Source organism: Nocardioides sp. (genome assembly GCF_035429765.1).
Lineage (GTDB): Bacteria > Actinomycetota > Actinomycetes > Propionibacteriales > Nocardioidaceae > Nocardioides.
Genome location: NZ_DAOMFK010000001.1, coordinates 1 through 57019, shown reverse-complemented (window position 1 = coordinate 57019; position 57019 = coordinate 1). Strand labels below are relative to the sequence as shown.

Genomic DNA, 57019 nt, shown 5'->3' with positions numbered 1-57019 from the left:
GGCGAGTGCAGGCTGCACGACCTCCTCGGCAAGGACCCGCTCGGCCTCCTCCACGGTCGCCAGCTGCAGCTCCAGCTTGGACCCGAAGTGCGCGTACAGCCCGCTCTTGCTGATGCCGGTCGCCGTCGCCAGGTTCCCGATGGAGAGGCCCTCCAACCCGTCGACGGTGGCCAGCGCCGCGGCAGCGCTCAAGATCGCACGGCGGGTGCGCTCCCCGTCTGCCCGACGCGGTCTCGGGCGGTCGTGCTTCGCACTCTCGGTCGTCATGGTTGACAACTTAGCACGATCGGTCGTACCTTCTAACTTAGTACGACCGATCGTGCTAACTCTACGGTCGCAACATCGGCCGCGGAGAACTTCTCTCCCATCATCAGGAGTCACCATGAGCATCAGCAGCACCATCAACGGGGTCGACGTCGAGCGGCTGACAGGGACGGTCGAGGCCGTCACCGCCGACCCCGGTCTGGGGAAGTTCCAGTTCCGCGCTCGGAATCACTGGATCGACGGCGGCCACAGCCGCACCACCATCCACGGGTTCTACGGCGCGGGGCAGGAAGACACCACTCGCGAAGGGCCGTTCGTCCTGGACAGCGACGAGCCGCCGGTCCTGCTCGGGGAGAACCGGGCCCCCAACGCCGGCGAGTACGCCCTCCAGGCCCTCGCAGCGTGCCTGACGGGCACGATCGTCTACCACGCCGCTGCCCGCGGCCTGGCACTGCGGGGCCTGGAGTGCACGGTGCAGGGTGACCTGGACGTTCAGGGCTTCCTCGGCCTGGACAGCGACATCCGCCCCGGCTACGAGGAGATCCGGGTCTCGATCAAGGTCGCGGGTGAACTCGACGACGACCAGCTCGCCGAGATCGCCGGGCTCACTCGCTTCTCGCCCGTCCGGGACACGGTCACCAACCCCGTCGCAGTCTCGATCGATGTCGCCCGCGCCTGAAGCGACCCGCATGATGCTCCGCGTCGGCCGTCTCGGCGCGGACATCATGCCCCGGGCATGCTCGGGCCGGCCACCCCGCCGCAACCGTCCCAACGGGAGCGGCGCACGTTTCCGCCGGAGCGCCTGGCGCCGCTGCGCGAGCGCGAGCTGATCGCCAGCCTGGCGCAGGTGGGCGTCCACGAGCACCGGTGGCTGACCTACCGCGACGGTGACCTCACCAGGGTGTCGCTCGCCGAGGGGGCCTCGGACCTTGTGCCCGTCATGGAGGACGTGCGTCCGGACGTCATCGTCACCTTCGGGCCGGACGGAATGACCGGTCACCCGGACCATCGGGCGGTCTCGGCCTGGACCAGGGAGGCGTGGCGACAAACCGGACAGCACGCGGAGCTCTGGTACGCGACGCTCACGCCCGATTTTCACCGGAGCTGGGGCGAGCTCAACGATCGAGTGGGCTTGTGGATGACCACCCCACCGGTCACGTCGGACGCCAGACTCTCGGCGCAGGTCAGGCTGAGCGGCCCGCTCCTTGCTCGCAAGCATCGGGCGCTGCGAGCGCACGCCTCGCAGACCAGGGTCCTGGAGGACCTGGTCGGTTCCGAGACCTACCGAGAGTGGTGGTCGACCGAGAGCTTCGTGGCGGCGAGATGACGCACGTGGAGTCACCGAAGAGGAAGCATGGTCCGAGAGATCCTCCACGCAGACGGCGCGCCCAGGTCCTCTCAGCCCAGGGCACCAAGGCGTCGGAGACCCTGGCCCACCCGCGCGCGGTTCGCCACGGCCGCGGGCGGACGTTGGCGCGGTGGCAGGCGCGGGCAGTCGAGCCGCGCTACCGTCAGCGTCGTCATACGATCGCCGGCGCAGACGAAGGACGAAGATGGACGGATCAGGCGCCAGGCTCGCTGGTCTCCGACCGCACGTTGCGTTGGTTGTCGTCGACGTTCAGATGGGCTTCGAGGACCCACGATGGGGGCCGCGCAACAACCCCCAGGCAGACAGCAACATCGCGGCCCTCATCGGGGGCTTCGCACGAGCGCGGCTCCCGATTGTGTATGTCCGTCACGACTCCGACGATCCCGACAGCCCGCTACATCCCGGCCGGCCCGGGAACGCACTCAAGCCGTACCTCACCGCCGAGCCGGCGCTCGTGGTGAGCAAGAACGTCAACTCCAGCTTCCACGGAACCCCTGACCTGAACGCGTGGCTGCAGGCCCACGACATCGCGGGAATCGTGATTGCAGGCATCACCACGAATCACTGCTGCGAGACCACCGCGCGCATCGGAGGCAACCTCGGCTACCAGGTGTGGTACGCCCTCGACGCCACTCACACGTTCGACAGGACCGGCCCCGATGGCACCGTCATGACCGCCGACGAACTCGCTCACGCCACCGCGGTGAATCTCCACGGCGAGTTCGCGACCGTCACGTCGACCGATCTGCTCCTCGCCGCAGTCGGGAGCGACGTGAGGCACTGACCCGGGCACCTCTGTGCGTGTGGGTCCGCGACCCCGAGTCACATCCTGCGGTGTGCGCAGCTGAGCGACCGGCCGGCAGGAGGGGTGCCCCCCGATTCGGGAATCTTGCGCGCGCGATGAGCAAGCCGGGAAGATGGGCCCGCACACGGCGGGCCGGGAGGGCTGAGAGTGGACGAGATCCGCGTGTTCCTGGTCGACGACCATCGCGTCGTGCGGACCGGGCTGGCGGCCTACTTGGGCGTCGAGCCTGGCATGCGCGTGGTCGGCCAGGCCTCGGACGGCCGGGCGGCCCTGGACGAGATCGCCGTCCTCGACCGTGCCGACGAGGTGCCCGACGTCATCTTGATGGATCTCACGATGCCGCGGATGGACGGGATCGCGGCCACCCACGAGGTGAAGCGGCGATGGCCGGAGATCGAGGTCGTCGCGGTGACGAGCTTCATCGAGGAGGAGCAGATCCGGGCCGCGCTCGAGGCAGGCGCTTCGGGCTACCTGCTGAAGGATGCCGATGCGCCGGACGTGGCTGCGGCGATCCGGGCCGCGATCGCCGGCGAGGTGCACCTCGACCCGGCCGCAGCGCGCGCATTGACCGCGTCGCTGCGGGCCCCCCAACGAGAGCAGGCGCCACTCACACCACGCGAGCGCGAGGTCATCGCGGCGATCGCCTCTGGCGCCACGAACCGCCAGATCGCCCGGGAGCTGGGCGTCAGCGAGCGTACGGCACGCACACACGTGTCCAACATCCTCGCCAAGCTCGGTCTGGCCAGCCGCACCCAGGCCGCGATGTGGGCGGTGCGAGAGGGACTCGTGGAAGAGCCCGGGCGCCCGACGCGATGAGCTCTGAACCGTCCCGGGACTTCCTGCGTAGCACCTCGATGCCGACGCAGCCGCTGATCGCCGACGTCGCGCCGAGCAGCTCCCCGCTCGACACCCAGCTCCTCGAGCTGTTCTTCGACCGGGTGCCGATGGGCGTCGCCGTCTTCGACACCGACATGCGCCTGCAGCGGTGCAACAAGACCTGGACGGCGTTCTACGAGCACTACCTGGGCGTCCCGGCGGAGTACACCGCGCCCGGCCGCCATCTCAACGACCTGATTCCCGGCAACGAGGAGGCAGTCCAGCTGCTGGCCGACACCGCCCTCTCCGGCCGGGTGATCCGTCAAGCCGCCCACCGGATCGCGATCCCCGGCACCGAGACGTACTGGGACGTGGTGTTCGCGCCGCTGTTCAGTGACGACCGGGTTGTCGGGGTCGTCGACATCGTCACCGACGCCACCGACCGGGTGCTGTCGTTCCAGCGCCTCGAGGCGCGGATCGCGATGTTCTCCCAGGTCGCCGCCGGGATGAGCGTCGACCAACCGCTGTCCACCACGCTCTCGCAAGTCGTCGACGCCGTGCACAGCACCAGCGACGCTGTCGCGTGCAGCATCGTGTGCTGGGAGGAGGACTGGAGCCGCCCGGCCACCGCCTACGCCGACGACGTGCTCGGCGCCGGGTTCGCCGAGGCACTCGAAGAGGTGTGGCGCATCCGCGGGATGCGCCCGGTCGACCTCGGGGAGTACGACGGGAGCATCGCCCGGGGTTTCCGGGACACCGCGCTGGCCGACCCGTCGCTCGCACCGGTCCATCCATTCCTCGTCCGGGACGTGCCCTGGGCGGACATGGTGCTGTTCCCGCTGGTCGCCTCCGGCGTCGTGGTCGGGGAGGTTGCCGTCTACCTCGCCGCCGGGCAGGACCTCGACGACGACGACCGCGGCTACCTCTCCGCCCTCGCCGACCAGGCCGCCGTCGCCGTACGCAACAGCACCCTCTACCGGGCCGCAGAGCAGACCGCCGCGCTCGAGGAGCGGCACCGGCTCGCGCGCGAGCTGCACGACTCGGTCAGCCAGGCGCTGTTCTCGATGACGCTGCATGCTCGCGCCGCCCAACGGCACCTCGAGAGTGCCGGCCTCGCCGCGGACCATCCCGTCGCCGTCGAGATCGAGCAGCTGCACGGGCTCACCCAGACCGCGCTGGCTGAGATGCGCGCACTGATCTTCGAGCTCCGGCCGGGCGCGCTCGAGGCAGAGGGCCTGGTCGCGGCACTCACCAAACAGGCCGCCGCGGTCGCCGCCCGCGAGCAACTCGCCGTCGACGTGCACGGACCGGGCGGCTGGATCCGGCTCGACCCGACCGTCGAGGAGCACCTGTACCGGATCGCCCTGGAGGCGCTGCACAACACCGTCAAGCACGCCGGGGCCGAACGCGTCGACGTGCACCTCGAGCAACGCGACACCGTCCTCGAGCTGCGCGTGAGCGACGACGGCGCCGGGTTTGACCCGCGCCTGGACCGGCCCGGTCACCTCGGCCTGCGCACCATGCGCGAGCGCGCGGACGCCATCGGCGCCACCTTCGGCATCGACTCCGCCCCCGGGCGCGGCAGCACGGTCACCGTCACCCTGCCGCTCCCCCGCTGACTCGTCTACGTCATTACGCCGAGGCCGGTCACGGCCACAGCGCCGAGGCCGGTCCGGCCACTGTGCCGACGCGACGAACCCCTCTCTGACGCGAGGCTTCTGATGTACCGACCGGTGCACCAGGAACCGAAGGAAGTCGCCATGAACAACCTCAACCCGCTCCTCGCGCACGCCGAGATCACGCGTCGGGTCGCCGACGCCGAGCAGCAGCGCCGGGCCCGCTCCTGCCGCACCGCTCGGCCGCTCCTCTCCGTCCCTCGCGACCGCTCCTCCCAGCTCTGAAAAGGCAGACCACGATGTCCACCGCCCAATGGATCCTGAACCTGGCCCTCCTCGGCTGGGTACTCACCCGCAACTTCGGCACGCGACGGATCACCCGCTCCACGTTCCTCGTCCCGCTCGCAGTCGTCGCCACCGCCGGCGGCTGGTTCCTCCGGGACCTGCCGACGGCCGGCCACGACCTCGGGCTCGAGCTGGTCGGGATCGGGGCCGGTCTGGTGCTCGGCACGCTGGCCGCCGCCATGACGCGGATGCACCGCCACCAGGGTGACCTCGTCGTCAGTGCCGGCACGGCGTTCGCCGCAGTCTGGGTCGCCACCATCGGCGGCCGGATGCTCTTTGCCCAGTGGGCCACCCATACCGGCGCCCGCACGATCGGCGAGTTCTCCATGCGCCATCAGATCACCGGCGCCGACGCCTGGACCGCTGCATTCGTCCTGATGGCGCTGACCATGGTGGCCGTCCGGCTCGTGGTGACCGCTGTCCAGGTCCGGGCGCACCGGTCCCCGTCCGCAGCGCTGGCCGAGGCAGGCGCACCGTGACGTCGCTGGACACCTCCACCCGCCCGATCAGGGTCGCCGTCGTCGCCGCCGACGAACGGGTGCGGACCAGCCTGCGGCACCTGCTGATGTCTTGTGGCGGCACCGTGGTGGTGGAGTCGTACGTCGCGGGCCCGCGCCCGGCGACCACCTCCCCTGTGGTCGGCACGGACGCCGACGTGGTCGTCCTCGACCTCGACCCGGCCACCCCCGGGAACCACCTCGAACAGCTCCGTGGACTCCCCGCCGGTCTCCCGACCGTCGTGCTCGGCAACGACCGGCGCACCGCCGACGTCGCGCGAGCCGCCGGTGCGTCGTACCTCGACAAGGCCGACGTCGCCGACCAGTTGTTCCATGCGGTCCTCGTCGCCGCGGACCGGGGGGGCATGCGTACCACGGGCCGCCGCGACCACGCCGGCACAAGCGCCATCGTCCTGGTGACCCTGGCGTTGTTCGCCGGACCGTGGGCCTGGTGGTTCAGCCGGATCGCCCAGGACCATGGCGTGATCAGCTGGCACCTCCCCCAGGGCCTCGCGCTCTGGACCATGCCGCCCCTGCTCGTGAGGGCTGCCGGTGGCGCCGTTCCTGCTCCTGGTGGTCGCCACCAGCGTGCTGATCTCCGGCCTGGTCAACGCCGCAAGCGGGAGCGTCGTCGTCGCCGCCCTGTTCCACGCCTCCTTCGACGCCAGCTACTCCTACCTCGGTGTGGTCGGGTCCGAGCACACCATGCTCTGGGCCGCCGCAGCGGCCACCGCACTGGTCGCCATCGCCCTTGCGGTCTGCACCCGTGGACGTCTCGTCCTCACCCACGCTGGTCGTGACGTCGAATGACCACCGCGCTCGCGCGTGCGGCCTCAGTGCAACAGGTTCTCGTTCGCGCGCGCGAACTGCAGGAAGGACCCCGCGGCCGCAGAGCGTGGGCCCTTCTGGGGCCAGACCAGGATCGAGGTGCGGTGGATCGTTGGCCGCAACGACAGGATGCGGACCACTGGACCGGCGCTGGCCAGTGATGACCGCGGCAGAACGGTGATGCCCAGACCGGCGGCGACGAACGCCCGCGCGGCGCTCATCTCGCCCGTCTCGAGGGCGATGCGCGGTCGGAACCCGGCGTCTGCACAGGCGTGCAGGATCTGGTCGCGCACGGCAGACCCCGGCCGGTGCATGACGAACGGCTCCTCGGCGAGCTCGCCCAGGCGAACCGCCGTGCGCTGCGCCAGTGCGTGCGACTCTGCGACCGCGAGGTCGTAGGGCTCGGTGATGAACGGCTGGCTGGCCAGCCCCGCCATCGGTACGTGCTCGCGCTTCACCACCATGGCTGCATCCAGCGTCCCCGCCCGCACGCCGTCCAGCATCGCGTCGGAGACCAGCTCGTTCACCGCCACGTCGACGGCCGGATACTCGTGACGGAAGGCGGCGAGCAGGTCCGGTAGCCGCACCTCCATGGACTGCCAGGCACCGAGACGGACCCGTCCGGTGACCTGCCCGGCGAAGCTGCGCACCTCATCGACGGTGACCTCCAGCTCCCGCAGCGTGCGTTGGGCCCCGCGGAGCAGGACCTCGCCCGGAGGCGTCAGGGTCACCCCGCGGGTGTTGCGCTCGAACAACATCACGCCGAGCTCTCGTTCGAGCTGGCGAATCGTCTGGCTCAACGCCGGCTGCGCGATCAGGAGGTCCTCCGCGGCGCGCGTGAAGTTCAACCGGTGCGCGACCGCGGCGAAGTACCGCAGCTGCCTACTGTCCACCATAAGCACAGCATATGGCTGTAAGCCTCAACAAGTCTTGGACCCGATAGCGGTGGTGATCCCACACTGGGTGACCATGACATCCACGCGCGACGACTCCCGCGACGGACTGGTCTTCGTTCTCATCGTCACCTACACCGGTCCCCTGACCGCCATCGACGCAGCGATGCCGGCGCACCGGCGGTTCCTCGACGAGCACTTCGCCGCCGGCGCGTTCCTCGCCTCCGGACCCCAGGCCCCGCGCACCGGCGGCGTGATCATCGCGCGTGCGGCGGACCGTGACGCCATCGAGCAGCTGATCGCGGCGGACCCGTTCACCCGCGACGGTCTGGCGACGTACGACGTCCACGCCTTCCTCCCCACCCGCGGCCCGTTCGCCCTGCCGCTCCGCGACAGCGCCGCGCCCGTCCCGGCCTGAACCACACCTCCCGACCGTACGCACATCGAAGTCAGGACACCTGGCTCTCTGGAAGGACAACAGATGAACCCTCTCGAGCTCCACGATCGGGACCACGACGTCCGAACCGAACGCACCGCCGTCGCTGAGACCCGCGGAGCGGCGCACTTCGCCCGGCTGATGGCGCGCCGCCCGGATCAAGCACTGAGTGCTGTCCGAGCGGCCTCGCCCCAGATGAACGACTGGCTGGTGAACGGGCCGTTCGCAGGTCCGCTGGCTGGCTCGGAGCTCACGATGGGACAGCGAGAGCTCGCCACCGTCGCCGTCCTGGCCGCCCTCGGCGACACCGAGCCGCAGCTCGCCGCCCACACGGTCGCAGCGCTGAGCCAGGGCATCACCGCCACCGAGCTGCGGGGCATCCCCCTGCACGTCTCGGTCTACGCCGGGTTCCCGCGCGCGCTCAATGCGCTCACCGTGATCGACGGGGTCCTCCGTGAGGCGGGCATTCCCGAGCCCCTCTCCCTGCATCGTGTGCGTCCCGGCGACCACGGCACCACCGTGGCCCACGCGGGCATCACCGGGCCCCCCGTCGTGCTGGTGCACGCCCTGGGCCTGGACTGGCGCATGTGGGAGCCGGTCATCGCCCGGCTGGCGGTCGGCCGAAGGGTCTTCGCCTACGACGTGCGCGGACACGGCTCGGCCACCGAGGCGCCGCTGCCCACGTCGATGAATGACCTCGCCACCGACCTGTTCGACGTCATGGACGCCCTTGGTCTCGACCGCGCGCACGTCGTCGGCCTCTCCTACGGAGGCGGCATCGTGCAGACCGCAGCGACGCTCGTGCCCGCACGCTTCGCCTCCATGACGCTCATGGCCACCACCAACGTGGCGTTCGAGACCTTCGAGGGCCGGGCTCGATCGGTCGAGCAGGACGGCATGGCCGCCCAGGTGGCGCCGTCGCTGGTGCGGTGGTTCACCTGCGATGGCCTCGCCGTCAACGACTGGGGAGTGCGCTACGCCCGCGACTGTGTACTGCGCGGCGATCCCGAGCACTCGGCCGCGGCCTGGCGGGCGTTCCAGACCCTCGACGTCGAGGGGAAGCTCACCGGCTTCAGCGCTCCCACCCTCGTGCTGGCCGGTGAACGGGACCTGTCCACCACGCCGGAGGTCATGTCCCGGATCGCGAGCGACATTCCGGGCGCCCGCTACGCGGAGATGCCGGGAACACCGCACATGCCGACCCTCGAGCAGCCCTCCCTGGTCGTGGACGCACTCGACGGGTTCCTGCCGCGAGACCCGATGGAGGATGAGCTCCTCCCCGGGTGACCAAGGCGTCGGCAACGGCCGCGCGGCCCGCCTCAGTCATGCCCATCAACTCCCAGGAGCTCCCCGTGCCACATCTCGACGCGATCACGATCCACAGCCGACGACCGAGCGAGCTCGCCAGGTTCTGGTCGGAGCTCCTGGACCTCCCGATCGACCCCTCCGACGCCGCCGCGATCGAGCAGGGAACGCTCGGCGAGACCGAGGCGGTGCTCCTGGGCCGTCGCGATGCACTGCACGTGTGGGTGAGCCCAGCGGAGGAGCTCACCCCCTGCGGCGGCCGTGTCCACCTCGACGTGCGCCTGGATGGCCCGACCGATCTGGACCGTCTTGCCGGGCTCGGGGCGGAGCCACGGTGGGACGACCCCCGCGGGCGTTGGCGGGTCTACGCCGACCCGGAGGGCAACGTGTTCTGTGCCACCACCGACTGGCACACACTGCCGACGCCCACATGAACGACCACGTCACCCCACGGTGGGGGCCGCCCACACCGCACGTTGATTCCAGCCGACACGAACAGGACCCCACATGCAGCTCATGCAGTACGAGATCACCTTGCCCGCGGACTACGACATGGACATCATCCGGCAACGTGTCGCGGCCCGCGGTTCACGAACCGACGACTTCACCGACCTCGGAGCCAAGGCCTACCTCATCCGCGAGCGCAATCAGCACGGTTCGCCGGTCAACCAGTACGCGCCCTTCTACGTGTGGGCGGGCGACACCGGCCTGAACCAGTTCCTCTTCGGACCCGGCTTCGACGGCATCCGCACCGACTTCGGGCGTCCGGCAGTCCGGACGTGGCGGACGGTGGCCGTCGTCAACGGACCGGCACCCGGAAAGGCGCCCGCCGCGGCCACACGCCAGGTCGAGCCCGTCGACCCGCGCAACGCGCTTCCCGACCTCGTCGACCGGGTCGTCGAGGACACCGTGGCCGCTGCGAATGAAGCGAACGTCAACGGCACCGTCGCCGGCATCGACCCGTCCACCTGGCAGCTGGTCCGGTTCACGCTGTGGAACACGCAGCCGCCCGAGAGCACGCCCGGGGACCGCTACACGGTCCTCCACCTGTCCCAACCCCACCGACGAAGCCTCCCCTCGGGGAGGGCGTGGTGAGCAAGAACGTCAGCTCCGCTTCCACGGAACCCCCGACCTGAACGCGTGGTGCCGGGCGCCGTGGCAGGGGTGCGACCCCGGGGAGAAGCCACAGGGACCATGATGGTCTCGACGTTCGGTCCACCACATGCGGCAGGCAGGAGCGAGCAGTGCGTCCGTGGATGAGCCTGACAGCGGCGTTCCTCCTGCTCGTCACGGCCGGGTGCGGCGATGACGGCAACCCGAGGGGCGACGGCTCGACCGGCCCGACCTCTGACGGCACGGGCGCCGGTCGCCCCCTGGTGGTGGACACCGATCTGGCATCGGACGATCTGGTCGCCCTGCTGTTCCTGCTCTCCTCGAGCGAGGTCGACGTCCGTGCGGTCACCGTGTCCGGGACCGGTGAGGTGCGGTGCCCCCGAGGCCTGGAGATCGCAGCCGGCCTGCTCGCCGTCACCGGACACGACGATGTACCGGTGGCCTGCGGGCGTTCCACTCCCCTGTCCGGCGACCACACCTTCCCGGCCGAGTGGCGTGACGCAGCCGATGCCGCCTGGGGGGTGGACCTGCCTGTCGTGGAGGCGCCGGACGCCGCACCCTCGGCAGCACAGCTGCTCGCGGAGACCTTGTCCACGGGTCGCGTGACCCTGCTGACACTCGGTCCGCTCACGAACCCGGCCGAGGCCTTCCGCGCCGACCCAGACCTGCCCGACACGATGTCGTCCATGGTGATCATGGGCGGCGCCGTCGACGTCGGGGGCAACGTGTACACCGAGGAGGACTCCTCACCGAGCGCGGAGTGGAACCTGTACGTCGACCCGGTCGCGGCCGAGGAGGTGCTCGCGTCGGGGGCCCCGGTCACCTTGGTGGGACTGGACGCGACCAACCAGGCCCCGATCACCCCGGAGTTCGTCGGTGAGCTCCAGGGCAACGTCGAGGCCGAGGCCGCCGCGATCGCCAGCCAGCTGCTGGCGAACAACCCGCTGGTGGCGAGCGGGGAGGCGTACTTCTGGGACCCGCTGGCCGCCGCCGTCGTGGTCGACCCCGACGTCGTCACCACCGAGCGCGCCCCGATCAGTGTCGTCACCACCCGGGGCAGCGACAACGGGAGAACGGTCCGCGACCGCGACGGCCACCAGGTGCAGGTCGCCGTCGGTGCCGACGTCAAGGCGGTCGAGGACCTGCTCACGAGAACGCTGAACGCGAGCTGATCGTCGAGGGCGGAGCGTGTCTGGTGGGCAGCTCCCCCCTGAGCCGATCACGCCCAGTCGAACAGCGGACCCCAGAGGACGACCACGACGGCGGCCCACGCGGCGTACACGGGCAGGTAGTCGGTCTGCCAACGCTCCAGTGCCGCGACGGGACGGCGACCACGCACGAAGGCCAGGCCGAGCCAGGCCGAGACGGCCAGGTTGACCAGCAGAAGGATGTTGAGGCCGAGAGCCGCGGCGCGGTTCGGCGTCAGCCCGAGCTCGGCGATCCGGCTGGCCATGGCGATCAGCACGACGAGATCGACGAGGATCGCCGTGACGACCAGCACCACCTGCAGCCAGTCAGCGAGACCGGCCGGCGCCTGTGGCGGCCTCGCGGACACCGCGTAGAGCCACAGCGCGAGGACCAGCACCAGGATCACGGTCATCAGGATGAGCAGCTCGCGCTCGACGTCGATGACATCCGGGTTGGCCGCGAAGGCGATCAGCAGCGCCACCAGCAGCAGGACGGTCAGCGGCGAGAAGACCCGCGCCAGCACCGGCGCGATGTTCTCGATCACGTTCTGCTTGGACTCCACCAGCCACGCCGCGATCACGGCTGCCCCAGCGGCTCCCATGGGAAGCACCCACTCGAACAAGAACACCGCCGCGTCGATGTTGACGGCGTTGAACGTCGCGCCGGCCAGAGCCAGCAGCAGACCGCCACCGGCGGCGAGCAGGAAGTAGTACACCGCCCATTCGCCCGTGAACCGGATGAAGTCCATCCGCCGACGCCCGGACCGCCAGTCGCCCCCGACGTACACCACCCCCATCAGGAGCCACAGCAGGATCGGGGTGTGGATCACCGCGAGGAGGAGTGTGTCGCTCTGCTCGTCATGGAAGGGATAGGCGACAAGCAGAGCGGCCACGGCCGCGTACCCGGCCGCCACGCTCACCACCGTCCGCGCCGAGACGTCACGCTTCCAGGCGAAGTAGGCCACCACCCACGGCAGCACGAGCACGGAGACGAGTCGGACGAACACGTCCTCGTCCAGCCACGCCAGGCCTGCGCGGAGCGACAGCGCCGCGCCAACACCCAGGCAGATGGCGAGCCACAGGTCCCGACCCCGCGCCCGTGACTCACCGGGGTCGTCGGCCGTGAGCACGAGCTGCTTCCACAGCCTCTCGGAGTGCTCGATGGCGAACTCGCGCGACAGCTCGTCCACGCTTCCCATCCGCTTGACTGCGACGAGGAACGCCTCGTCCTCGGTGAGCCCCGAGGCGATGAGGTCGTCGACCTGCCCGCGCAGGTGCTCCTCGAGCTCGGCGACGTCGTCATTGGTCAACGTGGCCCGACGTTGGACGTGCTTGCGCCACTGCTCGATCTGGTGCTCGCTCACGGCGTCACCGCCTGCGGGATCGCCGGCAGCTGCGTGCGCGTGTGCCAGATACGGTCCAGGGTCTCGCTGACGACGGCCCACTGGCTCTGCCGGTCGGCGAGCGCCTGGCGACCGGCTTCGGTGAGCGCGTAGTGCTTGCGTCGTCGACCCTGGTCGGACGTCTGCCACGTGGACTTCACCTGCCCGAGCCGCTCGAGTCGGTGCAGCAGCGGGTAGAGCATCCCGTCGGTCCACTCCATGTTGCCGTCGGAGAGCTCACGGATGCGTTTGAGGATCGCGTACCCGTACGACGACGCATCCTCGGCGAGGATGCCCAGCACCAGCGGCGTCGCCGACGCTGCCACCAGGTCCTTGTCGATCCGCATGCTGCTCCCTGAATACCTAGAACTACAAGGTAACAATACCTCACGCTTCTAGGTATAGCTCGCGGCGCGTTCACCGCGGTGTGTGACGGCATCGGCGTCGACGGACCCCGGTCGGGAGGCGGATACTGGACCTCGTGACCCCCGACCTGGCGTCGCACCCGGGCCCGCCCACCTCCGCGGAGCAGCCACTGATCCAGCTCGCCGCCGTAGAGAAGGTCTACCGGATGGGCAAGGTGGACTATCGCGCTCTGCGCGGCGTCGACCTGGCGGTGGAAGCAGGGGAGCTGGTGGCTCTGGTCGGGCCGTCGGGAAGTGGCAAGTCAACGATCTTGAACATGATCACCGGCATCGACCGGCCGACCGCGGGGGCGGTGGCTTTCGACTCTCAGCCTCTGGAGGAGATGAGTGAGGAGGAGCTGGCGGTGTGGCGCGGCGCCAACGTCGGGATCATCTTCCAGTTCTTCCAGCTGCTCCCGACCTTGTCGGCGCTCGAGAACGCGGCCCTCCCCCTCGACTTCCTCCGACGCGGCTCGAAGCGCGAACGGTTCGAGCGGGCGCGGCACAACCTCGACCTGGTCGGCCTCGGGGACAAGCTCCATCACTCGCCCGCGGAGCTCTCGGGGGGCGAGCAGCAGCGAGTAGCGATCGCGCGGTCGCTGGCGTCGGATCCCCGCCTGATCGTGGGCGACGAGCCGACCGGCAACCTCGACACGGCCACTGCGGCGGAGATGTTCGAGCTCCTGGTGCGCCTGAACCAGGAGGGCAAGACCGTTCTCTTCGTGACGCACGACCGCGAGCTGGCCGAGCGCGCCCAGCGCGTGGTCGAGATCCGCGACGGGCTCGTGGTGGAGGGCTGAGGGGCGTGATCCTCTCCGCCTCGCTCCGCAAGTCGGCCACCGACCTGACGCGGCGGCGGGCGCGGACGGTGTTCAGCGTGCTCACGCTGGCGATCGCGGTGGCGAGCATCTCCTTCTTCGCGATTCCCACGCTGATCGACCGTGCGATGCAGGAGGAGGTGCGCGCGGGGCGCCTCGCGGACGTGACGCTCCATCTGCGGCCGGTGAGGCTCACCGACGAGCAGCTGGCAGGGCTCGCCGCTCTTCCGAACGTGAAGGCCGTGGCACCCCGCTCGAGCGTCGACGTGCGGGTGCTGGTGGGTGAACGGCGCGCGCCGGCGCGCGTCATCGGCGTACGGGAGTTCGCGGACCAGGGCGTGGACCTCGTGCGGGTGGAGTCTGGAGCGGTCCCGGGCCCTGGCGAGCTCCTCGCCGACGTGCAGGACACGAACGTCGGCGTGTACGACGGATCCGCCGGCGACACCCTCGTGGTGCTCGGTGAGGGGGGTGAACGCACCGAGCTCGTGGTCAGCGGCCGCGGTCGCAGCCTCCCGGGCGGCGAACAGGTGCAGGACGAGAGCGTGATCGTCCTCTACGCCCCCGCGGACACGGTGGTGGCCCTGGGTGGGGACGCCGGGTTCGGCGAGCTGGCCCTGCGGCTGGACGACCCGAGCCCTGACACTGCCGCGGAGACGGTCGCCGCGGTGCGCCGCGACCTGGCTGCGGCGCCCGGCTTCGCCGGGTTCTCCGACCTGCCGGACCTGCGGGCACCGGGAGACTGGCCGGGGAAGGCGGACACCGAGGAGTTCGCGCAGCTGCTGGGTGTGATCACCGTGCTGGCGCTTCTCTCCGCCCTGGTCCTGATCTCGAACACGACCAGTACCCTCGTGGCCGAGCAGACCCGCGAGATCGGGATCATGCGGGCGATCGGCGCCCGCCGCCACCAGGTGGCGCTGGTCTACCTGAGGACGACCCTGCTGCTGGGCGCGCTCGGAGCGGTCGTCGGCGTAGGGCTCGGGATCCTGCTCTCCGGCCTCCTCGCCCGCTACTTCGGCTCGACCTTCTGGGCGATCGACGTGGGCTTCGGCGTGGATCCCCTCGTGCTGGCGATCAGCGTCCTCGTCGGACTCCTGACGCCGCCCCTTGCGGCCCTGCCGGCTGTCCGCCGGGCGCTGCGGGTCGACCTGCGCGAGGCGCTGGAAGCCAGCGGCTCGATGGTGGGCACGCAGGGCGCGGCCGACCGCGTGCTGCAGCGCATCGGCTTCCTGCCGCGGGTGATCCAGATCGGCCTGCGCAACGTCGGGAGGCGTGGGCGACGCAGCCTCGCCACCGCCTCGATCGTGGCGCTGGCGGTCGGGAACCTGCTCGCGGTGCTGGCCCTGGCGCAGGCCGCGACCGAGGCCACCAGGACCTCCTGGGGCGACCACCTCGAGGATGTGCAGATCTCGACCGGTGGGCGGGCGCTCTTCGATCAGCGCGCAGAGCGGGTGATCCGCTCGACACCGGGAGTCTCCGAGGCCGAGCCCGTGCTCAAGAACACCGTGGAGCTCGCGGGCCGGGAGGCCTTCGTGTGGGGCATGGAGCGCGATCCGCTCTTCCGGTACCGGCTCGCCGGCGGCCGCTGGTTCAGTGCCGCCGAGGCGCAGGCCGCCGCGCAGGTCGCCGTGATCGAGCGCAACATCGCCCAGACCCTCGGAGTGGAGGTGGGCGAGCGGGTCACGCTCACCACGGCGGGCGGAGAGGCCGACTTCCGCATCGTCGGGGTCGCGAAGAACCAGCAGGAGAACGGGACCGCGCTCTACGTCCCGCTCGCCACCGCTCGAGCGCTCCTGGGACAGCCGACCGGCGCCAGCGCGTACTGGATCAAGACGGACTCGCCAGACCAGGCGACGGTCGACCGCACCACCAGCCTGGTCGAGGACCGGCTCGCCGCGCTCGGCCACGACGTCACCAGCGAGATCAGGTACGTCGCGGAGCGGGACGAGGTCGCCGCGAACAGCACGCTGACAACCTCGATCGCCGTGCTCGGCTTCGTGATCGTGGCGATGAGCATGGTCGGGCTCGCGAACGCCATCACCACCAACGTCCTCGAGCGCACCCGCGAGATCGGCATCCTGCGCAGCATCGGCGCACGCGCGCGCGACATCCGCCGTATCTTCACGACCGAAGGGATGGCGCTGGCGCTCGGAGGCTGGCTCCTCGGCATCCCGCTCGGCTACGCCCTCACGCGCCTGCTCCTGTGGCTGGTCTGGGAGGTCGTCGACGTGCGCCTCCCGGTCACCTTCCCCGCGCAGAACATTCCCATCGCCCTCGTCGGCACGGCGGCCCTGGCACTCCTCGTGCTGTTCCTCCCGGTGCGCCGAGCGGTCCGGTTCCGGCCAGGCGACGCGCTCCGCTACGCCTGAGCACCCGGATCGGCATGCTGGTCATCGCGAGCAGGCGGGCTCCAGCGTGGCGAACGGGTGCTCGAAAAGTGTTACCATTCCGTGACCTGGAGACCGGTGGATAACCCCGGTTTCGGGGGTCTCAATGTCGGTGGCGTCTGGTTGCGTGGTTCTCATGCTGCTCGTGGATGAGACCGGTGCCCCGTTCGAGGTCGACGACCTCGACGCCGAGGGTGTGCTGGCGTCCGCGCGGATGTCTGAGCGCCAGGTCCGACGGGCCGAGCTGGTCAAGCTCGAGCTGGCTGCCCACTGGTGCGTGCTGCACCCGCCGACGGAGGAGACCGGCTACTCGGCCTGGAACAACGACCTGGTCGCCGAGGTGGCGGGCCCGGAGACCCTGGGCGGTGACGGTACGCCGGGGGTCGCCGCGTTCACCCCGGAGCCGTTCGGCGCCGCTCTCGGGATCACCACCCACTCGGCGATGTCGCTCCTTGCCGACGTCCTGGACCTCCAGCACCGCCTGCCGCATCTGTGGGCCGGTGTGCAGGACCTGGCCCTCGCGGCCTGGAAGGCCCGACGGGTCGCCGCCCAGACAAGGGACCTCCCGTTGGCCGCGGCCCTCTGGGTCGATGAGAAGCTGGCCGGCCGCCTCGACCGGATCGGTCCGGTCACGATCGACCGCCTCGTGGAGGAGGCGAAGGCGGAGTTCGACCTGGAGCGGCACCGGCAGCGCGAGGAGGTCGAGCGCGAACACTGGGGCGTCCGCCTCCGCCACGGGAACGCGCTGACCGGTTTCGCCGGAACGTCGCGGATCGAGATCACCGGTGACTCCGCCGACCTCCAGCGCTTCCACGACCTCGTCTGCGACCACGCCCAGACCCTCGGCCAGCTGGGGGACGAGGGTTCCTGGGAGGTCCGCAAGGCCCGGGCCGTCGGCATCATCGCCGGGAACCCCACCGCACTCGACCAGATCCTCGACGAGGTGTTCCGCGACGCCGCCACGACACCCGCGAAGCCGGTCAGGTCCGTGACCAGACGCCGCGACAGCGTCCTCTACGTGCACGTCAGCCCCGAGCGGTGGAGCTGGGGGCCCCGGGCGGACCAGGCGGGAACGACGGACGGGCTAGGCACAGCCGAGGGACTCGGTCCGGCCACCCTCGCCACGCTCCTCGGGTGGCTCAAGGGCACCCGCGTCCGCATCCAGCCGGTCCTGGACCTGTCTCGCACCGACGGGGTGGACGCCCACGACCCGCCCGCCTGGTTGGCCGAGCTGGTCCGGCTCCGCGATCCCCACTGCGTCTTCCCCCACTGCCATCGGCACGCCCGACGCTGCGACCTCGACCACATCGTCCCCTACGACGACACCGGACCGCCCGGTCAGACCGTCCCTGAGAATCTCGCTCCGCTGTGCCGGCGCCATCACAGAGCCAAGACGCACGGCCGCTGGCGGTACGAACGCCTCAGCGACGGCAGCTACCACTGGCGGTCCCCCCACGGCACCGTGTACGTCGTTCTCCCCGAAGGCACCCTCGCCCTCTGAGCCCCGTCCAGTGGCACGGTGGACGAGCCCTCCCGGTCGGAGGACACCCCGGGTCACAGGTGTTCCGCGGGCTGTGGGCATGCCCGGTGACGACGATGCGGGGCCCGAGAGCGCGGCGTACCAGCCGGCCAGGCGGCCGCTGCGGCTGACCTCGGCGAGACGTCGTTCCACCGCGTCCCGCTGCTGTCGGGGCGTCGCCACCAGCAGGTGGTCGCCGCTGCGGAGCACGGTGGTGGGTGCCGGGGTGAGGATCTCCCCGCCACGCAGCAGCATCGACACCGACGTCCCCCGCGGGAGCCGGAGCTCGGCGATCTCGACACCGGCGAGTCGAGAGCCCCGGGGGATGGCGAGCTGCAGCAGCGTGGCGTTGAGCGCCTCGAGCGGCGCGGACTCGACGGCGAGCTCCCGCGTGGCCCCGCCCTCGGCGACGCCGAGCCTCCGGGCGACCGCCGGCAGCGTGGGCCCCTGGATGAGGGTGAACAGCACGACCAGCAGGAACACGACGTCGAAGATCCGGGTCGCCCCGGGGAGGCCGAGGCTCATCGGGATGGTCGCCAGCACGATCGGTACGGCGCCGCGCAGGCCGGCCCAGCTCACGAACGCCTGCTCACGCCACGGCATCCGGAAGGGCGTGGCGCACACCAGGACAGAGACGGGACGGGCCACCAGGGTCAGGGCCGAGCCCACCACGAGCGCGAACGGCAGGGCGTCCCACAGCCGGCTGGGGCTGGCCAGCAGGCCGAGCATGATGAACAGTCCGATCTGTGACAGCCAGGCCAGGCCCTCCACGAAGCTCGAGGTGGTCGCGCGGTGCGGGAGAACGGCGTTCCCGAGCGTCAGGCCGGTGACGTAGATGGCCATCAGCCCGCTGGCACCGGCAAGTCCGGCGACGGCGAAGCCGAGGAACGCGATCGCCAACGTGGCGATCGGGTAGAGGCCTGAGGCGGGCAGCGCGCTCCGGACGAGCACCCACACACCGGCGCGCGCGACGACGAAGCCGATCGCCACCCCAGCGGCCAGCTGGTAGAGGACCTGGCCCCCCACGCCCGCCACCCCGGCCTCGCCCCACGCCGAGGACGTGACGACCGTGACGAGGATGATCACCGGAGGGTCGTTGAAACCGGACTCGGCCTCGACCACCGCCCGCAGCCTGCCGCGCACCGGGAGGCGGCGCAGCACCGCGAACACCGCGGCGGCGTCGGTCGAGGAGGCCACCGCGCCCAGGATGATCGCGGTTCGTACGTCGACGTCGAGGACGAGGTAGACCAGCGACGACGTCACCAGCACAGAGACCGCCACCCCGACCGTCGCGAGGACCAGCGCGAGTCCCGCGACCGGCCGGACCACCCGCCAGTCCGTGGTGAACCCACCCTCGGCGAGGATCACCGCCAGCGCGATCGTGCCGAGGAGCTGGGTCAGCTCGGCGTCCTCGAAGTGCAGCCCGAGACCGGCCTCCCCGATCGCGACCCCGATCGCGAGGTAGAGCAGCAGCATCGGGAGCCCTGCCCGGGTGGAGAGCCGGACCGCGGCGACCGCGGCGAGCAGGACCACGGCGCCGACCAGCAGCACCAGGTTCAGCCCACCGAGGTCCATACGCCGGTCCTTCCGGTGGACGGGACGGTCGGCGAGACCAGCAGGTGCTCCACCGCGTCCACCTCCAGTCTCAGCAGCCGGACGCGGTGCTCTCTGAGCACCACGTCGGCCGCCTCCACGCAGCCACGGAGTAGTGCCGGCAGGACGGCGGGCAGCTCTGACAGCGGGTACTGCACCACCAGCGGCTCGAGTCGCTCGCCGATGAGGTGGGCCACGGCCGGTCCCGGCTCGGCGTACTCGGACCCGCGGCGCGGCGCCGCCCGGGCCACGTGTGCGACCAGCAGCAGCCGCAGCTCCGCGCCGTCGGCGGTACGCGCGCGGACGGTCACCAGCTCGGGGTGCGGCTCGACGTCGACGTACAGCACCTGCTCGAGGACAGGCACCCGAACGGTGAGCCCGTCGCCTCGCACCCGAGCCACCCGACCGCGGCGGGTGACGACCAGCAGCTGGCCGGGGGCGACCCATCGGAGGCTGGCGACGAGGAGCACGACCAGCCCGGCACCTCCGGCGAGGACGATCATCACGATCGGCGCCACGCGGTCGTCCACCACCTTCTCCTGTTTCTCCTGACTGGCCGTGCTCCCTCGTCACCTCCAGGCAACCAGGCCGCAGGGCCGCGGAGTATGGGGTCCTCCACCCATTTCGAACGGCACCCGTGCGATCGGGCTGTGCCCGCGACCAGCCATGCGGGAGAGTGGCGGGGTGCGGCTGACGAGCTCCTCGATCTACTGGAAGGTGTGCCTGATCAACGGCGCAGTGCTGTGCGTCGGGACCCTGGCGCTGGTGCTGTCCCCCGCCAGCATCTCTCGTCGAGCGGTGGTGTCGGAGCTGGTCGTGCTGGCCGTCGGCCTGACCCTGATGCTGGTGGCCAACGGTCTGCTGCTGAGGTCGGTGCTGACGCCGGTGGACCGCGTCATCCGTGCCATGCGGACCGTGCAGCTCGGCGGGGCCGCCAGCCGCCTCGAGGAGCCGAGCAGTGGTCCGGGTGGCCGCCTGGTGCGCAGCTACCACGCGATGCTGGACCGGCTGGAGGCGGAGCGCGCTGCGAGCAGCGCCATGGCCCTCGCCGCCCAGGAGGCGGAGCGCCGGCGGATCGCCCAGGAGCTGCACGACCAGGTGGGCCAGAGCCTGACCGTGGTGCTGCTCGGGCTCAAGGGCATCCAGGACCGGGCACCGGTCGAGCTGCAGGAGGAGCTGGTCGTGGTCCGGGAGAGCACCCGCTCGGCGCTGGACGACGTACGCCGGGTCGCTCGGGAGCTGCGCCCCGGCGTACTGGACGACCTCGGCCTGCTGGCCGCACTGTCCGCGCTCGCGACCGACGTCTCGGCCCACGGTGGGCCCGTGGTGCGCCGGAGGTTCGGCGCCGGCCTCCCGGACCTCGGGCCGGAGACGGAGCTGGTGGTCTACCGGGTCGCCCAGGAGGCGCTGACGAATGCCGTGCGGCACGCCGGGGCCGCGCGGATCGAGCTCTCGCTGCTCCGGGTCGGCGACCACTTGGAGCTCGAGGTGACCGACGACGGTGGCGGCTTCCCCGGCCCCGTCGAGGAGCACGCCGGCACCGGCCTGGCCGGGATGACCGACCGCGCTTCGCTGGTCGGCGGGTCCGTGACGGTCGTCTCGACACCGGGCCGCGGGACGACCGTCCGTCTGTCGGTGCCCCTGCGAGTCGGGGACGTCCGGTGATCCGGATCCTGCTGGCCGACGACCACGCCCTGGTCCGCCGCGGGGTCCGGCTCATCCTCGAGCAGCAGCCAGACCTGGAGGTGGTGGCCGAGGCCGCGGACGGCCGCGAGGCGCTCGACGTCCTGCGCGGTACTGAGGTCGACCTCGTGGTGCTGGATATCGCGATGCCCACGATGACCGGCCTGCAGGCGGCGCGGGAGATCAGGCGGTACCGCAACCCGCCACGCATCCTGATGCTCTCGATGCACGACAACGAGCAGTACTTCTTCGAGTCGTTGCGGCTCGGCGCCAGCGGGTACGTGCTGAAGTCGGTGGTCGACGAGGACCTGGTGGAGGCCTGCCGAGCCGCGATGCGCGACGAGGCGTTCGTCTACCCGGGCGCGATGGGTGCGCTGGTGCGCGACTACCTCGACCGCGTCGCGCGCGGCGAGCGGGTCAGGCAGACCGTGCTCACCCCGCGTGAGGACGAGGTGCTCAAGCTGATCGCCGAGGGCCGCTCCACCAAGGAGATCGCGCGCATCCTCTCCATCAGCACCAAGACGGTCGAGAAGCACCGTGCCAGCATCCTCGCCCGCCTCGGCATGCGCGACCGCACCGAGCTCACCCGGTACGCCATCCGCGCCGGACTGGTCGAGCCGTGAGCGACGAGGCGTCGCCGTCTCCCGAGCAGGTCTACAACATCCGAACCTGAACTCACGTAGCATGCTTCCCATGAGTCTGGGACAGTGGACGTTCCTGTCCAACCACGGCCACGTGCTGGTCGTGCTCGCCCGGGACCCGGACGCGCGGATGCGCGACGTGGCCATGTCGGTGGGGATCACCGAGCGGGCGGTGCAGGAGATCGTCCGCCACCTGGTGGACCAGGGCTACCTGCACCGGACGAAGGTCGGGCGCCGCAACCGGTACGACGTGGTCAGGGGCGCCCACTTCCGCCACGAGCTGGAGTCCCGGGTCACCCTCGGTGAGTTCCTGGACATGGTGGTGCCCCTGACGCACGAGTCAGTGCCGCGGGCCGGCCGGGGCGGGAGCGGACGAGGCCGGCTCGCTGACTGACCCCGGGGCGGAGCCCTGCTGGCCACGGGTCGCCCGCAGGCTGGCCACGACGGCGAGGGTGATGCTGGTCGCGATGACCGTCACGGACAGCCAGATCGGCACCTTGTAGACGTCCAGGAGCAGCATCTTCACGCCCACGAAGACCAGGATCGCGGCGAGGCCGGTCTTGAGGTACACGAAGCGGTGGATCAGGTCCGCGAGCAGGAAGTACATCGCCCGCAGCCCGAGGATCGCGAACGCGTTGCTGGTGAACACCAGGAAGGGTTCCTGGGTCACGGCGAAGATGGCGGGGATCGAGTCGACCGCGAAGATGATGTCCGTGGTCTCCACGAGGACCAGGACCGTGAAGAGCGGGGTGGCGAGCCACCTGCCGCCCTTCTTCACCCAGAACTTCTGGCCGTGGTACTCGTCGGTGCTCGGGACCCGCCTGCGGACGAGTCTGAGCACGGGGTTGCGCGAGGGGTCCATCTCGTCGTGACGGTGGCGGAACATCTTCCAGCCCGTGAAGACCAGGAAGGCGCCGAACAGGTAGAGGATCCAGGCGAAGTTCTCGATCAGCACCGTGCCGCCGGCGATGAAGACGGCCCGGAAGACGAGAGCGCCGAGCACCCCGTAGAACAGCACGCGGTGCTGGTACTCCCGGGGCACGGCGAAGTAGGTGAAGATCAGCGCGAAGACGAACACGTTGTCGATCGCGAGCGACTTCTCGATCAGGTAGCCGGCGAAGTACTCACCCCCGGCCCGGGCGCCGTACGCCCACCAGACAACCCCGCCGAAGGCGAGTCCCAGCGTGACCCAGACCGCCGACCAGGTCGCCGCCTCCTTGACCGAGACGACGTGGGCGGTGCGGTGCGCGAGCAGGTCCACTGCCAGCATCGCGAGAATGACGGCGAGGACAGCAGCCCACGCCCAGAAGGGGACATCCATCGGTGACCTCCAGCGGTTCCGTCGAGCGGGTCGTTGGAGGTCTCCCCCGCCGTCGCCGGTGCGGCGACGGCCGACGTACCGGTCCGGACCGGCCGGACGGAGTGACGGTAGCGTCGAGGTGGGGTACTCCCCTCGTGCGCTACAGTATTCACGAATAGTTCTTCGTCTGTCAAGGAAACGGAGCGAGCCCGATGACGTCCGCACCAGCCCCCACCGCCTCGGCTGCCGCGACCCTGAGGCGGGACAACGCACTTGCCGGCGTGTTCCACCTCGCCCAGGCGGTCGCCGTGCTGGCACTGGCGACGAGCTTCGCGCTGCCGGTGACCTCCTCCTACCTCGCGGGGCCGCCCGGCACGCCTCCCGCGGACCCCGAGACGCTGTTCGAGATCTCGACCGGCGCCGCGGTGGCGGCCTTCCTGGCGCTCTCGGCGCTGGCGCACTTCCTGGTCACCACCGTGTGGTGGCGTCGGTACCTGGCCCACCTCGCCCGCGGCATCAACCCGGCCCGGTGGGTGGAGTACTCGCTGTCCTCCTCGCTGATGATCGTGCTGATCGCGCAGCTCGTCGGGATCTTCGACGTCGCGGCCCTCATCTGCCTGTTCGGCGTCAACGCCTCGATGATCCTCTTCGGCTGGCTCCAGGAGCGCTACGAGGAGCCGCGCAGCGGCGGCTGGCTGCCGTTCGTCTTCGGGTGCGTGGCGGGCATCGTCCCCTGGCTGGCGATCACGGTGTACCTGCTGTCCCTCGGCTCGGCCTCGTCGGTGGCTCCCCCCGGGTTCGTCTACGGGATCTTCGTGTCGCTCTTCGTGTTCTTCAACGTCTTCGCGCTCAACCAGTGGCTGCAGTACCGCGGCCGGGGCCGCTGGGCCGACTACCTCTTCGGCGAGCGGATCTACATCCTGCTCAGCCTCACGGCGAAGTCGGCCCTGGCCTGGCAGGTCTTCGCGGGCACCCTCGCCGGCTGAGGTGCGTCACGCCAGCCGCGCGGGGAATCCCCCGGTGGCGACCGGACCCCAGCGGCTGGGGGTGATGCGCAGGAGCGACTTGCCCTGGTCCACCATGGCCTGCCGGTACTCGTCCCAGTCGGAGTGCTCCCCGGCGATGTTGCGGAAGTACTCGACGAACGCGTCGAGCGCGACCGGCCCGTCGGCGGCGTCAAGGACCTCGCAGGTGCCGTCGACCTGCACCCAGGCGCCGTCGAACTCGTCGGAGAGCACCAGGACACTGACGCTCGGGCGGGACCGGGCGTTGCGGGTCTTGGCCCGTTCGGGATAGCTGGAGATGACGATCCGGCCCGAGTCGTCGACACCGCCGGTGACCGGGGATGCCTGCGGGGAGCCGTCGGCCCGCTCGGTGATCAGGACCATCATGTGCCGCGGTCGGACGAAGTCGAGCAGGCCGTCGAGGCTGACCTGGGTGTTGGAGGCGATCGTGCGGGCCATGGGTCCATGCTCCCGCCTGCCCCGAGGTCTGCCAAGGGACGGGTCCGCCGAGGCCGCCGGCCTCCCGCAGCCCCAGGTCGAGCGGCACCCGCGTCAGACGGTCTCCGGGGACGGCCGACCGGAGCCGGGGCTCTCCGCCACGCGGTACGCCGCCCGCTTCGGCGCCACGTGCCGCATCAGGAACTCGGGGCGTCGCTGCCCGTCAGGGCCGGGTCCCGGGCGGGTCATCGACAGCCAGCGGCGGTAGACCTCTCGCGACTTGGTGACGTCGACCTGCACGTCGCCGTACCGGTCCTCGGGTCGGGCCTTCTCGATCCGCACCTTCTGGTGCCAGCAGTGCATGCCGGAGACCGGGTCGGGCTGGACCGGGAAGGTGAGGTTCTGGTGCACGCCGGGGTCGTCCCAGTAGATGCGCTCGGAGTCGGGGTCCTCGCTGGTGAACGGTCCGACGCCGTCGGTGTAGCGCAGGCTCCAGACGCCCTCGTCGGTGCGGCGGAGGTTCACCGTGCCCATGACCCATCGGCTGCCGGGGTGCCCGTCCTGGGTCCAGCGGCCCATGTGGTGGGAGAGGCCCACCACCCCGGGGCGGATCGCCTCGGTCGCCCAGACCCGGACCACGAAGTGGCCGATCTCGGTGGTGACCCGCACCAGGTCACCGGTCCGCACCCCCATCTGCCGGGCGTCACCGGCGTTGAACCACAGCGGGTGGGTGTTGGAGATCTCGTTGAGGTACTTGGCGTTGCCCGAGCGGGTGTGGATCAGCGTGGGGAGCCGGAAGTTCGGCATGAGCACGAACTCGTCGTCGCTGCGGTTGATGCGCGCCGCGGCCACGTGGGACTCGATGTACCCGGGGGTGGCGTGCTCGGGCCAGCCCCAGTCGGCCAGCGTGGTCGAGTAGAGCTCGAGCTTGCGCGAGGGCGAGAGCCAGCCGGCGGTCCGCGAGCCGTCCGGGTGCTGCAGCCCGACGGCGCCGGCCTCGCCGACCAGCGGCGGGGCGGTGTCCAGCGTCACCGGCTTGCGCAGCACACCGTGGTCGTCGGGGGCCGCGCCCTCCAGCTCGGCCTCGGTGAGCGGGCGCTCGTCGAGCCGGTAGAGGTCCTTGGCGACTTCGAAGACGCCGTACTTGCGCATGTACTGCAGCGGGCTCAGGCCCTGGGCGGCGGCGGCCTCGGGCAGACCGGGCACGCTCCGGCGGAAGAGGACGTCGTAGTACTCGTCGGTGGTGATCCGCTCGCCGGGCCGGTCCGGGGACTCGAACCAGCGGCGGATGCCGAGCGACCCGTCCGGGTCGATCTGCCAGGACAGCTCGAACCAGAACTCGTTCTCCTCCCAGACCTCGCCGGGGTTGGCGTCCCGGCTGTCGCGGTAGGGGATCCCCTGCTGCTCCATCGCGACGCGGGTCACCGGCTGCCGGAAGGCGATCCACTTGGCCGCGTGGGTCTCGAACGACATCGTGTCGTGCCGTTCGGAGGCGTGACCCATCGGCAGCACGTAGTCGGCGAACGTGGCCGACTCGCTCCAGGTGGGCGTCAGGGCGACGTGCAGGCCGATCTTGGTCTCGTCCTTGAGCACGTCGATCCAGGTGAACCCGTCGGGGTTCACCCACAGCGGGTTGTAGACCCGGCTGAAGTAGACCTCGAGCCGGCCGCGGCCGTCCTTGAGCAGGTGCGGCAGCAGGATCGACATCTCGTTGGTGGTCAGCGGGTACTCCGCGGGCCAGAGCATCTCGCTCCAGACGTCGTGCGGTGGCGGCATGTCGGGGAAGTGGGCGATGAACTTGTCCCACCCGTTGGGGTGGGTCCCGCCCTCGGTGCCGATGCTGCCGGTCAGCACGTTGAGGAAGAACAGGCTGCGGGTGATCTGCCAGCCGCCGAGGTTCCCGGCCGCCGCCGACCGCCAGGTGTGCGTGGCCAGCCGCGAGCCGGCCTGCCCGACGTAGGTGGCGAACTCCTCGATCTGCTCGACCGGCACGTGCGCGAGCTGCGCAGCGCGCTCGAAGGTCCACTCCGCGTAGTCGTGCGTGAGCAGCTCGAGGAACACCTCGAAGTCCCGTGGCGCGTCCGGGTGCAGCCGCTCGAGGTAGACGTCCCAGTTCACCCAGCGGCGCAGGAAGTCGCGGTCCACCCGGCCGGTGCGCAGGAGGTACGACGCGACCGCGAGGAAGATGGCCGACTCGCTGCCGGGCCAGGGGGAGATCCAGAGGTCGGCGTGCGAGGCGGTGTTCGACAGCCGCAGGTCCAGGACCACCACCTTGGCGCCGTTCTGCTTGGCCTCCATGATCCGCTGTGCGTGCGGGTTGAAGTAGTGGCCGGTCTCGAGGTGGCTGGACTGCAGCACGATCACCCGCGCGTGGGCGTAGTCGGGCGAGGGCCGGTCGTAGCCCATCCAGTGGGTGTACCCGGACCGGCCGCCGGACGAGCAGACGTTCGTGTGGCTGTTGTGCCCGTCCACCCCCCAGGCCTGCAGCACCCGCTCGGCGAAGCCGTCCTCGCCTGGGCGTCCGACGTGGTACATCACCTCGTCGCGCCGGTCCTCGACGATCGCAGCGCGGACCCGCGCGGCGATGTCGCTGAGCGCCTCCTCCCACGAGACCCGCTCGAACCGTCCCGAGCCGCGCTCCCCCACCCGCCGGAGCGGGTGGAGGATCCGCTCCGGGTCGTGGACCTGGTTGATGGTGGCCGGCCCCTTGGCGCAGTTGCGGCCCCGGGAGCCGGGGTGGGCGGGGTTGCCCTCGAACTTCTTGATCGAGAGGTCCTCGTGGTCCACGTAGGCCAGCAGCCCGCAGGAGGACTCGCAGTTGAAGCAGATCGTGGGGATCAGCGAGTAGGTGTGCGGGACCTTGCGGGGGTGCGCCTTGGCGTCGTACTCCACGTGGTGGTCCCACTCCGACGGCGGCGGGAAGTTGCGCAGCCGCTCGTGGCGACGCGCTCCGGGGAGGGGCACCTCGGCGGTCATCGCTCTCTCCTGGGATAGGTGGACCGGCTCACGACAGGGGGACGTCCTGACCGGCGCGCAGGTACGCCGACTCGTAGGCCAGCAGCGCCGGCTGGACCAGCAGGCCGGCGACGACGAGCGCGGCCGATGCGCCGCCGTTCCAGCCGAAGGCCGCCACGACGAGCGCGGCGCCCGCCGGGGCGACGCCTCCCCACCAGAACAGCCGGGCGTAGCGGCCGGAGGTCATCACGTGCGCGGCGACCGTGGCCTGCCGGCTGGCGTGCCGGCCGCCGAGGTCCACGGCGAGCATGAGGAGATGCAGGAGGACCGCAGCCACGAACACCCGGGCCAGGAACGCCGCGGTCGCCGCGGAAAGGCCGGCCGGCCCGGCCAGCACGAGCAGCGCGCCTCCGCCGACCATGGCGGCCTGCACGAGGAGGTGCCAGAAGAGGACCGGGGACTGCCACAGGTCCCGCCCCTCGGCCTGCCCGAAGAGGAAGGCGGTGTAGCCGGCGGTGAGTGCCCCCGCCGGGATCGCCAGCCACGCGAGAACGTCGCGGGCGCCGTCGACCTCGAGCAGGGAGGCCGCCAGCCAGAGCGCGGCCACACCGGAGAAGGCGACCAGTGCGTAGGCGCCGAGCACGAGCCAGGAGCGGAAGTTGGACTTCAAGAAGATGTACAGGAACCGCTCGGGTCGCTTGAGGTCCCAGACCAGCAGCGCACCGGTGACGGCGGCACCGGCCAGCCCGAGTGCCGGTGCGCCGTAGGTCCCGACCCAGCCGAGCTGGTAGCCGAGCAGCCAGGCGAGCGCCGCGACGGCGAGCGCACCGGCCCCGACCGCCTTGGCCCACAGGTAGGTGGTGACCCGCCACCCCCAAGGTCGCGGGTGCGCGGTGTTCAGCGTGGTACGCGCGTTGGTCGTGGGGTCGCCGGGGAGGTCACCGGCGGTCTCCAGCCGGTGCGCGTCCGGCCTGGCCCACAGGTAGGTGTCGTCCACGGGGGCGGCGAGCGGGTCGAGCACGGCCCGGTCCGCCCCGAGGTAGAACACGTTGGGGCCGGTGTTCTGCTCCGGGGCCCGCACCATCGTCTGTTCGGTGCTCACCAGCCGGGCGATCCCGCTGGTCGGGTCGTCCAGGTCCCCCACCCAGATCGAGTGCGTCGGGCAGACCACCACGCAGGCCGGCTCCAGACCCTCGTCGACCCGGTGCGCGCACATGTTGCACTTGGCTGCGGTGTGGGTGTCGGCGTCGATGTAGATCGCGTCGTAGGGGCAGGCCTGCATACAGCTCTTGCAGCCGATGCAGCGGCTGTTGTCGAAGTCAACGATGCCGTCCTCGCGCTTGAACAGCGCCTGCGTCGGGCAGATCTGCACGCACGGAGCGTCGGTGCAGTGGTTGCACCGCATCACCCCGAAGGACCTTGTCGTGTCCGGGAAACTCCCGGTGTCGACGTACTTCACCCACGTTCGGAACTGACCCAGCGGCACCTCGTGCTCGGTCTTGCAGGCCACCGTGCAGGCGTGGCAGCCGATGCAGGTGCGCTGGTCGATCGCGAAGCCGTAGCGCACGGCTCAGCCCTTCCGGCTCCCCGGCGCCTCCGCGCCGGGCTCAGCCGTGGTGTCCTCGCCCATGGCACGCGTTCCCTTCCGTCCTGACAGGTTCGGCCGGACCTGGTTGTGTCGTGTGGGGCGCGACACTACATTCGTCCATGCGAATAGAACAGCACAGAGTCGAGAGGCACCGTGATCGAGGAGCCGTCCGCGGGGACCGAGGGACCACGGTCTCCCCTGCATCAGGTCGGCGAGGCCCCCGACTACCGCTTCACCCTGGCCAACGAGCGGACCTTCCTGGCGTGGATCCGCACCTCCCTCGCGCTGACGGCCGCCGGGGTCGCGGTCATCCAGCTGGTGCCCGGCCTCACCGTGATCAGGCACGTCCTCGGCATCCTGCTCATCGCACTCGGCGGCCTGCTGTCCGCGGTCTCCTACCGGCACTGGGAGCAGAACGAGCGGGCGATGCGCCTCGGTGAGCAGCTGCCGCACTCCATGGTGCCCCGGCTCGTCGGGTACGCCCTGTCCCTGGCAGCCGTCGCGGCCCTGGTGCTCATCGTCGTGGACCTGTTCCGATGAGCCGCGGCTGGTCGGGGCCGCGACGCCGGAGGGAGACGGCGGTCGACCGGGGTCTGCAGGCCGAACGGACCACGATGGCCTGGCAACGCACTGCCCTCGGCCTGGGCGGCGTCTCCGCGCTGCTGCTGCACCGCGCCGCCGGCAACCCGCTGGCGGCCCTTCCCGGGATCGCCGGGATGCTGGTCGCCCTGGGCCTGCTGGTGGTGGTCGAGCGACGGTACGACCGCACCGTCCGCCGGGTGGCCGCCGGGGAGGTGCCGGCCGGACCGGTACTGATCCGCACGGTCGCGGCCGCCTCGGTGGCCCTGGCCCTCGCCGCGCTCACCCTGGTCGCCGCAGGGCCCGGCTGAGCAGGGTCGGTCCGGGACCGCGGTCCCGCAGGCTGACGACGCGGGCATATGCTCGGCTCAGTGGGTCGCCGGGTCACCGGGGTGGCCGTCAGGCGCGAGGAGAAGGGACAACCGATGGGGCTTCGCCACCGGGGCCTTGAGGGCCCCAAGTTCCAGATGCGCGAGAAGATCATGGCGATCGGGGACGACTACTGGATCGAGGACGACGGCGGCAACAGGGTCTTCAAGGTCAACGGCAAGGCCGTGCGGCTGCGCGACACGTTCATTCTCGAGGACGCCAGAGGAGCGGAGCTGGCGAAGATCCAGGAGAAGAAGCTCAGCGTCCGCGACAAGATGACCATCGAGCGCGGCGCGAGCAAGGCCACGGTGCACAAGCGTCTGATCGGCCTCCGCGACCACTACATCATCGAGGTCGAGGGCGGCGAGGATTTCAAGGCCCACGGCAACATCGTTGACCACGAGTACGAGATCGAGCGAGACGGCGACACCGTCGCGACGGTGTCGAAGAAGTGGTTCCGGGTCCGCGACTCCTACGGTGTCCAGATGGCCGAGGACCAGGACGTCCCGCTCCTCCTGGCGATCACGGTCTGCATCGACGCGATGGCACGCGGCTGACGAAGGTCCCGTCAGTGACGCGTAGGCAGAGGGGTTCGCGACAACCGGACCCCTCATGACTACTCTCTGGTCATGCTGATTCTCGCGATCATCGTGTTCGGCATGGTCGTCGGCGCAGGTGCCCAGCTGATCCTTCGACGACGACACGGCCGGATCGACTGGACGATGGCGATCGTGGCCGGGCTCGTCGGTTCCTTCGTCGGCGGGTTGTTGATCAGCCTGCTGTCGGGCGACGGCTTGGACCTGCGGCCGAGTGGGGTCATCGGGTCTCTGGTCGGCGCACTCGTGGTCACCGCCGGTTGGCGCTGGTGGGAGGACCGGAACAAGCCGACGGCGGCGGACCGCGCCGCCAAGCGGTCAGGCGACCCCCGCAAGGCCAACCCGCGCTGACCCGGCGGGGATGATGTCGCCCCCCGGGTCGACGCGGCGGCCGTTGACCCAGCGGCGTCGCTACAGCCCGGTCTGGGCCTGGAGCCGGCCGGACCTCACCGCGTCGACCAGGGCCTGGTAGTCGAGTTCGTTCTGGTCGGCGTAGGCGGTGGCGAAGTCGGCGATCGCCCGGTCGAACGCGTCATTCCTGCCCAGGTACGAGGCGATGGCGATCCGGTCGCCGGAGCGGGCGTGGGCGCGGGCCAGGGTCGCACCACAGAGTCGGGCATAGAGGGTCATCGTGTTGGCCGGCATGGAGTCGACGTCGGCCGAGCCCTTCCAGTCGCGCAGCTGTCGCAGGTAGAAGTCGCGTACCTGCCCGTCGAGCCCGTTCACCCGTTGCCAGCCCAGGAAGATGTCGCTGGCCGCCTGCATCAGACGCTGTCCGGCGACCACCCGCTGGCCGTGGTTGGTGTACTTGCTCTTGCCGACGAAGCGTTCCAAGACCGACTCCTGGGCCTCCTTGGCCTGGAGGAGCAGCGGATCCTGGTTGTCACGGCCGAGCAGGAGCAGGATCCAGGCCCGGGTCCCGACACTGCCGACCCCCACGACCTTCTGGGCAGCGTGGACGTACTCGAACTCCTCCAGCAGTACCCGGCGGTCGGTTTCCAGGGTCCGCCGGTAGGACCGGATCAGGTCCCGCAGCTCGGCGTCGTAGGGTCTCTCGCTGTTGTGGGCGGCCGCCACGTCCTCGATCGGGACGATCAGCGGGGGGTCTGCCACGATCCTGCGCTGCCCGTCCACCTCGGCGGTCAGCTTGGAGAACGCCTGCATGCTGTCTCGGGTCCTGGCCTTGGCCACCGTCGTCTTGGCCTTGGCACGCTGCTTGGCGCTGGCACCCGTCTTGAGCAGCTTGAACACCTGGTCCACGTCGATATGGGCGTACCAGACGTCCAGATTGCGTGACCCGGCGGCCTGCCACATCCGGGCCCGATACTCGGCGACCCCGGCGGCCACGATCTCCCGGCGCACGGCGGGGTCGAACCCGCGGTCGCGGCCGGCGATCTCGAAGCTCGCCGCGAGCCGCTTCACATCCCACTCCCAGGGCCCCGGCAGGGTCTCGTCGAAGTCGTTGATGTCGAACATCAGGCGCCTCTCCGGAGAGGCGAACACCCCGAAGTTCGACAGATGGGCGTCACCGCAGATCTGGGCGTGCAGACCCGACCGAGGGGTGGCTGCGAGGTCGGCGGCCATGATCAGCGCCGCGCCCCGGTAGAACGTGAACGGCGAGACCATCATCCGGCCGTAGCGCAGGGGGACGAGCTCAGGCACTCGGCTGGCGGCCTGCTCCTCGAGCAGTCCGACGGGGTCCGACCGGTCAGCGGCCGGCTCCCAGCGACCGTGGCTCGACCGCGGGACCTCGTTCCGCGCTGCCTTGCCCCTGGCTGCACGCTCCTCGACAGTGAGGTGGGCGATCTTCCTGGCGCCGGAGCGCGGTTCCTCACTGTTCACAGGTTCTCCACGCGGTCCGTGCGCGGCGTGACTGCCACGCCGCGGGTCCTGGGCACCGTCGCACGTCACCCGTCCCGGCGCAAGGGGGACAAGGCGTCCCAGCGATCGGACCCGGTCAGCCGGCGGCTCCGTGGGCCATGCCGGCCTGTACCGTGGCCCGGTGCAGCTCGGCCTGCTCCTCGACGGGGGCGGGCTTGAGGTCGAACACCACGTTGCGCACCGTCCCGGTGAACGGATAGGGCGCTCTGTCCTCGTAGTCCAGGTCTACGACCCCGCCGTTGTCTCGGCCGATGTCCATGCCTGCGTAGGTCGTGAAGATGAGCGAGATGGTGCGGGGGATGTCGCCTTCCCCGATCTGCGTGTCGCCGGCCCAGAGCGTGACGTGTCCGCCCGTTCCGGGGCTGGGCTGGTCGGCGTCGAAGCGCATCGTGAGGGTGACGTCGCCGGTGGGGATCGGCTCGGTCGAGGTCTGCCGGTACATCTCGACACCCAGGTACTGGTAGGTGTGGTTGAGCAGACCCTTCTCGTCGACCCACAGGGAGAATCCGCCGATGAAGTCGGCGAAGGCGACGAGAACCCCCTCGGCGCCGCCCTCGGGCACGTGCACGTCGGCTTCGATGGCGTAGGAGCGTCCGATGATGCGCGGGATCATCGTGGTCTGGATGTTCTGGACGTCGCCGGCGAAGGTGAAGCGGGTCTGCGTCGGCATGGGAGGCACGATGCCGAAGAACACTGCGAACCCGCCGAGGAGCGGGAGCACGCGGTTCCGTGCGGCCTCGGCCCAGAACAGCTCGACGAGCTCAGTCACCTTCTCCGGATGCTCCGCCGCCACGTTGTGGGCCTGCGAGAAGTCCTCAGGCAGGTAGTAGAGCTCCCAGGTGTCTTGGGACGGGTCCCAGCCGCTTCCGGGACCGAACCGGGCGAGAGTGGCGGGAGAGAAGTCCCACGGCAGCTTGTCGAGCTTCGTGCAGGCCCACCAGCCGTCCTTGTAGATCGCCCGGCTGCCGTACATCTCGAAGTACTGCACAGTGTGCTGCTCGGCCGCGTCGGGGGCGTCGAAGGTGTAGACGAAGCTGGTGCCGTCCATCGGCTCCTGCGCGATGCCGTCCACGACCGAAGGTTCCGGGATTCCGATGACCTCGAGAACGGTCGGAACGATGTCGATGCAGTGGGTGAACTGCGTGCGCAGGTCGCCGCCGGCCGCGATCCTGTTCGGCCAGGAGATCACCATGGGATCGCGGGTTCCGCCCAGGTGGCTGGCCATCTGCTTGCCCCACTGGAACGGCGTGTTGTTGGCATGTGCCCACGCTGCCGCGAAGTGAGGCGCGGTGTGGAACCCACCGAGCTCCTCGATGCCGCCGTACTTGTCGATGAGCGCAAGCTGCTCGTCAGCGTCGAGGACGAGGCCGTTGAAGAACGTCGTCTCGTTGAACGACCCGGTGAGGGTGCCTTCCATCGAGGCGCCGTTGTCACCCCAGATGTAGATGACCAGGGTGTTGTCGAGCTCACCCATCTCCTCGACGGCATCGAGCAGACGGCCCACGTTCCAGTCGGCGTTCTCCGAGAACCCTGCGAACACCTCCATCTGCCTCTCGTACAGCGTGCGCTCGGACTCCGACAGGCTGTCCCACGCCGGGTAGGCCTCCGGGCGCGCGGTGAGCTCGGTGTCTGCGGGGACGATGCCGAGCCGCTTCTGCCGCTCCAGGGTCCGCTCCCGGTACGCGTCCCAGCCGTCGGCGAACTGCCCCTTGTACCTGTCCGCCCACTGCTTGGCCACGTGGTGCGGCGCGTGGGTGGCTCCGGTGGAGTAGTAGACGAACCACGGCTTGTCGGCGTCCTGAGCGCGCACGGCGTGCAGCCACTCCACGGTCTTGTCGGTGATGTCGTCGGGGAAGTAGTAGAGGTTCCCGTCCTCGCCTTCCGGCACCCCGAGGGTGGAGTTGTCCTGCGTGATGATGGGGTCGTACTGGCCCGCGGCGCCGGTGAGGAAGCCCCACCAGTGGTCGAAGCCCCAGCCGGTGGGCCAGTGGTCGAACGACCCTGCGGCGCCCATCTCGTGCCCCGGTGTCATGTGCCACTTGCCGAAACCGCCGGTGATGTAGCCGTTCTCCTTCAGGATGCGCGGCAGGGCCGTGCAGGTCCGCGGTCGCATCCCGGTGTAGCCCGGGAAAGGTCCGGGGAACTCAGCGATGCCGCCCATGCCGACGCGGTGGTGGTTGCGACCGGTGAGCAGTGCCGCACGGGTCGGCGAGCACACCGCCGTGACGTGGAACCGGTTGTAGGTGATGCCTCGTTGCTGCACCCGGGTGAGGTTCGGGGTGCGGATGTCGCCACCGAACGTGTCCGGCCCGCCGAAGCCGGCGTCGTCGATGAGGACGATGAGGACGTTGGGTGCCTCGTCGGGTGCTTTGACCCCGGCGACGATGCTCCAGTCGCCCACCGACTCTTCGATCGTGTGCCCCGCCACGCCTCCGAACGCCTTGTCGGCCAGCGGCAGCACGGTGCGGTCGGGGTTGAACTTGCCCATGGCCTCGCCGAGGGCGCGCTTGAGCTCGTCGATGCCCTTCTCGTCGGACTCCACGACCGACTTCAGCGGTGACCCGGGCAGTGCCTGCTCGATCCTCACACGCTGCTCGGCGGGAAACACCCCGATGAGCACCGCGGTGCCGGGTGTGAGGTTCTCGCTGACCTTCTCCTGGATCGCCTCGGTGACCTTGCTGCCGGCGAACTTGCCGACGACCGCCCCGGCGGCCGCGCCGACCGCCACGGAGGCGAGCAGCGGAGGCGCGAACATGCCGACCAGCATCCCCACCCCGCCACCCCAACCCGCCCCTTTCCGGCCCAGGTGGTTGCCGGTGTCGGCCACGACGACCTTGCCGTCGGAGTCCTTGGCGACCAGGATCATGCCCTGGGTCTCCACCTCCTTGGCCTGGACCATCCCGGCCAGCGCGTCGAACTCCTGCTGCGCGGCTGACGGGTCCTGGTACGCGGCGACAAGGAGCATCTGGGTGGCCTCACTCATGGTCTTCTCCCTTTGGTGGCGCGTTCCCGGCCGGCGCCGTGCGGTGGATCCCTTGAGCAGCGGTGCGCTGCGTCGACTCCATTATCGATCCGGGGACGGCAGGAGGTCGTCATCCGATGCGGACGACCACCGGTACCGGTATGTGGATCCGCGGGTTCGCGGCCGACGGTGCCGCGCTCCTGGCCGCAGAGCCCGTCACGTCACCTGCGCGGACTCAGGGTCTCGCGAGCTCGATCAGCTTCCGCACGGTGGCGATGTTGCGACCGGTGCCCTGCACCCCCAGCGCCTTCGCGATGCGCGGTGCGGTGAGCCGGCTCCCGGCGACACCGGTGGCGTACCTGATGTGCAGGTCGCGGCCGATGACCGCGACCTCGTCGCCGCCCCAGTCCTGGGCGGCCAGTGCGTCGACCGCCGCCTCCGTGGGCTCGGCGAGGAGGAAGTAGAGGTGCGAGAGCCGAGGCTCCACCACCTCGAACGGGTGCGCCTCGAGGGCGGACTGCAGCTCCTCGACGGTGCGTGAGATGCACTCGCGGTGGAACCCGAAGCGCACCTGGACCGCCGCCTCCAGCGCGCGGTCGAAGTCGGCCGGGTCGCCCGGGGGACGGCACAGCAGGTTGCCCGACGCGATGTAGGTCCGGACCTGCGTGGCGCCGAGGTCCTCGGCGATCTCACGGAGGTCGGCCATGGGTAGCGTGGCGCCCCCGACGTTGACGGCACGGAGCATGACGATGCGGCCCGGCATGGGCTCACGATAGGCGGGCGCCGCGCCGGTCACGCGCCGGGCGGGCACGAGGGCGTCATCACGCGGTCGCAGCGACCTGGTCGGCCAGGAGTACGGCGATCCGGCGCTGCTCGCGGGTCGGGTAGGTGCGGTGCGAGGTCGCGGTGACCAGGAAGTGGCCGGCGACCTGGGTGCCCCGACGCACCTCGACCGCGACGTACTCCTCCGACGGCAGGCCGACCCGGTCGACGTCGACCGGATGCCCGTTGCGGGTCAGCACCCCGTCGTGGTCGAGCACGGCGATGCGGCCGTCGTGCACCGGTCCCTCGACGTAGCGGCAGCTGTCCGCGTCGAGCACGTCGGTGATCTGACGTGCCACGACCTCGGCCACCGCCGGCGCAGGCATGTCCCCCTCCGCCACGGCCCGGGCGGCGCCGAGCACCCCCTCGAGGTAGCCCGAGCGCAGGTACGCCTGCTTCTGCTGCCGGTAGCCCCACAAGGCGATCTCGGTGACCACGATGCTGATCAGCACGAGCAGCAGGGCCGCCTCGATGTCCTCGGCGTCGGAGATCGTGAACCGCAGGTAGGGCTCGGTGAGGAAGAAGTCGTACCAGGCCCCCGCTGAGACAGCCGCCAGGATGCCGGCCAACCGGTCGCCGGTGGCCGCGGCAGCGACGACCCACACCACCAGGATGAGCACCGAGGTCGGCGCGCTGACCTGGTCCCGGACCGTCGAGAGCAGCGCGCAGGTCAGCAACGGCGCCAGGACGGCAGCCACCCGCACGGCCGTCCGCCACCACGTCGCCCGCGGCCACTCCGACATCCTCGCCGCCATCCCGCCACTCCTTCACGCCACCGGACACCCCCAGTCTGGCGCACGTCCCGGCCGCCGACGCCACTCCTTGACGCAATCCCTACGCCCGGTGCACGCCGAGGACGTAGAGATTTCGTCAGGAACCCCGGCCACGACTGGAATCGCCGTTCCCAGGGGCGTTGGGTGGAGCCAGGGCCGCCCGACCGAGGGGCGGCCGGACCCTGCTGGAGGACGTGCCATGGCCGACGTCGGCCTCGTTGTTCTGACGGTTGTGCTGTTCGGACTGCTGGCCCTCGCGGTGAGGGGGGCCGAACGGCTGTGACCGCGGTCAACGTGATCGGCCTCGTCCTCGCGGTCGGCGTGGCCCTCTTCATGCTCGCCGCGCTCCTGTTCCCGGAGCGGTTCTGATGAGCCTCGGGTGGTCGGCGGCCCTGTTCATCCTGTCCCTTCTGGCGGCGTGGGTGCTCGGCTACCGGTTCTTCGGCGACTACCTGTTCCGGGTGGTGACGTCGCCGAGGCACCTCCGGGTGGAGCGGGCGGTCTACCGTCTGGTCGGGGTCGATGCCGACTCCGAGCAGAACGCCGGCGTGTACACCCGCAGCCTGCTGGCCTTCTCGGCGGTCTCGGTCCTGTTCCTCTACGGCCTGCAGCGGCTGCAGGGGCACCTGTGGCTGGACGCCGGGCTTCCAGGAGTGGACTCACACGTCGCCTGGAACACCGCGGTGAGCTTCGTGACGAACACGAACTGGCAGGCCTACGCGGGTGAGTCGACGATGACCCACCTCACCCAGATGGGCGGACTCGCGGTGCAGAACTTCCTGTCCGCCGCGGTCGGCATCGCCGTGGCCGTGGTGCTCGTGCGTGGTCTGGCCCGCAGCCACACCGGCCGGCTCGGGAACTTCTGGGTGGACCTGACCCGCCTGGTGGTCCGGGTGCTGCTGCCGGTCGCGGTGCTCGGCGCCGTCGCGTTCATCGCCGCCGGCATGGTGCAGAACCTGTCCGGAGGCACCGAGGTCACCACCCTCGCCGGTGGTTCGCAGACCATCACCGGAGGCCCGGTGGCCAGCCAGGAGATCATCAAGGAGCTCGGCACCAACGGGGGTGGCTTCTACAACGCCAACTCCGCCCACCCGTTCGAGAACCCCACCGCCTGGACGAACTGGCTGGCGATCTTCCTGATCGGGCTGATCCCGTTCTCGCTGCCCCGGGTGCTCGGCCGGATGGTGGACGACACGCGGCAGGGACTGGCGATCCTCACCGCCATGGGCAGCCTCGCCGTGGCGTCGATCGTGCTGCTCAACGTCACCGAGCTGGCCCACCCGGGCACGGTTCCGAGTGCGGTCGGAGCGTCGCTGGAGGGCCGTGAGGTCAGGTTCGGCACCGGCAGCTCGGCGACCTTCGCGGCGATGACCACGCTCACCTCGACAGGGTCGGTCGACTCCTTCCACGACTCCTACTCCGGCCTCGGTGGAGGGATCCTGATGTCCAACATGATGCTGGGCGAGGTTGCGCCGGGTGGGGTGGGATCCGGGCTGTACGGCATGCTCGTGCTGGCGATCATCACCGTGTTCGTGGCCGGCCTGATGGTGGGCCGGACCCCGGAGTACCTGGGCAAGAAGATCGGCGCCCGGGAGATCAAGCTCGCCTCGCTGTACTTCCTCGTCACCCCCTTCCTGGTGCTGGTCGGCACCGCGCTGGCGATGGCCAGCCCGGAGCAACGGGCATCCATGCTGAACACCGGCACCCACGGGTTCTCCGAGGTCCTCTACGCCTTCACCTCGGCCAGCAACAACAACGGCTCCGCGTTCGCAGGCCTCACCGTCAGCACGCCGTGGTACGACGTCGTGCTGGGGCTGTGCATGCTGCTGGGCCGGTTCCTGCCGATCGTGCTCGTGCTCGCACTGGCCGGCAGCCTCGGTCGGCAGACCCCCGCGCCGGCGTCGGCCGGAACCATGCCGACCCACACACCCCTCTTCGTCTCCATGCTGGTCGGCGTGACGGTGGTGCTGGTCGCCCTCACGTTCCTGCCGGCGCTCGCGCTCGGCCCGCTCGCGGAAGGACTCGCCCGATGACCGCGTCCGGAAGCCGGGCCACCTCCCGGGCCGGTCACCTGCTGGATGCGCGCCAGCTGGTCCGGGCCCTGCCCGGCGCGCTGCGCAAGCTCGACCCCCGGCTGATGTGGCGCAACCCGGTCATGCTCATCGTCGAGATCGGCGCGGCGTTCACCACCGTGCTGGCGGTCACCGACCCGTCGCTGTTCGCCTGGCTCATCACCGGGTGGCTGTGGGTCACCGTGGTGTTCGCCAACCTCGCCGAAGCCGTGGCCGAGGGCCGCGGCAAGGCGCAGGCCGACACGCTCCGCAAGACCCGGCAGGCCACCGTGGCCCGACGTGTCACCGGGTGGCAGCCGGGCGCGGTCCTCGCGGCGAGCGACGTCGAGAGCGTCCCGGCCCCGGAGCTCGCCAAGGGCGACATCGTGCTGGTCGAGGCCGGGGACACCATCCCCGGTGACGGGGACGTCGTGGAGGGCATCGCCAGCGTCGACGAGTCGGCGATCACCGGCGAGTCGGCACCGGTGATCCGGGAGTCCGGCGGCGACCGCTGCGCGGTGACCGGTGGCACCCGGGTGCTCTCCGACCGCATCGTCGTGCAGATCACCCAGACGCCCGGAGACAGCTTCATCGACCGGATGATCTCGCTCGTCGAAGGAGCGAACCGGCAGAAGACCCCCAACGAGATCGCCCTGAACATCCTGCTCGCGGCCCTGACGCTGGTCTTCCTGATGGCCGTGGTCACCCTGCAGCCACTGGCCATCTACGCCAAGAGCGTCAGCTCCGCGGCACCGGACACCGTCGCGCTCGACGAGAGCGGTGTCACCGGTGTGGTGCTCGTGGCCCTGCTGGTGTGCCTGATCCCCACCACCATCGGCGCGCTGCTCTCGGCGATCGGCATCGCCGGGATGGACCGCCTGGTGCAGCGCAACGTGCTGGCGATGAGCGGCCGGGCCGTGGAGGCCGCCGGTGACGTCAACACCCTGCTGCTGGACAAGACCGGCACCATCACCCTGGGCAACCGGCAGGCCTCGGAGTTCGCGCCCGTTCCGGGCGTCGACCCCGAGCTGCTGGCCGACGCAGCCCAGCTCTCCAGCCTGGCCGACGAGACCCCCGAAGGACGCTCGATCGTGGTGCACGCCAAGCGGGCGCACGGGCTGCGGGAGCGGCAGCCCGGTGAGCTCGCGCACGCCACGTGGGTGCCGTTCACCGCCCAGACCCGCATGTCCGGCGTCGACGTGGACGGCCGGCAGATCCGCAAGGGTGCCGCGGCCGCGGTCATGCACTGGGTCCGGGAGAACGGCGGTCACCCCACCGAGACGGTCGGTGCCACCGTCGACGCGATCAGCGCCGCCGGCGGCCCCCCCCTGGTGGTCGCCGAGAGGGAGGGGGACCGGCCGGCCCGCGCACTCGGGGTCATCCACCTCAAGGACGTGGTCAAGGAGGGTATGCGCGAGAGGTTCGACGAGATGCGCCGGATGGGGATCCGCACGGTCATGATCACCGGCGACAACCCACTCACCGCGAAAGCGATCGCCGAGGAGGCCGGCGTCGACGACTTCCTCGCCGAGGCCACCCCTGAGGACAAGATGGAGCTGATCAGGAAGGAGCAGGCCGGCGGCCGCCTGGTCGCGATGACCGGGGACGGCACCAACGACGCGCCCGCCCTGGCCCAGGCCGACGTCGGGGTGGCGATGAACACCGGTACGTCGGCGGCCAAGGAGGCCGGCAACATGGTCGACCTCGACTCCGACCCGACCAAGCTGATCGAGATCGTCGGCATCGGCAAGCAGCTGCTGATCACCCGCGGCGCCCTCACCACGTTCTCGATCTCCAACGACATCGCGAAGTACTTCGCGATCATCCCCGCCATGTTCGCCAGCGTGTACCCGGGGCTGGATCGGCTCAACGTGATGGCGCTGGCCAGCCCGCAGTCGGCGATCCTCTCGGCGGTCGTGTTCAACGCCCTCGTGATCGTTGCGCTGATCCCGCTCGCACTGCGCGGCGTCCCCTACCGGCCGGGCGGCGCCGCGGCCCTGCTGCGCCGCAACCTGCTGGTCTACGGCGCGGGCGGGGTGCTCGCCCCGTTCCTCGGGATCAAGCTCATCGACCTGCTGGTCCAGCACCTCCCTGGGATGGGCTGATGCGCACCTCCCCCCGCCCCGTCGCCCGGCACCTCGCCGCGGTGCGTGCCCTGCTGGTCTTCACCCTCCTGCTCGGGCTCGCCTACCCCCTCACGCTCGTCGCCCTCGCCCGGCTGCCCGGCCTCAGCGGGAAGGCCGACGGCTCCCTGGTCACCGCCGGAGGCCGGGTGGTCGGCAGCCGACTTCTCGGGCAGTCCTTCACCGACGCCGACGGCAACCCGCTCCCGGAGTACTTCCAGTCCCGCCCCTCCGCGGCCGGCAACGGGTACGACCCGACCGCGACGTCCGCGAGCAACCTGGGGCCGGAGGACGTCGTCGACACCCCCGAGCGGCCCAGCCTGCTCACCCAGGTCTGCGCCCGCAGCCACGCGATCGGTGAGCTCGAGGGCGTCGACGGGTCGCGTCCGTACTGCACTCCGGACGGCGTCGGCGCCGTCCTCGGCGTCTACCTCTCCGACGGCCTGACCGGCGACGTGCTCAGGGTGGTCAGCCTCAACCAGACCTCGGGGACCCCCTTCCTCGACGAGTACCGGGGTGTCCCGGTCGAGCTCGCCGTCGCCGGGGAGGACCACTCCGGCGCGGTCGTGGTCCCGGTCCGTGGCGACGCGCCGGCCCACCCCGTCGTGCCGGCGGACGCGGTCACCGCCAGCGGCTCAGGCCTCGATCCGCACGTCTCGCCGGCGTACGCCCGGCTCCAGGCCCCTCGTGTCGCGCAGAAGCGGGGCATCGACGTCGCGGTGGTGCAATCGTTGATCGAGGAGTACACGCAGGGGCCCACGGCGAGACTGCTCGGGGAGCCGGGTGTGAACGTGCTGGAGCTGAACCTCGCGCTCGACGAGCGGTACCCGAAGCAGTGACGCTTGAGAGCGTGAGGACCGAAGGGAGGGTGCCTAGGTGACCTCCCGTGGCATGCTCCGCGTCTACCTCGGTGCCGCACCCGGGGTCGGCAAGACCTACCGGATGCTGGAGGAGGGCCAGCGCCGCAGGGCGAGAGGGACCGACGTCGTCATCGGCTACGTCGAGCCCCACGACCGTCCGCTGACCACGGCCATGGCCGAGGGCCTGGAGGCGGTCCCCCGCCGGCAGCTGACCTACCGGGGCGCGCACTTCCCCGAGATGGACCTCGACGCCGTGCTCGCGCGGCGACCGAAGGTCGCGCTGGTCGACGAGATGGCCCACACCAACGTGCCCGGGTCCCGGCACGAGAAGCGCTGGCAGGACATCGAGCAGCTGCTCGAGGCGGGTATCGACGTCATCACGACCGTGAACATCCAGCACCTGGAGTCGCTCAACGACGTCGTCGAGCAGATCACCGGGATCACCCAGCGCGAGACCCTTCCCGACTCCGTGGTCCGCGCCGCCGAGCAGATCGAGCTGGTCGACATGACCGCCGAGGCGCTGCGCCGACGGATGGCCCACGGCAACATCTACGCGTCGGACAAGGTCGACGCCGCGCTCGGCCACTACTTCCGGGTCGGCAACCTCACCGCCCTGCGCGAGCTGGCACTGCTGTGGCTGGCCGACAAGGTCGACGAGCAGCTCGACCGGTACCGCCGGGACCACGGCATCGAGGGAACCTGGGAGGCCCGCGAACGGGTGGTCGTGGCCCTCACCGGCGGACCCGAGGGGGACACGCTGATCCGCCGGGCCGCCCGGATCGCCGAACGTGCCCGTGGCGCCGACCTGCTCGCCGTGCACGTGGTCCAGAACGAGGGCCTGGCCGGCCCCGATCCGGTGCACCTCGCCCACCAGCGCACGCTGGTGGAGAGCATGGGTGGCACGTACCACCAGGTCGTCGGCGACGACATCCCCCAGGCCCTGCTCTCGTTCGCCCGCGGCGTCAACGCGACCCAGCTCGTGCTCGGAGCCAGCAGGCGGGGGCGGTTCGCGCAGCTGCTGTCCCGGGGGATCGGCGTCGCCATCGTGGTCGAGTCGGGGTCGATCGACGTCCACCTCGTCACCCACGAGGAGACCAAGCGCCCCTGGCTGCGTCGGCCGGGAGTGCGCGACGACGCGCTGGGGCGCCTGCTGCTCGGTCTCGCCCTGACCGCGGTGCTGATGCCGCTCCTCACGGTGGCCCTGACCGGGTCCCGCACCGACCTGTCCCTGTCCAGCCTGATCCTCATCTTCCTCGTCGCAGTCGTCGCGGTCTCGCTGGTCGGGCGCCTCTGGGCCGCGTTCGCCGCGGCCGTGGTGAGCTCCCTGCTGCTCAACTTCTACTTCACCCCGCCCTACAACACCTGGACCATCGCCGAGTCGGAGAACGTGCTCGCGCTGGCGGTGTTCCTCCTCGTCGCACTGACGGTCGCCACCACCGTCAACCTCGCCGTACGCCGCACCCAGCAGGCCGCCCGGGCGCGGCAGGAGGCGAACGCGCTGGCCGTGGTCGCCGGCAGCGTGCTGCGGGGAGCCCGCCCGCTGCCCGCGCTCCTCGAGCAGCTGCGGGAGTCCTTCTCGCTCGACTCGGTGACGTTGCTGGAGCGGACCTCGGACGTGCCGGAGACGCCCACCGGACGGAGTGACGCCAGCCTGTGGACCGTCGCGGAGAGCGTCGGGTCACCGGTCTGCGGGGCGCCCAGCGAGGGGGACGGCGACGTGCCGGTCGACGACAGCCTCACGCTGGTGCTCAAGGGCAGGACCCTGGACGCGTCCGACCAACGGATCGTCGAGGCGTTCGCCGTCCAGGCCGCGCTCGCGCTCCGTCAGCAGCGGCTGGCCGAGCAGGCCGCGGCCGCCGTCCCGATCGCCGAGGCCGACAGGCTCCGCACCGCCCTGCTCCAAGCGGTCAGCCACGACCTGCGCGCTCCCCTGGCCTCGGCCAAGGCAGCGGTGCGCGGCCTCCGCACCCCGGACGTGGCCTTCGACGAGAGCGACCGGCAGGAGCTCCTCGCCACCGCCGACGAGTCCCTCGACCTGCTGACCCGCCTGGTCGAGAACCTGCTGGACATGAGCCGCCTCCAGGCCGGGGCGCTCGGGGTCCACCCTGAGCCGACCAGCGTCGCCGAGGTGGTCCCCCTGGCCGTCGACGAGCTCGGCAGCCCGGGCGACGACGTCCGGATACAGGTGGCCGACGACCTGCCCGAGGTGATGGCCGACCCGGCCCTGCTCCAGCGGATCCTGGCCAACCTGCTCTCCAACGCCGTGAAGTACTCACCACCCGGCTCACCCCCCACGGTCGCGGCCAGCGCGCACGTCGCCACCGTGCACATCCGGGTGATCGACCACGGCCCGGGGCTGGCCACCGACGAGCGGGACCGGATCTTCCTCCCCTTCCAGCGGTCCGGCGACCGGTACGGACCTCCCGGCATCGGCCTCGGGCTCGCCCTGTCCCGGGGTCTGGCCGAGGCCATGGGCGGCTCCCTCGACGCAGAGGACACCCCCGGCGGGGGGCTCACCATGGACCTCGCGCTCACGACCGCCCCCACGCCCGCCACCGAGTGGCACGAGGAGACGATCCCCTGATGCGGGTCCTGATCGTCGACGACGAACCCCAGATCCTGCGCGCGCTGCGGATCAACCTGTCGGCCCGCCGGTTCGACGTGGTCACCGCCGCCGACGGCGCGAGCGCTCTGGACGCCGCGAGGAACCGGCGGCCCGACCTGCTCGTCCTCGACCTCGGCCTGCCCGACATCGACGGCGTCCAGGTGATCCGCTCCCTGCGGGAGTGGACCGACGTGCCGATCATCGTGCTGTCCGGCCGGGCCGGCAGCAGCGACAAGATCCTCGCCCTCAATGCGGGCGCCGACGACTACGTCACCAAGCCTTTCAACATCGAGGAGCTCCTGGCCCGGATCAAGGCGGTCAGCCGTCGGCTCCGCCCCGACGTGGCCGACGACGAGCCGGTGCGGCTCGGCGCGGTGACGGTGGACCTCGCCGAGAGGGCCGTGTGGGACGCCGACGGCGAGCTGGTCCACCTCACCAGGACCGAGTGGGACCTGCTCGCGATCCTGGTGCGCAACCCCGGGAAGCTGGTCAGCCAGCGCCGGCTGCTGCACGAGGTCTGGGGGCCCACCTATCTCGACGAGACCCACTACCTGCGGCAGTACATGGCCCAGCTGCGCAAGAAGCTCGAGCCGGATCCCTCCCGCCCCCGGCACCTCCTCACCGAACCAGGCATGGGCTATCGCTTCATGCCCTGACCGCGGCCGGTGGATCTGTCGATGCGGCCGGGGACAAGGATCCGCGGGGGCCCTGCCCCTGGGGTGTGATTTCCGCCATAGTGACCTCCAGTGGAGGAGCGCGACGTCCGGGGGGTGGGCATGGCAGCCGAGCACGCAGAGGTCGTGGTGGTGGGGTCGGGCTTCGGGGGGTCGGTCGCGGCGTTCCGGCTGGCCGAGGCCGGCAGGTCCGTCGTCCTGCTCGAGCGCGGCCGCGCCTACCCGCCGGGGAGCTTCCCGCGCACTCCCGCGGGCACCGCCGCCAACTTCTGGGAGCCGTCCCAGGGACGGCACGGGCTGTTCGAGGTCTGGTCCTTCGACGGCATCGACGGGCTCGTCAGCAGCGGTCTCGGGGGGGGCTCGCTGGTCTATGCGAACGTGCTGCTGCGCAAGGACGAGAAGTGGTTCGTGCGCGAGGAGGGGCTCCCGGGCGGAGGCTACGAGTCCTGGCCGATCAGCCGGCAGGACCTCGACCCCCACTACGACGCGGTCGAGACGATGCTGGGTGCCACGCCGTACCCGTACGTGGACCCGTGCAAGACGCAGGTGATGGAGACGGCCGCGCGGGCCCTCGGTCTCGACCTGCAGCGGCCGCCCCTGGCGGTCAGCTTCAGCCGCCGGCCGGGCGAACCGCCGGTGCCGCTGGGTGAGATACCCGTGCCGTCGTACGGCAACCTCCACGGGGTCCCGCGAGTGACCTGCAACCTGTGCGCCGAGTGCAACTTCGGGTGCAACCTCGGCGCGAAGAACACCCTCGACCACACCTACCTCTCCGCGGCCAGGCACCACGGGGCCGACCTCCGGGTGCGGCACGAGGTGACCGGACTCCGACCGCTCGACCGGGGCTACGAGGTGACCTACGTCGTGCACACTGCCGCGGACGGTGAGGTCCCACAGGGGCTTGCGAGCCGGACGATCACGTGCGACCGCCTCGTGCTCGCCGCCGGGACCTTCGGCACCGGCTCGTTGCTGCTGAAGAACCGGACGGCGCTCCCGGCCCTGAGCCGCGCCGTGGGGCAGCGCTTCAGCGGCAACGGGGACCTCCTGGGCCTGGTGCTGCATGCCGAGCAGGACGGTGCCCCACGGCCGCTCGGGTCGAACCGGGGACCGGTGATCACGACCGCGGTCCGGGTCGCCGACCCGGCCGACGGCACCGGATCGGACCGGCGGGGGCACTACATCGAGGACGCGGGCTACCCCGCCTGGGCGGCCTGGCTGGTCGAGGCCGCCCACGCAGCGGGAACCGCCCGGCGTGCCTTCGCCTTCGCGGCGGACAAGGTCGGCGAGCGGTTCGGGGAGCGGGACACCACGATCGGCGCGGACCTCGCCGCGCTGCTCGGCCCCGCCGCGTTCACCACCTCGTCGCTGGCGCTGCTGGGGATGGGACGCGACATCCCCGACGGGGTGCTGCGGCTGGAGAACGGCCAGCTCGCCGTGACCTGGACGACGGAGTCGTCGATGGCCTACTTCGAAGGGGTGCGCGCCACGATGCGCGCGATCGCCGAGGAGGTCGGGGGCGAGTACCACGACAACGCCCTCTGGTGGGCGCACCGGGTGATCACCGTGCACCCGCTCGGCGGTGCCGTGATGGGTCGCCACGCGCAGGAGGGCGTGTGCGACCAGTACGGCGAGGTGTTCGGGCATCCCGGCCTGTACGTGCTGGACGGGGCGCTGCTGCCCGGTCCGGTGGGAGCGAACCCGTCGCTCACGATCGCGGCGGTGGCGGACCGCGCCGCGACGCGGATGCTCGAAACCGCTGTGGTCTCGACGCCGACCTCCGGCGCGGTCCCGACCCCCGCGACCGGGGAGCCGCGGCCGCCGGACCACGTGGTGGGCCCGCACGCGAGCGGCTTGAGGTTCACCGAGCGGATGCGGGGGTTCGCGGCGCTGGGCGCCACCGACCCCCAGCTGGGCTACGAGGAGGGCAGGCGCACCGGCGGCGCCCTCATGTTCGAGCTCACGATCACCGTGGACGACGTCGACCGGTTCGTCGCCGACCCGGTCCACGAGGGCAGTGCGACCGGCTACGTCGAGGCGGACTTCCTCGGGGGACGGTTCGACGTCCACCGAGGCTGGTTCAACCTGTTCTCGCCCGGCGCGGACGCCGCCGAGCGCAGGATGCTCTACCGGCTCTGGCTGGCCGGACCGGGCGGGAACCTGCTGACCTTCAGCGGCGAGAAGCGGGTCGAGGACGACCGTGGGCTGGACGTGTGGCGCGACACCTCCACCCTGTTCGTGCGCATCCTCCAGGGGCACCTCGCTCCCGGGGAGCCCGACACGGAGGTGATCGCGTCGGGGATCATCACGATCCACGTCCCGGACTTCATCAAGCAGCTCACGACGTTCCGGTGCTGGGGAGAGCGTCCGGTGCACGCGCTCGACGAGTTCGGGCGGCTGTTCCTGGGGGAGCTGTACGACGTCTACGGCCGACTGATCGCGCGGCAGGAGGAACCCCGCCCATGAACCGTGAGGAGCTGGCGAAGCACGTCGCCGAGCTGAACTTCGAGCCGCAGGAGGCGGTCCGCTGGCTGGCGCCGGCCGAGCTCAAGACGATGGCGCTGTCGTTGCTGTCGATGGTGTTCGGAACCTATGCCGACAAGCGTGAGCTCCAGCAGGGCTTCGACAGCACGCTCGTGGATCTCTCCGAGGCCGCCTCAGGTCGCGACGGGGCGTTCTGGCTCGACTACACCGCCGACACCGGCGACGGCTTCGCGGCCACCTTCACCGTGGCCAGTCTCCTGGCCCAGGAGCGACTCCGGATCCCCGGCGTGGCCGTCGACCTCCCCCGTGGCGACCTGCTGGTCCTGGGCGGTGACGAGGTCTACCCGGCGGCCTCGGCGAGGGCGTACGAGGACCGCCTCCTCGGCCCCTTCAAGTCCGCTCTCCCTCACGCAGACCGACAACCTGTCATGCTCGCGCTGCCGGGGAACCACGACTGGTACGACGGGCTCACGTCGTTCCTGCGGATCTTCTGCCAGCGTCGCGCGATCGGCGGCTGGCGCACCAGCCAGACCCGCAGCTACTTCACCGTGAAGCTGCCGCACCACTGGTGGCTCGTGGGTCTCGACAGCCAGCTCGACTCCTACTTCGACGACCCGCAGCTGAAGTACTTCGAGCAGACGCTGACCCAGACCCTGTCCGAGCACGACGGCGTCATCGTCTGCTGTGCCACCCCGGCCTGGCTCAAGACGGCGGAGGGCAAGGCCGACGCCTTCAACAACCTCGACTGGTTCGAGCGCAACTTCATCCGCACCCGCCGGGTCCCCGGCTCCGACGAGCGGGAGGAGACCGGCGCCGAGGTGAGGCTGTGGCTCAGCGGCGACAAGCACCACTACATGAGGTACGTCGAGCAGCTCGACGACTCCGACGCGCCCCCCGGGACGGCGCGGCAGCTGATCACCTGCGGGCTCGGCGGCGCCTACCTCGACCTGACCCACGGTCTCGCCGACCAGGTGCAGCTGCTTCCCCAGGAGTCCCGCAGCTGGCGAGACGGACAGGCGACGACGACGTTCACCCAGCAGGGGGCGGTCTTCCCCACCGTCGCCGACTCCAAGCACTGGGCCCGCCGCCTCGCGCTCCCGTGGCGCAAGGAGTGGGCGATCCGCCGCAACCCCGGCCTGGTCTCGTTCATGGCCAGCTGCCAGCTCGTCCTGTTCGTGCTGCTGATGCTGCTGTTCTGGCAGGGGGTGGACGCCACCGGCCAGCGGATGTACGACGCCTACCTCCACTCCGGGAGCAGCGAGCTCGCGAGCTTCGCCGGGAGCGTGCTCGCGGTGCTGGTCCTGGCCGTCCTGGTCTCGGAAGCACCCCGGCTGAGGGGGCGCCCGCCGCTGGTGTCGAGCGACGTGACGTCGCTGGTCACCAGCCAGCTCCTGGTGGCGCTGGGCGGCTTCGTGGCGCTCGGAGCCCTGGCCACGGACCGGCTCGACGCCGCGCCCGGCTGGATGCGCTTCCTGCTGTGCCTGGTGGTCGCCACCGCGGTCGGCGGGTTCCTCGCGGCGTGGGCGCTCGCGATCTGGATCGTTCTGGTCCGAGGCTCCGGCCTGGGGTCCTGGGCGATCATGGGCCAGGCCATCGAGGAGGGAAAGGGGTTCTTGAGGATCCAGATCTCCTCCGACGGGACGCTCACGGTGCACCCACTGGTCACCGAGGAGATCCTCCGCGACTATGAGATCTCCCCGACGCCGGTGCGGACCACGGGTCGCCCCACGAAGATCCCCGTCCCGGCAGGCCCGCTCCCCACTCCGCGGCTGATCGAGGCTCCGTTCCAGATCCGTCGCGAGATCGTGAATCGAGGTGTCGCCAGTGATGCGGTCTGAGGAACGCCCCGGGGTTCGCCGCGACGTCGTCCCGTTCGACACCGAGGACGGGCTGTCGTTGAACCTGGTCCACGTCCGCGGGGAGAGCGAGCCGACTCGCGGGCCCGTCCTGCTGGTGCACGGCGCCGGGGTGCGCTCGCACATCTTCGAGGCTCCCGTCGACACCACGCTGGTCGACGTCCTGGTCGAGAACGGCTTCGACGTCTGGCTCGAGAACTGGCGGGCCAGCATCGACGTCGTACCCACCGACTGGACGCTGGACCAGGCGGCGCGCTACGACCACCCCGCCGCGGTCCGCAGCGTGCTGGCCCAGACGGGCGCCGACAGCGTCCAGGCCGTCATCCACTGCCAGGGGTCGACGTCGTTCATGATGTCCGCGGTCGCCGGGCTGGTCCCGCAGGTGCGGACCATCGTCTCCAACGCCGTGTCGCTGCATCCGGTCGTGCCCCGATGGTCCCGGCTGAAGCTGCGGTTCGCGTTGCCGGTGCTCGGCATCCTGGTGGACGCCCTGGACCCCAGCTGGGGTACCCGGCCGCCGGGGCTCGCGCCGAAGGCCATCTCGCTGGGGGTCCGAGCGGTGCACCGCGAGTGCGACAGCACGGCGTGCCGCCTGGTCAGCTTCACCTACGGCAGCGGCTTCCCGGCCCTGTGGGAGCACGAGAACCTCGACCGGGCCACCCACGAGGAGTTCATCCCGCGTGAGTTCGGCAGGGTCCCGGTGAGCTTCTTCCGGCAGATGGCCCGGTGCGTCCAGCGCGGCCACCTGGTGGCCCAGGAGCCGCTGCCCGGCCTGCCCGAGGACTACCTGGCGGCCCCGCCGCAGACCGATGCGCGGTTCGTCCTGCTGTCCGGCGAGCACAACCGGTGCTTCCTGCCGGAGAGCCAGGTGCGGACCTTCGAGTACCTGGACCGGCTCGCGCCCGGTCGCCACTCCCTGCGTGTCCTGCCGGGCTACAGCCACCTCGACGTGTTCATGGGGAAGCGAGCCAGCCATGAGGTGTTCCCCCACATCGTGGAGGAGCTGTCGGTCGGCGACCGCTCTGCCTAGCGCCGACGAGGTTCCTGGGGGGTGTCAGAGGAGCTCGGCGAGCAACGCCGCGGCCCGCTCGGCGCCGTGGGTCTGCACGGGCAGGTACGCCGTCTCGGCGCCGATCTCCTCGGCGATCGCCTGCGCCAGCCAGTCGGGGTCGCAGACCTGCTCGTAGGTGACGCAGCGGCCGGCGCCGTACCTCTCGAGACGGTGGCGCACGTGGAGGCTCTGCTCGAAGTGGTGGCGCAGCGGGACGTAGAGGAACGGCCGGCCAGCCGCGGTGAGCTCCATGGTCGTGGTCAGGCCGCCCTGGACCACCGCGAGGTCGCCGGCGTGCAGCAGGCGAGGCAGGTCGGGCACGAAGGCGTGCACCTCGAGCCCCGGCCGCGCCGCCACCACGTCCGGGTCCAGCCGCGGGCCGGCCACGACCACCATCCGCAGCCCCGGCACCCGTGCGCGGGCCTCGTCGTAGGCGTCGCTCACCCGGCGCAGCAGGTGGCCGCCGACACCGGATCCGCCCACCGTGACCACGCAGACGCGCTCGTCGGGGGCCCAGCCCAGGTCCTGCCGCAGCTGCGCGCGGTCGAGCTCGCGGGAGGGGGCGGCGTCGATGATGTAGCCGGAGAAGTCGTAGTGCCGCTCGGTCCACTCCCGGATCCCGGGCAGGCCGGGGCCGAAGGCGTCCGGCACGATGTCGTCGGGGTCGCCGACGAAGATGGCCCGGTCACGCACCCAGGGGAACCGCTCGACGTGCTCGATCATCTCGGCGTTGTAGTCGGCGGTCAGCCGCGCCTCGCGCTCGCCGCCGTCGGGCATCGGCAGCATGCCGACGAAGTCGGTGAGCCAGGCGTAGGCGAACCGCTTGAGCTCGGGGTTCTCGTGCAGGAAGTGGTCGACGTCCCAGGCCTCGTCACCGACGACCAGGTCGTAGTCCCCTTCGCGCACGACGTCGTCGAAGACGTGGAAGTCGTGCAGGAGGATCTCGTCCATCCGGCGCAGCGCCTCGAAGCAGTGCAGGTCGTGCTCCCCGCACTCGGACTCGAAGTGGCCCGACTCGCTGGCGAGCCACGCGCTCGCCGGGTGCACGGTCTCCCCGCTCCGCTCGAGCAGCCGGGTCACCGGGTGCTGGGCCAGCCAGTCCACGTGGACGTCGCCGCGCAGCCCCCTGAGCGCCTGGGCCACGGCGACGTCGCGGCGGGCGTGGCCCAGGCCGATCGGCGAGGAGAGGTAGAGGACCTTCTTCGGGCGCCGCCGTCCGCGGGTCCAGGTCCTCGTCCGCGGGGTGGGAGCCACCCGGGTGGCGAGCTCGTGGATGAGGTGGTTGACCCGCACCGGGTCGCGCGCCAGGGGGATGTGCCCCCCGCCGGTGATGACCACGCACTCGCCACCGGTCAGCTCGGCGATCCGGTGTGCCCGGGAGACCGGGCTGATCATGTCGTGGTCGCCGTGGATGGCCAGCACCGGGGAGCCGACGGCCCGGCACCAGCCCTCCACGGTCTCCCGGGTCGGCGGGTCGGTCCCCTTCTCGGCGATCAGCACGTCCGGGGACGTGTCCAGCCCCCAGCCCACGCAGTCCTCGATCGGCTTGGTCGATCGCCGCTCGGGGAAGCACATGCCGAAGAAGAACCACAGGAAGTCCTCGTGCCGGCGCTGCCAGAAGGCGGGGTCGTACTTCGCCCAGTGCTCCATGGGGTCGCGGGCCACCCGCGGCACACGCGACTCGGGCAGGTTCAGCGGATCGGACTCCGTCGGCGCCCGGTAGGGGTGCGGGTCGGTGACCGGGACCGAGGCCCCGATCACGACTGTGCCCAGCACCCGCTCGCCGTGCTCGCCGGCCAGCTGCAGGGCCCACAGGGCGCCCAGGGAGAGGCCCACCACGACGGCTCGGTCGGTGCCCGTGGCGTCGAGGACGTCCAGGGCGTACTGCACCTGGCGGTCGTGGTGGTACGCCGCGGGGTCCAGCGGTCGCTGGGAGCGACCGTTGCCCGGCCCGTCGTAGCAGACCACCCGGTGGTGCCGGGCCAGGTACGGCACCTGGAGCTTCCAGAACCGCTTGTGGATGATCGTCCAGGTGGGCATCAGCAGGATCGTCGGGCCGCCCTCGCCGTACACCTCGTAGTGGATCTTCACCCCGGCACGCTCGACGAACCCCTCCGAGTCCGGCTCCCGTGCGCGGGTCATGGAAGAGTCTCCTGCGGCTGCGCACCCCGCAACAAGACCGGCAGCTCGCTGAGTCCTCGCAGCACCAGCCCGTCGCCGTGCCCCCAGCGGAGCTCCTCGCGAGGCACGGCCAGGCCGAGCCGGGGGAAGCGCGCGAGCAGCGCGCGGAACGCGATCTCCGCCTCCATCCGGGCCAGCCGGGCGCCCAGGCAGTGGTGGATCCCGTGCCCGAAGGCCAGATGGGCCGGGCCGGGCCGGTCGATGTCGAAGGCCGCCGGGTCGGGGTTCCGGCCCGGGTCCCTGCCCGCCGCGGCGAGCGAGACCAGCACCTGGACACCGGCGGGGACGACAGTTCCGGCGATCGTCGCGTCCCGGGCCGCGTAGCGGAAGGTGGCGTGGTGCACCGGGGGGTCCCACCGGAGGAACTCCTCGACCGCCCGCGGCACCCGGCTCGGATCGGCGGCGAGCGCGTCGCGCTGGTCGGGGTGCGCCAGGAGCGCAGCGACGCCGTTCCCGATCAGGCTGGTCGTGGTGTCGTGACCGGCGACGACCAGCTGGAACAGTGTGGAGAGCAGCTCCTGGCGGGTCAGCAGACCGTCCTGGCAGGCTCGCACCAGGTCGCCGACGAGATCCTCGGTCGGCTCGGCCCACCTGCGATCGACGAGGCCGGTCAGGTAACCGACGACGCGGTCGGAGGCGGCCACCGCCTCGGCCGACGGGGCGGCCCCGCCGGTGGGCGCGAGCATCGTCGCGAACCACCCCGAGAGCCGCCCCTGGTCGGCGCGGTCGATGCCGAGCAGCTCGCCGAGGACGGCGAACGGCAGGGGTCGGGCGTACCCGGCGACCAGGTCGACCGGCTCGTCCCCCTGCGCGGCGAGGTCGTCGAGGAGGCTCGCGGCGATCTCTCCTATGCGCGGCTCCAGCCGCTGCAGGCGGGTGCGGCTGAACGCCTGCGCGGCCAGGCGGCGCAGACGGGTGTGGTCGGGCGGGTCGACGCTGAGCATGTGCCGGGCGAAGTCAGGTCCGGGCAGGCCCTCGGCGACGACGTCGCCACCCCGGGCCAGCGCGGCGTGCATGTCCTTGGACAGGTCGGGGTGGTTCAGCGCCTCGCGGGCGGCGGCGTACCCGAGGACGAGGAAGGCCCGGTGTCCGTCGGCGAGGGTGACGTCGTGCACCGGACCGGAGGCCCGGACCTCGTCGTACAGCGGGAACGGGCACTCCCGGTCGAGGTCGCCCCAGCGGTCCAGCTCTCGTGCGCGTGGCGGAGTCATCGGTCCTCCCTGAAGCCCGAGCAGACCAGGTCGACGCGGCCCACCAGGCCCTGGTGCAGGGTGCACACCAGGGTCTGGGTGAGCACACGGCGGTCGACGTCGGGGTCGAAGACGAGCTTGTAGTGGACGAGCACCCGGTCACCGACGGTGTCGCCGGCGACGTCGGTGAGGACCACGGTGTCGTAGTCACCGAACCAGGCGTGGAACCGGGCCAGCACGGTGTCCCTGCCGTGCTCCTCGATCGGTCCGCCCGGGAGGAGCGCGCGCAGCCGGACCAGGTCCGTCAGCTGGTCGCCCAGCCGGTCCAGGTCGCGGTCGGCGACGGCGGTCGCGAAGGACGTCGCCAGCGGGTGGGTGTTCATGAGGTTCCTCTCGTCAGCGGCACCTTCCCGGCGCCGAGGTGGTCGGCCAGGTGGGTGGCCAGCTCGTCCGCGTCCCCCCCGGCCCCGTCGATGTAGGTCGAGCGGCGCCGCCTGAGCAGGGGCAGGCCCAGCACGTACAGTCCGGGCCAGCCGGTGACCCCGCCGTCGTGCACCAGCCGGCCGCGGTGGTCCAGCACGGGGACGTCCAGCCAGGAGAGGTCCGGGCGGACCCCGGTGGCCCACACGACCGACCGGATCTCCCCCGAGCGCAGGTCCACCCCGAGCGGCGCGCGCCGCACCTGGGTGGGCTCGGGCCGCTCGCCCCGGCCACCGGCGTACAAGTCGATGGTGTCCAGCAGACGGCCGAGCTTGAGGTCGGCCAGCGCGCAGACGTTGCGCAGCGAGCCCGAGAACTGCGCGACGCCGTCGCGCAGCCCGGCGAAGCGGCCGGCGACCCGCACGCCCGAGGCCTGGAGCGCGTTGAGGTCGAGGGTGCGGGGCGCGCCGACGAGCTGGAGCGAGGGCAGGTTGCGGGCCCGCACCAGGTCGTCCATCGTGTCCCACCGCTGGTCGAGGAGGCCGACCGCGTCCATCCACCACACGACGTCGTGTCCCCGGTAGCGCCGCGGAACCCTGACGTGCTCCCCCACCGCCAGGGTGACCTGACGGCCGGAGGCCTGCAGCTCCTCGGCGATCTGGACGCCGCTGGCAGAACCCCCGACCACCAGCACTCCCCCGTCGGGCAGCTGGTGCGGGTTGCGGTACTGCAGCGCCGGGAGCGACACGATCCCGGGCGGCAGGCGCCGCGCCAGGGGCGGGACGACGCTGCGGGTGGTTCCCGCCGCGAGGACGACGGACTCGGCGTGCCAGCGCCCCTGGTCGGTGTCGACCTCGAAGCCACGCTCCCGCGGCCGCACCGCGGTCACCGTGGTGCCGGTGACCACCGGTGCCGCCGTTGCCGCGGCGTAGCCCGTGATGAAGTCCGCGACCTGGCCGGCCGAGAGGTACCCGGTGGGATCGTCACCCTGGTACTCCCACTCCGGAAGCCGGGTCATCCAGTTGGGGGTGAGCAGGCGCAGCGAGTCCCAGCGCTGGGTCCGCCACGAGCTCGCCACCTCGCCACGCTCGAGGACCACGTGGTCGATCGAGCGTGCGGCGAGGTGGCGGCTCATCGCGAGCCCGCAGTGCCCGGCCCCGACCACGACTGCGGTGACGGTGCGCATCAGACCACGGTGACGGCGACGTCGGTCGGGTTGGTGAGGATGTCGAACACCGCGGAGCGCTTCTGGGACTGCGCGACCACGGCCCGGATCTCCTCCGGCGTGGCGTCGGCGTCGATGTGGTAGCTCACCGACACCCCGCTGAAGCCGTTGCGCACCTCGGGGTCGGCGCCCAGGATGCCGTGCAGGTCCATGTCGGCCGCCAGTGTGGCCTTGACCGAGCGCAGCTGGATCTGTCGCTGCTGGGCGACCGCCGCGATCCCTGCGGTCAGGCAGGCCCCCAGCCCGACGAGGACGTACTCCACGGGCGTGGGCCCGTTGTCCTGGGCCGCGAACTGCAGGGGGTGGTCGGCGTCGAGGCTGAAGGAGCGGTGGTGGTGCTGCTCCTCGGCGAACCCGTAGAAGCTCTCGACGTCGGAGCGGCTGTGGGTGCCGTTCACCCAGGTCACCGAGGAGCGCCACTGGAAGCGGGCGATCTCGGGGCTGTCGGCGAAGGCGGTCCGGGCCCCCAGGAGTGCGTCGACGTTGACGCCGTTCTCCACGGGCATGCTGGTGAGGGTCATGATGGTGCTCCGTTCTCGGCCAGGAGGCCGGTTGGGTTGGTGGTGGCCCTCAGGCTCTCCCGGCCGACCGGGTCGCCGCGTCCGGTGACCCCCCTGGTCGTGCCGTTCCCACCGGGCCAGGGGGCCCTTACCCTGTGCCTATGGCGGACCCTGGGCTGCTGGGTCGGGATGGCGAACGCGAGGCGATCGGCCAGCTGCTCGCCACGGCGCGCCTGGGGGTGAGCCGGACCCTGGTGATCACCGGTGAGGCCGGCGTGGGCAAGACCAGCCTGCTGGAGGACGCCGAGTCGGGGCTCGAGGGCATGCGGGCGCTCCGGGCCACCGGGCTGGAGGCGGAGCGGCACCTCCCCTTCGCCGGCCTCCTCCAGCTGCTGCGGCCGGCGCTCGACCACCTCGACGCGCTGGCTCCGCCGCAGGCGGCCGCCCTGGCGGGGGCGCTCGGGCTCGCGCGCCCGGAGCCGGGCAGCGGCGACCGGTTCATGATCGGGGCGGCCGTGCTGGGGCTGCTCTCCCGGTACGCCGAGGAGGGGCCGGTGGCCGTGCTCGTCGACGACCTGCACGCCCTCGACCTGCCCTCGGCCGAGGCCGTCGTGTTCACTGCCAGGAGGCTCGCGGC

General features: G+C 71.1%; 53 protein-coding genes and 1 pseudogene (1 of these 54 cut by a window edge). 34 read left to right on the top strand and 20 right to left on the bottom strand.

Annotation, left to right across the window (positions count from 1 at the left end; genetic code table 11):
* Positions 1-267 carry the 5' portion of a TetR/AcrR family transcriptional regulator gene (locus tag PLP61_RS00265; RefSeq protein WP_324499201.1) on the bottom strand. 381 nt of this gene lie to the left of the window's left edge, so the window shows 267 of its 648 coding nt (coding positions 1-267); the start codon lies at positions 265-267; its stop codon lies off the left edge, out of view.
* Between the two features lie 115 nt (positions 268-382).
* Here PLP61_RS00265 and PLP61_RS00260 point away from each other — a divergent pair, with 115 nt between their 5' ends.
* The 8 genes from PLP61_RS00260 to PLP61_RS00225 all read left to right on the top strand — a co-directional run bounded on the left by PLP61_RS00260 (position 383) and on the right by PLP61_RS00225 (position 6522).
* Positions 383-943, top strand: a complete 561-nt coding sequence (locus PLP61_RS00260) for an OsmC family protein (RefSeq protein ID WP_324499199.1) — start codon at positions 383-385, stop codon at positions 941-943.
* Between the two features lie 57 nt (positions 944-1000).
* The gene (locus PLP61_RS00255; RefSeq protein ID WP_324499197.1) at positions 1001-1591 is read left to right on the top strand and encodes a PIG-L deacetylase family protein; all 591 of its coding nucleotides are present in this window, start codon (positions 1001-1003) and stop codon (positions 1589-1591) included.
* Between the two features lie 274 nt (positions 1592-1865).
* A complete protein-coding gene (locus tag PLP61_RS00250) occupies positions 1866-2417 on the top strand; it encodes a cysteine hydrolase family protein (RefSeq protein ID WP_324499195.1) in 552 nt (183 codons plus the stop codon).
* Positions 2418-2585: 168 nt separating this feature from the next.
* A complete protein-coding gene (locus tag PLP61_RS00245) occupies positions 2586-3254 on the top strand; it encodes a response regulator (protein WP_324499193.1) in 669 nt (222 codons plus the stop codon).
* A gap of 38 nt (positions 3255-3292) precedes the next feature.
* Positions 3293-4873 carry a sensor histidine kinase gene (locus PLP61_RS00240; RefSeq protein WP_324499191.1) on the top strand — a complete coding sequence of 527 codons (1581 nt, stop codon included), beginning with the start codon at positions 3293-3295 and terminating at the stop codon, positions 4871-4873.
* A 141-nt stretch (positions 4874-5014) separates the two neighbouring features.
* Positions 5015-5155 carry a hypothetical protein gene (locus PLP61_RS00235; protein ID WP_324499190.1) on the top strand — a complete coding sequence of 47 codons (141 nt, stop codon included), beginning with the start codon at positions 5015-5017 and terminating at the stop codon, positions 5153-5155.
* 14 nt (positions 5156-5169) lie between these two features.
* Positions 5170-5694 carry a hypothetical protein gene (locus tag PLP61_RS00230; RefSeq protein ID WP_324499188.1) on the top strand — a complete coding sequence of 175 codons (525 nt, stop codon included), beginning with the start codon at positions 5170-5172 and terminating at the stop codon, positions 5692-5694.
* 570 nt (positions 5695-6264) lie between these two features.
* Positions 6265-6522 carry a hypothetical protein gene (locus tag PLP61_RS00225; RefSeq protein WP_324499186.1) on the top strand — a complete coding sequence of 86 codons (258 nt, stop codon included), beginning with the start codon at positions 6265-6267 and terminating at the stop codon, positions 6520-6522.
* A gap of 23 nt (positions 6523-6545) precedes the next feature.
* Here PLP61_RS00225 and PLP61_RS00220 read toward each other — a convergent pair whose 3' ends face one another.
* Positions 6546-7436: a LysR family transcriptional regulator gene (locus PLP61_RS00220; RefSeq protein ID WP_324499185.1), complete on the bottom strand. Its 891-nt coding sequence runs from the start codon at positions 7434-7436 to the stop codon at positions 6546-6548.
* Between the two features lie 73 nt (positions 7437-7509).
* On the opposite strand from PLP61_RS00220, the gene PLP61_RS00215 reads away from it, so the two are divergent.
* The 5 genes from PLP61_RS00215 (at position 7510) to PLP61_RS00195 (ending at position 11459) form a co-directional block, all read left to right on the top strand.
* Positions 7510-7851: a YciI family protein gene (locus tag PLP61_RS00215; RefSeq protein ID WP_324499183.1), complete on the top strand. Its 342-nt coding sequence runs from the start codon at positions 7510-7512 to the stop codon at positions 7849-7851.
* A gap of 63 nt (positions 7852-7914) precedes the next feature.
* Positions 7915-9156, top strand: coding sequence for an alpha/beta hydrolase (locus tag PLP61_RS00210; RefSeq protein WP_324499181.1), 1242 nt, complete (start codon positions 7915-7917; stop codon positions 9154-9156).
* Positions 9157-9221: 65 nt separating this feature from the next.
* Entirely contained in the window at positions 9222-9608 is a 387-nt protein-coding gene (locus PLP61_RS00205) for a VOC family protein (protein WP_324499179.1), read from the top strand.
* Positions 9609-9681: 73 nt separating this feature from the next.
* On the top strand, positions 9682-10269 hold the full coding sequence (locus PLP61_RS00200; protein ID WP_324499177.1) for a DUF4865 family protein: 588 nt from the start codon (positions 9682-9684) through the stop codon (positions 10267-10269).
* Between the two features lie 161 nt (positions 10270-10430).
* A complete protein-coding gene (locus tag PLP61_RS00195) occupies positions 10431-11459 on the top strand; it encodes a nucleoside hydrolase (protein ID WP_324499175.1) in 1029 nt (342 codons plus the stop codon).
* A 47-nt stretch (positions 11460-11506) separates the two neighbouring features.
* Here the strand turns inward: PLP61_RS00195 and PLP61_RS00190 are convergent, their stop codons facing one another.
* Positions 11507-12838, bottom strand: coding sequence for a permease prefix domain 1-containing protein (locus PLP61_RS00190; protein ID WP_324499173.1), 1332 nt, complete (start codon positions 12836-12838; stop codon positions 11507-11509).
* Positions 12835-13203 carry a PadR family transcriptional regulator gene (locus tag PLP61_RS00185; protein ID WP_324499171.1) on the bottom strand — a complete coding sequence of 123 codons (369 nt, stop codon included), beginning with the start codon at positions 13201-13203 and terminating at the stop codon, positions 12835-12837. The genes PLP61_RS00190 and PLP61_RS00185 overlap by 4 nt, the downstream gene beginning before the upstream one ends.
* Positions 13204-13337: 134 nt before the next feature.
* Here PLP61_RS00185 and PLP61_RS00180 point away from each other — a divergent pair, with 134 nt between their 5' ends.
* Complete coding sequence (locus PLP61_RS00180; protein WP_324499169.1) at positions 13338-14060, top strand: ABC transporter ATP-binding protein; 723 nt, start codon at positions 13338-13340, stop codon at positions 14058-14060.
* 5 nt (positions 14061-14065) lie between these two features.
* Positions 14066-16444, top strand: a complete 2379-nt coding sequence (locus tag PLP61_RS00175) for an FtsX-like permease family protein (protein ID WP_324499167.1) — start codon at positions 14066-14068, stop codon at positions 16442-16444.
* 121 nt (positions 16445-16565) lie between these two features.
* On the opposite strand, the gene PLP61_RS00170 is transcribed toward PLP61_RS00175, so the two are convergent.
* Positions 16566-17294, bottom strand: a complete 729-nt coding sequence (locus tag PLP61_RS00170; RefSeq protein ID WP_324499165.1) for a hypothetical protein — start codon at positions 17292-17294, stop codon at positions 16566-16568.
* Positions 17295-17405: 111 nt separating this feature from the next.
* On the opposite strand from PLP61_RS00170, the gene PLP61_RS17100 reads away from it, so the two are divergent.
* Positions 17406-17963 (top strand): HNH endonuclease signature motif containing protein, encoded by a 558-nt coding sequence (locus PLP61_RS17100; RefSeq protein WP_502888901.1) that lies wholly within the window; start codon positions 17406-17408, stop codon positions 17961-17963.
* Between the two features lie 168 nt (positions 17964-18131).
* Here the strand turns inward: PLP61_RS17100 and PLP61_RS00165 are convergent.
* Both PLP61_RS00165 and PLP61_RS00160 read right to left on the bottom strand, forming a co-directional pair.
* Positions 18132-19556 (bottom strand): annotated as a pseudogene (locus PLP61_RS00165) (potassium/proton antiporter); the annotation flags it as partial.
* Complete coding sequence (locus tag PLP61_RS00160) at positions 19538-20104, bottom strand: SPFH domain-containing protein (protein ID WP_324499161.1); 567 nt, start codon at positions 20102-20104, stop codon at positions 19538-19540. The gene PLP61_RS00160 and the pseudogene PLP61_RS00165, both read right to left, overlap by 19 nt.
* 154 nt (positions 20105-20258) lie before the next feature.
* On the opposite strand from PLP61_RS00160, the gene PLP61_RS00155 reads away from it, so the two are divergent.
* From PLP61_RS00155 to PLP61_RS00145, 3 genes are all read left to right on the top strand, one after another.
* The gene (locus PLP61_RS00155; protein ID WP_324499159.1) at positions 20259-21239 is read left to right on the top strand and encodes a HAMP domain-containing sensor histidine kinase; all 981 of its coding nucleotides are present in this window, start codon (positions 20259-20261) and stop codon (positions 21237-21239) included.
* Positions 21236-21880 (top strand): response regulator, encoded by a 645-nt coding sequence (locus PLP61_RS00150; protein ID WP_324499157.1) that lies wholly within the window; start codon positions 21236-21238, stop codon positions 21878-21880. Before PLP61_RS00155 ends, PLP61_RS00150 begins: the two co-directional genes overlap by 4 nt.
* 70 nt (positions 21881-21950) lie before the next feature.
* Positions 21951-22292 carry a winged helix-turn-helix domain-containing protein gene (locus PLP61_RS00145; protein WP_324499155.1) on the top strand — a complete coding sequence of 114 codons (342 nt, stop codon included), beginning with the start codon at positions 21951-21953 and terminating at the stop codon, positions 22290-22292.
* On the opposite strand, the gene PLP61_RS00140 is transcribed toward PLP61_RS00145, so the two are convergent.
* Entirely contained in the window at positions 22239-23219 is a 981-nt protein-coding gene (locus PLP61_RS00140) for a TerC family protein (protein WP_324499153.1), read from the bottom strand. The two genes, PLP61_RS00145 and PLP61_RS00140, sit on opposite strands and share 54 nt — an antisense overlap.
* A 191-nt stretch (positions 23220-23410) precedes the next feature.
* Between PLP61_RS00140 and heR the strand changes: the two genes are divergently transcribed.
* Positions 23411-24184, top strand: a complete 774-nt coding sequence (gene heR / locus PLP61_RS00135; protein ID WP_324499151.1) for a heliorhodopsin HeR — start codon at positions 23411-23413, stop codon at positions 24182-24184.
* 6 nt (positions 24185-24190) lie between these two features.
* On the opposite strand, the gene PLP61_RS00130 is transcribed toward heR, so the two are convergent.
* The 3 genes from PLP61_RS00130 to PLP61_RS00120 all read right to left on the bottom strand — a co-directional run bounded on the left by PLP61_RS00130 (position 24191) and on the right by PLP61_RS00120 (position 29162).
* Positions 24191-24661 (bottom strand): PPOX class F420-dependent oxidoreductase, encoded by a 471-nt coding sequence (locus PLP61_RS00130; RefSeq protein ID WP_324499149.1) that lies wholly within the window; start codon positions 24659-24661, stop codon positions 24191-24193.
* A 93-nt stretch (positions 24662-24754) separates the two neighbouring features.
* A complete protein-coding gene (locus PLP61_RS00125) occupies positions 24755-27616 on the bottom strand; it encodes a molybdopterin-dependent oxidoreductase (RefSeq protein ID WP_324499146.1) in 2862 nt (953 codons plus the stop codon).
* Between the two features lie 28 nt (positions 27617-27644).
* Entirely contained in the window at positions 27645-29162 is a 1518-nt protein-coding gene (locus PLP61_RS00120) for a 4Fe-4S dicluster domain-containing protein (RefSeq protein ID WP_324499145.1), read from the bottom strand.
* 174 nt (positions 29163-29336) lie between these two features.
* On the opposite strand from PLP61_RS00120, the gene PLP61_RS00115 reads away from it, so the two are divergent.
* From PLP61_RS00115 to PLP61_RS00100, 4 genes are all read left to right on the top strand, one after another.
* Positions 29337-29723 (top strand): YidH family protein, encoded by a 387-nt coding sequence (locus PLP61_RS00115; protein ID WP_324499143.1) that lies wholly within the window; start codon positions 29337-29339, stop codon positions 29721-29723.
* Positions 29720-30073, top strand: coding sequence for a DUF202 domain-containing protein (locus PLP61_RS00110; RefSeq protein WP_324499141.1), 354 nt, complete (start codon positions 29720-29722; stop codon positions 30071-30073). Before PLP61_RS00115 ends, PLP61_RS00110 begins: the two co-directional genes overlap by 4 nt.
* 114 nt (positions 30074-30187) lie before the next feature.
* Positions 30188-30688 carry an LURP-one-related/scramblase family protein gene (locus PLP61_RS00105; RefSeq protein WP_324499139.1) on the top strand — a complete coding sequence of 167 codons (501 nt, stop codon included), beginning with the start codon at positions 30188-30190 and terminating at the stop codon, positions 30686-30688.
* Positions 30689-30760: 72 nt separating this feature from the next.
* Positions 30761-31078, top strand: a complete 318-nt coding sequence (locus PLP61_RS00100; protein ID WP_324499137.1) for a GlsB/YeaQ/YmgE family stress response membrane protein — start codon at positions 30761-30763, stop codon at positions 31076-31078.
* 60 nt (positions 31079-31138) lie between these two features.
* Here PLP61_RS00100 and PLP61_RS00095 read toward each other — a convergent pair whose 3' ends face one another.
* The 4 genes from PLP61_RS00095 to PLP61_RS00080 form a co-directional block, all read right to left on the bottom strand.
* Positions 31139-32569 (bottom strand): DUF2252 domain-containing protein, encoded by a 1431-nt coding sequence (locus tag PLP61_RS00095; RefSeq protein ID WP_324499135.1) that lies wholly within the window; start codon positions 32567-32569, stop codon positions 31139-31141.
* Positions 32570-32684: 115 nt separating this feature from the next.
* Complete coding sequence (locus PLP61_RS00090; RefSeq protein ID WP_324499133.1) at positions 32685-35591, bottom strand: arylsulfatase; 2907 nt, start codon at positions 35589-35591, stop codon at positions 32685-32687.
* Positions 35592-35805: 214 nt separating this feature from the next.
* Positions 35806-36333, bottom strand: coding sequence for a DUF1697 domain-containing protein (locus PLP61_RS00085; RefSeq protein ID WP_324499131.1), 528 nt, complete (start codon positions 36331-36333; stop codon positions 35806-35808).
* A gap of 58 nt (positions 36334-36391) precedes the next feature.
* On the bottom strand, positions 36392-37147 hold the full coding sequence (locus tag PLP61_RS00080) for a DUF4118 domain-containing protein (protein ID WP_324499129.1): 756 nt from the start codon (positions 37145-37147) through the stop codon (positions 36392-36394).
* A 297-nt stretch (positions 37148-37444) separates the two neighbouring features.
* Here PLP61_RS00080 and PLP61_RS00075 point away from each other — a divergent pair, with 297 nt between their 5' ends.
* The 9 genes from PLP61_RS00075 to PLP61_RS00035 all read left to right on the top strand — a co-directional run bounded on the left by PLP61_RS00075 (position 37445) and on the right by PLP61_RS00035 (position 50845).
* Positions 37445-37534: a potassium-transporting ATPase subunit F gene (locus PLP61_RS00075; RefSeq protein WP_324499127.1), complete on the top strand. Its 90-nt coding sequence runs from the start codon at positions 37445-37447 to the stop codon at positions 37532-37534.
* Positions 37534-39198: a potassium-transporting ATPase subunit KdpA gene (gene kdpA, locus PLP61_RS00070; RefSeq protein ID WP_324499125.1), complete on the top strand. Its 1665-nt coding sequence runs from the start codon at positions 37534-37536 to the stop codon at positions 39196-39198. Before PLP61_RS00075 ends, kdpA begins: the two co-directional genes overlap by 1 nt.
* Entirely contained in the window at positions 39195-41321 is a 2127-nt protein-coding gene (gene kdpB / locus PLP61_RS00065) for a potassium-transporting ATPase subunit KdpB (RefSeq protein ID WP_324499123.1), read from the top strand. The genes kdpA and kdpB overlap by 4 nt, the downstream gene beginning before the upstream one ends.
* Positions 41321-42178, top strand: coding sequence for a potassium-transporting ATPase subunit C (locus PLP61_RS00060; protein ID WP_324499122.1), 858 nt, complete (start codon positions 41321-41323; stop codon positions 42176-42178). The genes kdpB and PLP61_RS00060 overlap by 1 nt, the downstream gene beginning before the upstream one ends.
* A gap of 37 nt (positions 42179-42215) precedes the next feature.
* Positions 42216-44783, top strand: a complete 2568-nt coding sequence (locus tag PLP61_RS00055; RefSeq protein WP_502888900.1) for a sensor histidine kinase — start codon at positions 42216-42218, stop codon at positions 44781-44783.
* Positions 44783-45460 (top strand): response regulator, encoded by a 678-nt coding sequence (locus tag PLP61_RS00050; protein ID WP_324499121.1) that lies wholly within the window; start codon positions 44783-44785, stop codon positions 45458-45460. The genes PLP61_RS00055 and PLP61_RS00050 overlap by 1 nt, the downstream gene beginning before the upstream one ends.
* Before the next feature lie 120 nt (positions 45461-45580).
* Positions 45581-47941 carry a GMC family oxidoreductase gene (locus PLP61_RS00045; protein WP_324499119.1) on the top strand — a complete coding sequence of 787 codons (2361 nt, stop codon included), beginning with the start codon at positions 45581-45583 and terminating at the stop codon, positions 47939-47941.
* Positions 47938-49797 (top strand): metallophosphoesterase family protein, encoded by a 1860-nt coding sequence (locus PLP61_RS00040; protein WP_324499117.1) that lies wholly within the window; start codon positions 47938-47940, stop codon positions 49795-49797. Before PLP61_RS00045 ends, PLP61_RS00040 begins: the two co-directional genes overlap by 4 nt.
* A complete protein-coding gene (locus PLP61_RS00035) occupies positions 49787-50845 on the top strand; it encodes a lipase family alpha/beta hydrolase (RefSeq protein ID WP_324499115.1) in 1059 nt (352 codons plus the stop codon). Before PLP61_RS00040 ends, PLP61_RS00035 begins: the two co-directional genes overlap by 11 nt.
* A 24-nt stretch (positions 50846-50869) precedes the next feature.
* On the opposite strand, the gene PLP61_RS00030 is transcribed toward PLP61_RS00035, so the two are convergent.
* From PLP61_RS00030 to PLP61_RS00010, 5 genes are read right to left on the bottom strand one after another with little or no spacing between them, the layout of a single operon-like run.
* A complete protein-coding gene (locus PLP61_RS00030; RefSeq protein WP_324499113.1) occupies positions 50870-53008 on the bottom strand; it encodes an alpha/beta hydrolase in 2139 nt (712 codons plus the stop codon).
* Positions 53005-54258: a cytochrome P450 family protein gene (locus tag PLP61_RS00025; protein WP_324499111.1), complete on the bottom strand. Its 1254-nt coding sequence runs from the start codon at positions 54256-54258 to the stop codon at positions 53005-53007. Before PLP61_RS00025 ends, PLP61_RS00030 begins: the two co-directional genes overlap by 4 nt.
* The gene (locus tag PLP61_RS00020) at positions 54255-54620 is read right to left on the bottom strand and encodes a nuclear transport factor 2 family protein (protein WP_324499109.1); all 366 of its coding nucleotides are present in this window, start codon (positions 54618-54620) and stop codon (positions 54255-54257) included. The genes PLP61_RS00025 and PLP61_RS00020 overlap by 4 nt, the downstream gene beginning before the upstream one ends.
* The gene (locus tag PLP61_RS00015; RefSeq protein WP_324499107.1) at positions 54617-55843 is read right to left on the bottom strand and encodes an NAD(P)-binding domain-containing protein; all 1227 of its coding nucleotides are present in this window, start codon (positions 55841-55843) and stop codon (positions 54617-54619) included. Before PLP61_RS00015 ends, PLP61_RS00020 begins: the two co-directional genes overlap by 4 nt.
* Positions 55843-56403 (bottom strand): OsmC family protein, encoded by a 561-nt coding sequence (locus PLP61_RS00010; protein WP_324499105.1) that lies wholly within the window; start codon positions 56401-56403, stop codon positions 55843-55845. Before PLP61_RS00010 ends, PLP61_RS00015 begins: the two co-directional genes overlap by 1 nt.
* A 140-nt stretch (positions 56404-56543) precedes the next feature.
* On the opposite strand from PLP61_RS00010, the gene PLP61_RS00005 reads away from it, so the two are divergent.
* Positions 56544-57019: ATP-binding protein (locus tag PLP61_RS00005; protein ID WP_324499103.1), on the top strand; the 476-nt coding region annotated here is incomplete at its 3' end.

Coding starts and splice junctions, on each gene's coding strand:
- PLP61_RS00260 (WP_324499199.1), top strand. CDS start 383: ATGAGCATCAGCAGCACCATCAACGGGGTCGACGTCGAGCGGCTGACA.
- PLP61_RS00255 (WP_324499197.1), top strand. CDS start 1,001: ATGCTCGGGCCGGCCACCCCGCCGCAACCGTCCCAACGGGAGCGGCGC.
- PLP61_RS00240 (WP_324499191.1), top strand. CDS start 3,293: ATGCCGACGCAGCCGCTGATCGCCGACGTCGCGCCGAGCAGCTCCCCG.
- PLP61_RS00235 (WP_324499190.1), top strand. CDS start 5,015: ATGAACAACCTCAACCCGCTCCTCGCGCACGCCGAGATCACGCGTCGG.
- PLP61_RS00230 (WP_324499188.1), top strand. CDS start 5,170: ATGTCCACCGCCCAATGGATCCTGAACCTGGCCCTCCTCGGCTGGGTA.
- PLP61_RS00220 (WP_324499185.1), bottom strand. CDS start 7,436: ATGGTGGACAGTAGGCAGCTGCGGTACTTCGCCGCGGTCGCGCACCGG.
- PLP61_RS00215 (WP_324499183.1), top strand. CDS start 7,510: ATGACATCCACGCGCGACGACTCCCGCGACGGACTGGTCTTCGTTCTC.
- PLP61_RS00210 (WP_324499181.1), top strand. CDS start 7,915: ATGAACCCTCTCGAGCTCCACGATCGGGACCACGACGTCCGAACCGAA.
- PLP61_RS00200 (WP_324499177.1), top strand. CDS start 9,682: ATGCAGCTCATGCAGTACGAGATCACCTTGCCCGCGGACTACGACATG.
- PLP61_RS00195 (WP_324499175.1), top strand. CDS start 10,431: ATGAGCCTGACAGCGGCGTTCCTCCTGCTCGTCACGGCCGGGTGCGGC.
- PLP61_RS00185 (WP_324499171.1), bottom strand. CDS start 13,203: ATGCGGATCGACAAGGACCTGGTGGCAGCGTCGGCGACGCCGCTGGTG.
- PLP61_RS00145 (WP_324499155.1), top strand. CDS start 21,951: ATGAGTCTGGGACAGTGGACGTTCCTGTCCAACCACGGCCACGTGCTG.
- PLP61_RS00140 (WP_324499153.1), bottom strand. CDS start 23,219: ATGGATGTCCCCTTCTGGGCGTGGGCTGCTGTCCTCGCCGTCATTCTC.
- heR (WP_324499151.1), top strand. CDS start 23,411: ATGACGTCCGCACCAGCCCCCACCGCCTCGGCTGCCGCGACCCTGAGG.
- PLP61_RS00130 (WP_324499149.1), bottom strand. CDS start 24,661: ATGGCCCGCACGATCGCCTCCAACACCCAGGTCAGCCTCGACGGCCTG.
- PLP61_RS00125 (WP_324499146.1), bottom strand. CDS start 27,616: ATGACCGCCGAGGTGCCCCTCCCCGGAGCGCGTCGCCACGAGCGGCTG.
- PLP61_RS00110 (WP_324499141.1), top strand. CDS start 29,720: ATGAGCCGCGGCTGGTCGGGGCCGCGACGCCGGAGGGAGACGGCGGTC.
- PLP61_RS00105 (WP_324499139.1), top strand. CDS start 30,188: ATGGGGCTTCGCCACCGGGGCCTTGAGGGCCCCAAGTTCCAGATGCGC.
- PLP61_RS00100 (WP_324499137.1), top strand. CDS start 30,761: ATGCTGATTCTCGCGATCATCGTGTTCGGCATGGTCGTCGGCGCAGGT.
- PLP61_RS00090 (WP_324499133.1), bottom strand. CDS start 35,591: ATGAGTGAGGCCACCCAGATGCTCCTTGTCGCCGCGTACCAGGACCCG.
- PLP61_RS00085 (WP_324499131.1), bottom strand. CDS start 36,333: ATGCCGGGCCGCATCGTCATGCTCCGTGCCGTCAACGTCGGGGGCGCC.
- PLP61_RS00080 (WP_324499129.1), bottom strand. CDS start 37,147: ATGGCGGCGAGGATGTCGGAGTGGCCGCGGGCGACGTGGTGGCGGACG.
- kdpA (WP_324499125.1), top strand. CDS start 37,534: ATGAGCCTCGGGTGGTCGGCGGCCCTGTTCATCCTGTCCCTTCTGGCG.
- kdpB (WP_324499123.1), top strand. CDS start 39,195: ATGACCGCGTCCGGAAGCCGGGCCACCTCCCGGGCCGGTCACCTGCTG.
- PLP61_RS00060 (WP_324499122.1), top strand. CDS start 41,321: ATGCGCACCTCCCCCCGCCCCGTCGCCCGGCACCTCGCCGCGGTGCGT.
- PLP61_RS00050 (WP_324499121.1), top strand. CDS start 44,783: ATGCGGGTCCTGATCGTCGACGACGAACCCCAGATCCTGCGCGCGCTG.
- PLP61_RS00045 (WP_324499119.1), top strand. CDS start 45,581: ATGGCAGCCGAGCACGCAGAGGTCGTGGTGGTGGGGTCGGGCTTCGGG.
- PLP61_RS00040 (WP_324499117.1), top strand. CDS start 47,938: ATGAACCGTGAGGAGCTGGCGAAGCACGTCGCCGAGCTGAACTTCGAG.
- PLP61_RS00035 (WP_324499115.1), top strand. CDS start 49,787: ATGCGGTCTGAGGAACGCCCCGGGGTTCGCCGCGACGTCGTCCCGTTC.
- PLP61_RS00030 (WP_324499113.1), bottom strand. CDS start 53,008: ATGACCCGCGCACGGGAGCCGGACTCGGAGGGGTTCGTCGAGCGTGCC.
- PLP61_RS00025 (WP_324499111.1), bottom strand. CDS start 54,258: ATGACTCCGCCACGCGCACGAGAGCTGGACCGCTGGGGCGACCTCGAC.
- PLP61_RS00020 (WP_324499109.1), bottom strand. CDS start 54,620: ATGAACACCCACCCGCTGGCGACGTCCTTCGCGACCGCCGTCGCCGAC.
- PLP61_RS00015 (WP_324499107.1), bottom strand. CDS start 55,843: ATGCGCACCGTCACCGCAGTCGTGGTCGGGGCCGGGCACTGCGGGCTC.
- PLP61_RS00010 (WP_324499105.1), bottom strand. CDS start 56,403: ATGACCCTCACCAGCATGCCCGTGGAGAACGGCGTCAACGTCGACGCA.